Source organism: Maricaulis sp., assembly GCF_030149425.1.
Classification (GTDB): Bacteria; Pseudomonadota; Alphaproteobacteria; order Caulobacterales; family Maricaulaceae; genus Maricaulis.
This window is the reverse complement of record NZ_JASBRQ010000012.1, coordinates 1-49,334: the sequence shown is the minus strand read 5'-3', so window position 1 is coordinate 49,334 and position 49,334 is coordinate 1. Positions and strand designations below refer to the sequence as shown.

Sequence of the window (49,334 nt, the reverse complement as noted above, 5' to 3'; positions counted from 1 at the left end):
TGGCTCGCCCAATGCCGGCAAGTCGACCCTGGTCAATGCACTGGTCGGCGAAAAGGTCACCATCGTCACCCACAAGGTCCAGACCACGCGCTTTTCCGTGCGCGGTGTGGCGCTGGAAGGGGCGACGCAGATCGTGCTTGTCGACACGCCCGGCGTATTCGCGCCGCGCCGCCGGCTCGACAAGGCCATGGTGCATGCCGCCTGGGCCGGGGCCGATGATGCCGATGCCATCATCCATGTCATCGATGCCAGCGCGCGCGATCGCATGGCGCGTGGTGAAAGCAAGTCCGGCGACAGCAAGATGATCGAGGATGATGAGCGCGTTATCGAGGGGCTCAAACGCAACGGCAAGACGGCGATCCTGGCGCTCAACAAGATCGACCTTCTGGAGCGCGACCGGCTTCTTGCGATCTCTCAAAATCTCTTCGAAACCGGTTGTTATTCCGACATTTTCATGGTGTCCGCCAAGCGCGGTTATGGCGTAGACACGCTGAAAGCCCAGCTCGCCTCGCTGATGCCTCAGGGCGTCTGGCATTATGCCGAAGACCAGGTCGCAGACCTGCCCTCGCGTATCCTGGCCGCGGAAATCACGCGCGAGAAAGTCTATCTGCGCCTGCACGAAGAGCTGCCCTACGCCTCAATGGTCGAGACCGAGGCCTGGAAACGCCTGCGCGACGGGTCGATCCGGGTCGAGCAATCCATCCTCATCGAGCGCGACAGTCAGAAGCCGATCGTCATCGGCAAGGGCGGTTCCGCACTCAAGGCCATCGGCGAGGCCTCGCGGGCGGAGCTGGAAGAAGTGCTGGGCTGCAAGGTCCACCTCTTTCTCAATGTCAAAGTCGATCCGAAATGGATGAACCGGCGCGGGCATTATTCCGATGTCGGTCTGGATTTCGACGTCTAGTCTTGCCCCATGGAGTGGAGTGATTCCGGCATTATCCTCGCCGTGCGCCCGCATGGTGAGACCAGCGCCATTATCGAAGTGCTGACCCCGGGGCAGGGCCGTCATGCCGGTCTGGTCAAGGGCGCTCGCTCGCGCGCTCTGCGGCCGATCTTGCAGCCGGGCAACGAGATCCGCGTCGCCTGGCGCGCCCGGCTGGCCGAACATCTCGGCCAGTTCCAGGTCGAGCCGGACAGTCTGGGCGCTGGCATTGTCATGGAAGACCGGACCGCACTGGCGGGGCTTAATGCGGCCTGCGCCATGGCCATTCTCGCCCTGCCCGAGCGGGAACAGCATGAGGCGGTCTATGACGGTTTCCGCGTCTTCCTGACGGCGCTGGAGGATATCGATATCTGGCCGGCGCTTTATGTGCGCTGGGAGGCGGGATTGCTGTCCGATCTCGGCTACGGGCTGGACTGGGAGAAATGCGCCGTCACCGGCACGACCGAAGACCTGACCCATATCAGCCCGCGCACCGGCCGCGCCGTCTGCGCCGAGGAAGCCGCGCCCTATGCCCCCAAGCTGCTGGAATTGCCGGGCTTTCTGCAAGGGTCCGGGCAGATTGCCGAGGGTGATATCGCCAAGGGGCTGGAATTGACCGGCTATTTCCTGGAGCGTCGAGTGCTCTGGCCGGTCGACAAGCAATTGCCCGATGCGCGCGAGCGCCTGATCAGCGCGCTAGAGCGCGAAGGGCGGCTCTAGCGCTCGTCCCGGTGCTGGATTTGCCGGCGCGAGATTTCCAGATGCACGAGGTGCGCTGCGAGAAAGGCCACGGCCTGCAGGGTGATGACGATAATCACCAGCGCGCTGACGGCGGTGTAGGTCAGCCACACTGTCAGCCCCATGACGAAAACCGCCAGTACCGGTGTGAACAGCAGCGCCAGCCAGAGCGGCGCTGACCAGACCGGCTGACCGTTCAGACCCCATTGCATCGGCATGGCGCGGGAGGGGCGCATGCGGAGGGCATAGCTCAGCGAGATCAGGGCGAGCAGGGCCCAGCTGGCTGCGGCGATGGCGATGGTGGGCGGCATTTAGGTGCCTTTCCGGAGCGATTTGGGTGAGCCTATCGCGCGCTTGCGGTGTGATCCAAGTGCGGCTTTGGTGCGCCGGAAGTGCGGGATGGGCGCCCATCCGGTGCATTGCCCCGATATAGCTGGGGAAAGCAGCCCGTTTTCCTGCGTCCGGGACCTGCCCGGTCCGGCAAATCACCTATACTGACCTGTCCGAATCGAGAGGTGGTGCGAGATGGGTGAAAATTTCGATCCTGATGGCGGTCATATCGTCGAGGAAGCCTTCGACGAGGCCCTGTCGAAACGCTATCTCGCCTATGCGCTCTCCACCATCACCCAGCGGGCGCTGCCCGATGCCCGCGACGGGCTGAAACCGGTTCACCGCCGGCTGCTCTACGCCATGCGCGAGCTGAAGCTGAACCCGGAAGCCGCGTTCAAGAAATCCGCTCGTGTGGTCGGCGATGTCATCGGTAAATACCACCCGCATGGTGATCAGTCCGTCTATGACGCCCTGGTGCGTCTGGCCCAGGATTTTGCCTCGCGCTACCCGCTGGTCGAGGGGCAGGGCAATTTCGGCAATATCGACGGTGATAGCGCTGCGGCCATGCGATATACCGAAGCCCGTCTGACCAAGGCCGCCGAGCTCCTGCTGCAGGATATCGAGCACGGCACGGTCGATTTCCAGGAGACCTATGACGGCTCGGAGAATGAGCCCCTGGTCCTGCCCGGTGCTTTCCCGAACCTGCTGGCCAATGGCGCCACCGGCATCGCCGTGGGTATGGCGACCTCGATCCCGCCGCACAATGCCGCCGAGATTTGCGGTGCCGCGCGCGTCCTGATCAAGAATCCGGAGGCGGAGAACCAGGACTTGCTCGACCATGTGAAGGGCCCGGATTTCCCGACCGGGGGTATTTGCGTCGAACCGGCCGCCTCGATCCGCGAGGCTTATGAGACCGGGCGTGGCGGTTTCCGTGTGCGGGCCAAGTGGGAGAAGGAAGATATCGGCCGCGGTATGTGGCGCATCGTCGTCACCGAGATCCCGTACGCGGTGCAGAAGTCCAAGCTGGTCGAGAAGATCGCACTTCTCATGGACCAGAAGAAATTGCCGCTGCTCGACGATATTCTTGATGAGAGCACCGAGGACATCCGCCTGGTCATCGAGCCCAAGAGCAAGCTGGTCGATCCGGAAATGCTCATGGAGAGCCTGTTCAAACTGACCGATCTGGAAAGCCGGATCTCGCTGAACCTCAATGTCCTCGATCCGTCCGGAACACCGCGGGTGATGAGCCTGAAGGAAACCCTGCGCATCTGGCTCGATCACCGCCGCGAGGTCGCCGTGCGCCGTGCGCGCACCCGCCTGGCCAAGGTGGAAGACCGGTTGGAAGTGCTGGCCGGTTATCTCATCGTCTATGCCGATCTGGACGAGGTCATTCGCATCATCCGCTTCGAGGATAATCCCAAGCAGAAGCTGATGGAGACGTTCAGCCTCAGCGAACGTCAGACCGAGGCCATCCTGAATATGCGCCTGCGCGCCCTGCGCAAGCTGGAAGAGCTGGAAATCCGCAAGGAAGACAAGTCCCTGCGGGCCGAGCGCAAATCGCTGAAGGACCTGATCGGCTCGGAAGAACTGCAATGGGCCAAGGTCGATGGCGAGATCGCCGAGGTCGAGGCCTATTACGGTCCCGAAACCGAGCTGGGCGCCCGCCGCACCGTGTTTGGCGATGCACCGGCCGTGGCCGAGGCCGCCTCGATCGAAGCCTTCGTCGTGCGCGAGCCGATCACCGCCGTGCTGTCTGAAAAAGGCTGGGTGCGGGCGCTGAAGGGACATTCCTCCGACGTCACCGGGCTGAAATTCAAGGAGGGCGACAAGTCCGCCTTCGCGGTGAAGTGTGAGACCACCGACAAGCTCTTGATGTTCGCGACCGACGGCAAGTTCTACACGCTTGATGCGTCGAAGCTCCCGGGCGGGCGCGGTCATGGCGAGCCGGTGCGTCTGCATGTCGACCTGCCCGATGATGCCGCCCCGATCGGCCTGTTCAAATATGACCCGGAACGCGTGCTTCTGGTGGCCTCCGGGGCCGGCACCGGTTTCCGGGTTCAGGAGAAGGACTGCATCGCCATGAAGAAGGCGGGCAAGCAGATCCTCAACCTGGTCGATGGCGATGAAGCGCTCTTGTGCATCCCGGCCATGGGGGATCGCTGTGCGCTGATCGGCGAGAACAAGAAACTCCTGGTCTTCGGTGCCGATGAAATCCCGATGATGACCCGCGGCAAGGGCGTACGCCTCTTGGGCGGCAAGGGCGCCAAGCTCGCCGATGCGACCCTGTTCTCCGCCGAGGAAGGCCTGACCTGGCTCGATGGTGCCGGCCGGCGCTTCTCGCTGGAGGATTGGCATTTGTGGACCGCCAAACGCGCCCAGGCCGGACGCATGGCGCCGCGCGGCTTCCCGCGCTCGCTGCGATTTGCCCCGCGGGGCTCGGAATTCCTCGCCTCACAGGCGAAATCGGACTAGAGAAGAAGAACTCGTTTTCCTCAGGGGGATAGTGCCATGGACGCCTCATTAGTCGTTCTCATTCTGATTGTGATCATCGGCCTCGCCGTCGTGATGATCTACAACCGCCTGGTCGCCCTGCGGCAGACCTGTAACCAGGCCTGGGGCGATGTCGATGTGCAGCTGAAACAGCGCCATGATCTCGTGCCCAACCTGGTTGAAACGGTGAAGGGCTATGCCTCGCACGAGAAAGAGACCCTGGAGAATGTGATCCAGGCGCGCCAGACCGCTGTCGATGCGTCGTCTCTGAAGGGGTTGGCCGAGGCTGAGAACATGCTCTCTGGCGCCCTGCGTCAGCTGTTCGCCCTGTCGGAAGCCTATCCCGATCTCAAGGCCAATCAGAATTTCATGTCGCTGCAGACCGAGCTGGCAGACCTGGAGAACAAGATCGCGGCGGCGCGGCGCTTCTTCAATAATGCCGTGCAGGAGCTCAATACCGCCATCGAGCAATTCCCGGCGGTGATCTTTGCCTCCATGTTCGGCTTTTCCACCCGCGATTATTTCGAAGTGGGCGAGACCGAACGCGGTGCGCCCAAGGTCAAGTTCTAAGGCGGAGCGATGCTGCTCGGGGCGGCCGGGCTCCGCACCCATATCTGGAACAATAATCTCCGCTCGATCATCCTGCTGGCGGGGTTTCCGCTGCTCCTTGTCCTCATCGGCTATGCCCTGACGCTGGTCTGGATGGGGCTGTCCGGTGATGATCTGCCAGCCGTGAAAGTGGTCGGTGCGCCTGCGGCGGATGTTGGCGGGCGCATGGCCAATGCCGCTGATCACCTGCCGCAGATCGGGGTGATCTCGCTGGCTCTGGCTGCAGTCTGGTTCGTCATTGCCTGGTTCTTTCACCAGCGCATGATCAATGCTGCAACCGGGGCCAGGCCGGTCAGCCGGCAGGACGAAACCGAGCTATATAATCTGCTGGAAAACCTGGCGATCTCACGCGGTCTGCCGATGCCGCGCCTGGCCATCATCGAAACAGGTGCGATGAATGCCTATGCCTCGGGCATCACCGAAAAGAGCTATACCGTGACCGTGACGCGCGGGCTGATGGACGCGCTGAACAAGGATGAGCTCGAGGCCGTTCTGGCGCATGAGCTCAGCCATATCCGCCATGGCGATGTGCGCATGCTGGTGATCGCGGTGATCTTTGTCGGGATCATCTCCTTTATCGCCGAGATCGGCTTTCGCGTCCTGATCCGCAGTGGCGGCGGCGGCCGCCGGTCCGGTGGCGTGTTGATCCTGATCGCGGCGGGGCTGATCGTGATCGCCTATATCCTCGCCATCCTGATCCGTTTCTCGCTGTCGCGACGGCGTGAATACATGGCTGATGCCGGCGCGGTCGAGCTGACGAAAAATCCCGATGCGATGATCTCGGCCTTGCTGAAAATCTCCGGTCAGACCGAAATCGAGAAAGCACCCAGCGAAATCCGCGAAATGATGATTGATAATCCGCGTTCCGGCTTCATGGGCGTGTTTGCGACCCATCCGCCGATCGAGAAGCGCGTGGACATGCTGGTCGAACATGCGGGCGGACGCCGTCCGGAGGATATCGCGCCGCCGCACCCGACCGTGCCGCAGCGTTAGTGGCGGCTAGGCCCGCTTGGCGGGGCGGACATCCTCGGGCGTCTCAATCCGGACCGGCCCTTTGCCACTGACCGTAATATTGCGACCGGCGCGCTTGGCATCATAGAGCCGCTGGTCGGCCCGGTCGAGGATTTCGCTGGCGGTCTCGGCAGGACTGGTTCCGCGGTGCTGGGCGATGCCCAGGCTGGCGGTCACCGCCACTTCATTGCCGGCCAGGGTCGCGAAACGGATTTCGGCGATGGCAGTGCGGACGGCCTCGGCAATTGCCGAGGCTTCGCGGGCGTCGACATTGGGCAGGATTATCCCGAACTCTTCGCCACCGAGACGGCCGATCGTATCAGTCGCTCGCAAGCTAGCCTTCACGATCCGCGCGGTCTCGATCAGCACGCGGTCCCCGGTCGCATGACCATGGGTATCATTGACCCGCTTGAAGTGATCCAGATCGAACACGATGACGCTCAGGGGTCTGTCGGTATTGGAATGTTGCTGAACCTCGACGGCGAGGATGTCATCAAAGGCACCGCGATTGGCGACCCCGGTCAGAGCGTCGGTCTGGGCCTGTTCGCGGAAATGCAGCATGGCAGCTTCAGCTGCACTGTGTGCCGCGGTGATCTCGTCAGCAACACGGATGATCTGCCGCCGGAAGATGGTCGCGCCGATGAAGACGAAAATCGCACTCATGCCGAGCGCGATGAGCATCGTGGTGACATCAATCACCGCAGCAATCGCCAGGACTTCAGGCGGCGTATGCAAATAATTCCACACATAGATGCCCAACGTGGAAACCAGGATCATCAGCCCGCTCCGCCAACCGACCGCCAGGGTGAAAGTCATGACACAGGGCAAGAGCAGGACATTGTTGGGACTGATCAGGTGATTGCTCATCAGCGAAAGCCCGCCGAGCAGCACCATGGTCGCCGCGCCGGTGATCTGGCCGCGCCGGACATAGTTTTCGTCGGCGTTGATCCACAAGGGGGCTGCCAGACAGATCAGCGCGATAACACCGCCCAGACCGATAGCGGGGCCGTAAAGATCAATATGCTTGAGATTGATCAGGGTGACGGCAAGCCCGGACGAGCTGGCCAGCAGACAGAACACTGCCAGTGCGCGCTGCGAGGCAACCGCAACACGTCTGTCAGGGGCCTTTTCAGGCCAGTATCGTCGCCACAGAGAATGCATAACCAAGACTTTGATTATGCGTATATCTTATGAGAGTTGTGGCCCGGTTAACCCGCGCATGAATAGCCCGCTGACGGCGGCTACATCCCCGGCGTCGGCTCGTCCGGCGGGTCTTTGGCGTCTTTGAGCTGTTCCTGGAAGGCTTCCTCTTCATCGACCTCCAGCAAGCCGGCGAAGGCCTCGCGGAAGATATACCAAACCGAGGAGAAGAGGGCGGCGATCACCGGGCCGAGAATGATCCCCACGGCGCCGAAAAGCGTCAGTCCGCCAAGTGTCGAAATCAGCACCATGAGGTCAGACATTTTCGCGTCCTTGCCGACCAGGATGGGGCGCAGGATGTTGTCGGACCAGGAAATGAAGATACCGCCCCAGGCCGCCAGGCCAATGGCCGGAACCGTCTGACCGGAGACAAACAACCAGATCGCGGCCGGGATCCAGATCAAGGGCGGGCCCACCATGGGGATAATCGACAGCAGCGTCGCGATCGCACCCCAGAAAATCGCCCCGGGCACGCCGGCGATGAAGAGGCCGAGACCGGTGAGCGAGCCCTGCACGATCGCGATCAGGAAGGATCCCTTGACCGTGGCACGAATGGTGGAGATCGCCCGCTCGGCGAGCATGCGGCGATCCTTCTCCATCATCGGGACCAGGGTGATGGCGGCGCGGCTCATATCCCGGCCCTTCAGGAGGAAGAAGAAGAGGGCATAGATCAGGATGAAGAAGTTCAGCGTGCCGATCAGGATTCCGCCCGTACCGGCGCGCAGTGAGGACACGAGGATATTGCCCACTGTTCTGGCGAGATTGCCCAACTGGGCGGCGATGGTGGCTTGATATTCAATAATGGCTTCACGGAAGGGGAGCCATTCGGGCAGGCCGTCCAGGCCTTCGGCCCGGATCGCCGCGACTTGCTGTTGCACCCAGGGGGCAACCAGGCTGGTCACCTGTATGGCCTGTTCGGCGATGACGCCCAGAAGCAGACCCGCCGGGATCACAATGGCCAGAACCGAGCCGGTGACGATCAGGCCGGCGGCCAGCCCCGGCCGTCCGCCGAACTTGGCGGACAGCCAGTTCTGCGGCTTCTGCAGGAAGATCGTCAGCACAGCCGCGAGGAAGAGCGCGGCGAGATAATCGCGGATCATCCAGAAGAAGATCGCCGAGATCACCAGCGCCAGGGCGGCGATGAAAAACCGTTCCAGCTCGAGCTTGCGTTGCGGGCTCATCCGTAAAGCCACTCCGGCAGGGCCGTGGCCAGCCAGGGCAGGAGCGCCACGGCCAGAATGCCGATCAGCTGGATGATGACGAAGGGGATTGCCCCGCGATAAATCGCGGCGGTAGTCACGCTCGCCGGCGCCACCCCGCGCAAATAGAAGAGGGCAAAGCCGAAGGGCGGGGTCAGGAAGCTGGTTTGCAGGTTCATCGCCATGAGAACGCCGAGCCAGACCGGATCAATCCCCATCATCAACAGGATCGGTGCCACGATCGGCACGACCACGAAGGTGATCTCGATAAAGTCGAGGAAGAAGCCCAATAGGAACATCACCAGCATGACGATGGCCAGGGCGCCCCACTTGCCGCCCGGGACGGCTTCCAGCGCGTGCTGGACCACTTCATCGCCGCCCAGTTCGCGGAAGATGAGTGAGAAGAGCGAGGCGCCGATCAGGATGACGAAGACCATGGCGGAAATCGTCGCCGTCGAGGTCATGACATCATCGAGCACGCCGGAGCGTTTCAGGCGCCACAGGCTGAGGCCGGCACCGGCAAGGGTGACGAGGACCAGGGCCATGGCCAGCATCGATCCGGCGGCGCCGAGATCGGCGACATAAAGCCGCCGTTCCTGGCCAATATTGGCGATGACAACAAGCGTGATCAGACCGATCAGTGAGATCATGCCGGCAAAGGCAAGGAGCTGACCGCCGCGGGGATTGCTGTCCGATCCGGCATTGCGCACGCCGGCCAGGAAGGTCGCGCCGACAGCGCCGATACCGGCCGCTTCGGTCGGGGTGGCCAGGCCGGCCAGGATGGAACCGAGTACCGCCACGATCAGGCCGAGCGGGGGCAGGAGGGCACGGGCGATCTTGCCCCAGTCGGCACCGCCTTCCTGCGGCGGAGCCGCGGGAGCATCGCCCGGACGGGTCACGGCGATAAACACCTGATAACCGATATACAGACCGACCAGGAGCAGGCCCGGGATCAGCGCGCCGGCGAAGAGGTCACCGACCGAGACAATATCAGGTGAGAAAATGCCCTGTTCGCGCTGGGCTTCCTGGTAGGCGTTGGAGATCTGGTCGCCGAGAAGGACGAGCACGATGGAGGGCGGGATGATCTGGCCCAGCGTGCCGGAGGCGGCAATCGAGCCGGCCGCCAGCTCGGGCGAATACCCGCGCTTGAGCATGGTCGGCAGGGAGAGCAGCCCCATGGTCACCACCGTGGCGCCGACAATCCCCGTCGAGGCGGCCAGCAGGGCGCCGACGACGACAACGGAAATCCCCAGCCCGCCGCGCAGGGAGCCGAACAGGGCCCCCATGGCCTCGAGCAATTCCTCTGCGACCTTGGACTTTTCCAGCATAACGCCCATGAAGACGAAGAGCGGAACAGCGACCAGGATCTGCCGGTCCATCTCCATCAGATTGCCGTAAATGCGTTGCGGGAAGGCACGGAAATGGATCGGGTCAAAGACGTTGATGGCCATGCCAATCAGGGCAAAGAGCAGGGCCACCCCGGCCAGGGTGAAGGCAACGGGATAACCGCGCAGTAGCGCGATAAAGGCTGCCGCGAACATCAAGAAGGGCAGGATTTCGATCAGCATAGCCATCTCAGACCTCCCCCTCGCCAAGGTTTTTCGGCCGTGCCGGAGGCTCTTCTCCGGCCAGGGTCAAAACCGCGCGTCCGGCTATGGCAATGCCTTGCAGGATCATCAGGATGGCAAATAGCGGGATGGCCGTCTTGAGCAGGAAGACAAAGGGCAGCCCGTCGCTCTCGCGCGAGCGCTCGAGGATGCGCCAGGTCGAGTTCATATAGCCCGTCGAAGCCCACAGGATGAGCGCGCTCATCGGGAACAGGGCGAGATAGGTGCCAAAGAGGTCGACCCAGGCCCGTCCGCGGGCGCTCGCCTTGGCAATGAAGATATCGACGCGGACATGCCCGTCGGCCATCAAGGTCGAGGCGGCGGCCAGCAGGAAGAGCAGGGCGTGCATGTAGATCACGCTCTCCTGCAGCTTGGTCGAGGCATAGCCGAAGACATAGCGCTGCACCACGATGATGGCGGTTGCGATCACCAGGCCGAGGGCGAACCAGCGCGCTGCGCCGCCGATACTGCCGGTAATGCTCTCGGTCAGCTTGATGCTCCAGAGCACGGACCGGATCGAGCGGCCCGGCAGGGTCTGCACCTTGCTCACCAAGGCCAGGACCAGCGGCAGGAAGAGGACCGGCCAGGCCTTGGCGCCGATCCATCCCAGCACTGCGCCGGTCTGCTGCGCTAGGCCGGGCACATTGGCCTGCGCCCAGCTGGCCACAGCTCCGCCGGTCATGCCGTCGGCAATCACAAGCCCCGCCGTCAGCACGAGGAGGGTGAGCAGCAGGCCGTCGCCCTGGCGCATCATCTACTCGCCGAGTGCGCGTTCGCGCTGGGCCAGATAGGGCATCTCGGAAATCCGGCCCCAGCCGCGCATCGTGTTGCGCGCCTCCAGATAGCTGTCATAGACGCGGCGCGTGAACGGGTCGGCATTGCCGGTATCGGCCACCACCTGTTCGGAGATCTCGCCGATCCGGGCCCACATTTCGTCGCTGAAGCTGCGCAGTTCGACGCCGTGCTCCTCGACCAGGACTTTCAGGGCGATGGCGTTTTGATACTGGAACTCGGCCAGGGAGACATTATTGGCCGCGCGGCAGGCATTCTGGATGATCGCCTGGTGGTCGGCATCGAGGCCTTCCCAGACCTGCAGATTGACGCCAACACCGAGGCAGGACCCCGGCTCGTGGAAGCCCGGGCCGTAATAGAAGGGCGCCTCGCGATAGAAGCCGAAAGCCAGGTCATTCCACGGGCCGACCCATTCCGTCGCATCGATGGCGCCGGATTGCAGGGCCGGGTAGATCTCGCCGCCGGACAGGGTCACTGCCGCGCCGCCAAGCTCGCGCAGCACATTGCCGCCGAGACCGGGAATCCGCATGCGCAGGCCGCGGAAATCATCCAGCGTATTGATCTCGCGCTTGAACCAGCCGCCCATCTGGTGACCGGAATTGCCCGCCTGGAACGGCTTGATGTTGAACTGGCCGGAGAGCTCGTCCCACAGCGCCTGACCGCCACCGCTCTCAACCCAGCCCATGATCTCCATCGCCGTCATGCCGAGCGGCACGGCGGTGAAGAAATTGAAGGCTGGGGACTTGCCCTGCCAGTAGTATTCGGCACCGTGATACATGTCCGCCGTGCCCTCGGAGACGGCATCGAAAACCTCGAAGGCGCTGACGATTTCGCCGGCCGCATAGACGCGGATATCCAGCGTGCCGCCAGACATGGCATTGGCGTAGGCGGCGACATTATTGGCGGCGGTACCCAGGCCCGGGAAATTGGCCGGCCAGGTGGTGACCATGCGCAGGCGTTTGACGCCCCGATTGATCGCCGGGGCAGAGGGCGAGCTGCCGGCCTGCTGGCCGCCATCGGCGCAGGCTGTTGCCACTGAAGCGGCTGCAACCGTGGCGCCGCTCAAAAATGTCCGTCGATCCATGCTGGTCTCCCCCGAGATACGGTATACTGCGTCGTTATGCGTGCGGCGCTACTCTATGTCCCCGGTCTCGTCAAACGCGAGATCGTCGAACGCGCTCCACCCGGCCGGTGTGAGCACTTGTAGCGGCTGGAATTGGGCCTTGTAGGCCATTTTGCGGCTATTGCGCACCCAATAGCCCAAATAGACAAAGGGCAGGCCCAGAGCCTCGGCCTGGCGCACGGCGTCGAGGATCATGTAGGCGCCCAGCGAGCGCTTCTCCTCGTCCGGGTCAAAGAAGCTGTAGATCAGCGACAGGCCGTCCTTGAGCACATCGGTCAGCGCACCGGCGATCAGCCGGCCGTCCGGGGTGCGGTATTCGGTGATATGGGTGCGCTGTGCCCCTTCCTCGACCATGAGCACGAATTCGCCAAAGCTCATCCCCGCCATGTCGCCATCATCATGACGGGTGTCGAGATAGCGGCTCATGATCTCATACTGCTCCGCCGTCGCCGTATTGTTGTCGGTGCAGACATGCAGATCGCTATTGCGGGCCGCCAGCTTGCGCCAGCGCCGCTTCCAGTCAAAGGCCTCGGCGTCGATGCGGACCGATTTGCAGGCATCGCAGGCTTCGCAGGCCGGGCGGTAGAGCACAGACTGGCTGCGCCGGAAACCGGCATGCGACAGCGCGTCATTGAGGGCCGGGCCCTCGCCGGGATCGATCCGGGTGAAGACTTTGCGTTCCCACTGTCCAGGCAGATACGGACAGGGCGAGGCCGCTGTCAAAAAGAAGGGTATCTGGCGCGTGGCGAACGGGTGGGTCACAGCTGGGTTTCGATTCGAATTGACACTCAGCGCCTAATCTAACCGCCAAACACCGCGTAGTGTAGGGTCAGATAGGCGGTGTAGGCGATCCAGATCAGAACCGCGAGCGGCGCACCGGCGCGCAGATAATCGCCGAAGCGATAATGTCCCGGGCCCATCACCAGAAGATTGGTCTGATAACCGATCGGCGTGGCGAAACAGGTGTTCGCGGCGAACAGGACGGTCAGGGCGAACATGGTCGGATCCGCACCGAGCTGATCTGCGGCGCCGACGGCGATCGGTGTGAACAGGATCGCGGTTGCCGAGTTGGACAGCACATTGGTCAGGGCCGCGATCAGCAGGAAGAGGGCCGACATCAGCACCACCGGTCCGAAGGGGGCGAAGGCGTTGACCACGACACTGGCGAGCAGATCGGCGCCGCCGGTTGTTTCCAGCGCCGTGCCGAGCGCAAAGGCGGATCCGATCAGCAGATATATCCGCATATCCACCGCCCGCGCCGCCTGCCGGGTGTTGAGGCAGCCGGTGGCGATCATGCCGACTGCGCCCAGCAAGGAGGCGAGCACGATCGGGGTCAGCCCGGTCGCTGCAAGAAAAACCACGCCGCCGAATATGATACGCGCAGCCGTGGTGCGACGCGGGTCGGCGATGGAGGTGGTCGACCATTCCAGCAGCAGCAGGTCGCGGTCCGCGCGTAGGGCTTTCATCGCCCCGGAGGATCCGAACAGGAGCAGCGTGTCGCCGGCTTCAAGCCGGATCTCGCCCATGCGCGAGCGGATCATGCGGCTGCGGCGCTGCACGCCAAGCACGACACATCCGGTTGCGTGGCGGAAACCGATCTGTTCGATCGTACGGCCGATCAGGCGTGAACCGGGCGCGACCACAGCCTCGGTAATGGCGAGCCGGTCACCGGGGGCCGGGCTGTCATTATCGCTCGCCTCCAAAAGGCCCTTCATCAGATTGCGATTGGCCGAGAACAATTCCTGCAGCTTCTGGCGCGTCGAGGCGATGATGACGAGGTCACCGTCCTGAAGGGTCATGTTGGAGAAGGGCGGCAGAAAGGCGTGTTCGCCGCGCTGGATCATCCGCACCGTCATGTCCGGCAAGTCGGTAAACATGCCCGCGACGGGGGATTTTCCCAGCAGGGGGTGATCGCGTGTGACTTCAAGCTGGGCAATATATTGCCGGCCGTCGCCGCCCTTCAGCGCCTCTTCCATCGAGGCGCGCTCAGGCAGAAGCTTGGGCAGGAAGAGCAGGACGTAGAGCAGACCGACGGCGGCCAGGAACAGTCCGGGGCCGGTTGGCGCGAAGAAGCCGAGACTATTTCCCGTCGCTGTGAACAGGCTGTCAGCGACCAGGAGGTTGGTTGAGGAGCCGATCAGCGTGGTCATGCCGGCGAGGATGCAGACATAACTCAGCGGGATCATCATCTTCGATGGACTTTGCTCCATCCGCTTCGCGATCGCCGCAAGCACCGGGATGAACATCACCACGACCGGGGTATTGTTGATGAAGGCGCTGACCGCGAAAACGAAGGCGAACATCGCAATCAATGTCGTGCGCGGGTGCAGCTCGTAAGAAGCCAGCATCCATCGCGTTGGTCCGTCCATGGCGCCGGTCTGGAAGATTCCCTGACCGACAATCAGCAGGGCAAGAATGGTGATCAGTGCCGGATTGGCGAAGCCGGACAGTAATTGTCCAGCCGTCGGATTGTCGGTCTGCAGCGGGAAGGCATGGAAGAAGACCATGATGACCGCGACAACCGATGCCGAGACGATCTCGATGGGGAAGCGGTCCCAGCAATAAAACACGATGGCAAGGCCGACCCCGGCGAGGACGACCCACATCTGCCACATCTCTACAGACGGTGCTTCAATCATTGTGTTTTCAGGAAACCGTGAGTCCGAACTGACCAGCCATGCACGCTAGCACGCAGTTCTGTGGTTTGCGAAGTCCGGACTGTGATTTCCTGAGCGACGCCCGCTCGTTAGAGGCGGTGACCGATGGGCAGGACCGGTGCTTCACGCAGCAGGGTAATCGAGATACGGCGATTACCCGGCATGTAGGGATCGTCCGGATAGAGCGGCTCGGAGCCGGCCTTGCCGCGAACTTCATAGATCCGGTCGTCGGTAATACCTTCCGACTGCAACACGGCTCGGGCCGCATTGGCACGGTCGGAGGACAGATCCCAATTGCTGTAGCCTGCAGCGCTGGTCGGGCCGCTATCGGTGTGGCCGGCGATGGCCAGACGGTTGGGCAGACGTTCGGCGATGCGCGATACGGCGCGCAACAGGGTGACGGCGCGCTCATTCGGCTCAACCGAGCCCGGGTTGAACATCGGGCGGCCTTCCTGGTCAACCAGCTGGATACGCAGGCCTTCCGGGGTCTGGTCGATGATCACATGATTGGACAGCTCAGCCAGCTCAGGCATTTCCTGCATCGCCTGACGCAAAGACATCTCTGCACTGTAGAGCTGTGCTTCGGCCCGGCGCTGTTGCGCTTCCATGATGGCATCGGTGGAAACGGCGGGTTCTCCGTCAGACTCTGGTGAGGCCTCGGGAGACTGCTGCTCATTGCGGTCGTTTTCCTGCGGCGCTGTCGGGGCGAGACGTTCGCGCATGGAACTGTCGCCGGAGCCCTGAACGCCGTCATCCCCGGGCGAGGTGCCCGCGAGGGGAGCACCGGAACCGGAATTGGACGGCGAGACGCTTGCCGGAGCAAAGTAATCAGCGATACCGCGCTTTTGTTCCGGAGTGGTGGTATTGATGAGCCACATCAGCAGGAAGAACGCCATCATCGCGGTCACGAAGTCGGCATAGGCCACCTTCCAGGCGCCGCCATGGTGTCCATGACCGCCGCCTTTGACGACTTTTTTGATGATGATCGGCTGATCTGTCGCCGCCATGTGCATCCACCTTGTTTATGCTCTTGCCATTCTTGTAGACGGACACAGTTAAGGTCAGGTTTCCATCGCCGGTTCGGGAGAAAATACGTGAACAAAAGCCGTGCTTTCCGGGATGCGCTCGGGCGCTATCCAACGGGCGTGACCCTGGTTACGACCTTTCGCGGCGGCGTGGCGATGGGCATGACGGTGAATTCCTTTGCTTCGGTCTCGCTCGATCCCATGCTGGTGCTGTGGTCCGTCGACAAGGCATCCGAGCGCTATGAAATCTTCCGCGATGCGACCGATTACGCCATCAACGTGCTCGCGCATGATCAATCGGACTGGGCGTCCCTTTGCGCGCAGAACCCTGACCTGAAAGCCAATCATGTGGCCTGGTCCGGCGAGGCGGCACCGCTGATCAGCAATGCGGTGGCGCGCTTCACCTGCCGCCGCCACGCGGTTTATTCCGGTGGCGATCACGACATCATTGTCGGCGAAATTGTCGCTATGGATACGCCGCGCGATGTACCGGCGCTGGAGTTTTACCGCGGCGGTTACTCCTCGGCCGGCTGAAGCCTCAGCACTCTGGCTCCGTCCGGCGATTGTTCCGGCGTCCAGTCCGCGCGGATCTCGATATATTCGCCGCGGCCCCAAAGCGGTGCCAGGTCATCATAATGACGCGACATGACATTGCCGGACTGACCGGTGGTGATCATGAATTGCGAGGCATCGAGATCACCCAGATCATAGAGCGCCCGGTAGGAGGCGCCGTGGAACACTGAATATCCGGGCTCGGTCCAGCGGTGATGGGCGACATTGACGGTGGATCCATCGCCCGGGATCGGCGTGTTGATGGTGAAAATCCCGTCGAGCACCGGAAACGCCGAGAAGGGTGTATGGGCATGGCGCGCATAATGTGCATCGCCCCAGCGCCAGTCCGCAATACGGCCGCTCTGGGTTTCGCTCAGCACCGCCATGGCCCGGTCAAGAGCCGGTCCGAGGAGCTGCTGGCAGGTCTCTGCCTCGTCCGTATCGATATCATCGCACCAGTGCTGCAGATCACCGGTCAGAATGTCTTGCATGAATTGCTGGCGATACCCGATCCACTCCGGTGCCAGCTCGCCCAGCTCGTCATCATAGAAAGCCGGTGCGAGTTCGCGCATCCAGGCGGAGAAAATCAGCGGCTGGGGAATGTCGATCGCCATGTCCGCATCCCAGTCGGCAATCAGGGAGAGGGCGATGCGACCGGCTTCGCTGTCCGGCTCGGCCTCGACAAGCGCCGGCAAAATGGCGCGCGCGACCGTCGAGACGGTGTCGTATTGCAGCTCGGCCATGCTCGCCATGGTGTGATCCGAGCGCGCTTCAATGCCTTCGTAAATGCGCGTGATCCGGCTGACGCCATACCATTCACTGGTCAGGTAATGGGGGTAGTCATCGGGGACGATTTTATTGTTCGCGGTGGCCACGAATCCGCGCTGTGGATTGCGGGTATGGGGTAATTCGTCAAACGGAATGGTGTCGACCCAGACCCCGGTCTCGTCACGCACGGGAATGCGCGCCGGAGCATAAAGGCCGATATCGCCGTCAACGGCGGCAAAGACCATGCTCTGCTGCGGTGCGACAAAGCCCTCAAGGGCGGCAACAAAATCATCCCAGCCGCCTCCGCGCAGGATCCGCATGCCCACCCCCGGCGTGGTGTCGTCCGGCTCGTCGAGCATCCATTGCAGGGCGAGATAATCGGCGCCCTCGGGAATGGCATAGTCGAAATGCGCCGGGTCGAGGACGGGGCCGCGATCGGTGGCCTGGCGGGTAATGGTCACATCATTGCCGAAGCGGACGCGGATCAACTCCTCGCGCTGATCAACAATCTCATCGCGCGTGATCGCCTGTAAGTCGCCGACATCCGGGCCGGTATTGGTGAAGCCCCAGGCGATGCGGTCATTGCGGCCCAGGGTGACAAAGGGTGTGCCGGGCAGGGTAACGCCGACAACCGAACCTTCTGGTGTGGTCAGGCGGGCCAGATACCAGATCGCCGGAGCGCGCAGGGCGAGGTGAGGGTCATTGGCCAGGATAGGGTGTCCACTCGCCGTCATGGCCCCGGACAGCACCCAATTGTTCGAGCCGCCGCGGGCGTCATCATTGATGCCGCGGGTGGGGATGGGGGCGTCTTCTTCCGGGGCCGTCGCAGGCCTCGGTTCCAGCCCGATATCGGCCATGGTCAAAGAGCGCGGTGCCGCATCAGGATAGCGTCCCATGAATTCGCGCGCGCGCTCCTCCCCGAGATGGTCAACCAGCGTGTTGAGGCGTGGTTCGCTGAAGGCATTGCCGAACAGATCAAGGGCAATGGCCTTGTAGACCGTAACCGTATCCCCTGCAGTCCAGGGTTCCGGATTGAACATCAGGATCTGGTATTCGGGCGGCGGGATAAAGCCCGGGGCCTCGATGACCGCATTGACCCCGTCCGCATAGGCCTGCAACGCCGCCTGAACGTCCGCCGGCAGGTTGGAAACGGCGGTGTCGGAGGCCGGGCCGAGCCCCATGGTGCGATACCAGATATCCGTGTCGAGCGCCGCCGCGCCGATGACTTCCGACAATCGGCCGCGAATGGCCCGGCGGGTGATTTCCATTTGCCACAGGCGGTCCTGTGCATGGGCTACGCCCAAGGCGTAGTAGAGATCATGATCACCGGTGGCGAAAATATGCGGAACCGCATGGCGATCGCGGATGATCTGGACCTCATCTTCCAGCCCGGCGAGCTGCATTGTGCCTTCGGTCTGAGGCAGGGAGCCGTACAGCCGCAATGTGAAGACCGCCGCGAACAGAATGGCGATCGCCACCACACCGCCCAGCGCCAAGCCGCCGTACCGCAAAATCCTTCTCACCATGATGACTTGCTCCCCTTTGAGGAGAAGACTAGCAAGGGGATAGCTGGAAGGGGAGATGATGATGGCAGTCTGCGCATTCCTGGGTCTGGGCGTGATGGGATATCCGATGGCCGGTCACCTGGCCGCTGCCGGCCATGAGGTCCGGGTCTGGAACCGTACCGGTGCAAAGGCGCAAGCCTGGGCTCAAGAGCATCCGGGCAGCGCCGCGCCGAGTGTCGAACAGGCGGTGGCCGGTGCTGATTTTGTGATGATGTGCCTGGGGGATGATCCAGACGTTCAGGCCATCGCCGAGCAGGCTATTCCGGCGATGAGCGCCGGCGCGGTCCTGATCGATCACACGACCGCATCAGCCGAGCTGGCCCGGTCACTTGACCGCGATGCCCGGGATGCGGGGATCGGCTTTGTCGATGGTCCGGTCTCCGGCGGTCAGGCCGGGGCGGAGAGCGGCCAGCTGACCATTATGTGCGGCGGTGAGGCGGACAGTTTTTCCCGGGCTGAACCGGTGATAGACGCCTACGCCAAATCCATGACCCTGATCGGCGAGGCCGGCGCCGGCCAGCTGGCCAAAATGGTCAACCAGATCTGCATTGCCGGTATTGTCCAGGGGCTGTCGGAAGGCCTGCACTTTGCCCAGCGCTCCGGGCTCGATCCGGAGCTCGTGATCGGTGCCATTTCCAAGGGGGCGGCGCAGTCCTGGCAGATGGAAAACCGCTGGCAGACCATGGTCGAGGGCAAGTTCGATTATGGCTTCGCCATCGACTGGATGCGCAAGGATCTTCGCATTGCCCTGGACGAGGCGCGGCGCAATGGGTCGACCCTGCCGGTCGCGGCCCTGGTTGACCAATTCTATGCCGATGTGCAGGCCATGGGCGGCAATCGCTGGGACACGTCCAGCCTGATCGCACGGCTGGAGCGGGATAAATGAGCCAGGACCAGACCGGGCGTTATGTTGAGACGGACAAGGTCGCCCTCGGCGTCTGGAAACGCCTGACCGAGACCTTCAGCACAACCAAGCTCCTCGTCGCCGTGCTGATCATGCGCCATGGCAGCTGGCCTTTCCGTAAGGATGATCTGGGTAACATCCTCAGCTCGCAGCGATGGAAACTCGGGCTCGGCCTGCTCGGCGGGCTGGATGATGACCAGGTCGATTTTCTTGAACGCTATGCGGCGATCAATGTGCGCCGCGTGGAGCAGGTCTTTCGGGCCAATGCGCTTTTCCTCGTCACCATCCCGATCGGTGCGCTGGTGGCCGTCAACGAGGTCGCACCGGAGTTCTACGGGTTTCTCGGTGTCGACTTCGTCTACACCCTGATCGCCATCATCGCGGCCTGGGCCGCGGCTGTCGGCGTATTGTTTGCGGCGTTGTGGCGGTCTCGGGACCTGCATGATCTCGTCAGCTTCGAGCAGGCCCGGCGCCTGCACGCCAACGCCAAAATGGCGGCGGCGGAAAACCAGACGGCAGAGGCTGACAGAGCGTGAGCATTGAAGCCCTGTTCGCCATCCTGGACTATGCCGGGATCGGGTTTTTCGCCTTCTCCGGCGGCATGCTGGCAGCACGCAAGGCGCTTGATCCCTTTGGTGCCGCCATACTCGGTGCGGTGACGGGCATGGGCGGCGGAACGCTGCGTGATGTCCTCTTGGGCTCACTGCCGGTCTACTGGATCGCCAACCCGTCCTATCTCGGTGTTGCGCTTGCCGGAGCGCTTTTGGGCTATTTTCTGTCTCCGGGCGCACAGGCTTTGGCGTCAAGACGGACCGTTCTCAACTGGGCCGATGCGGTCGGCCTGTCGGTTTTTTGCGTTATCGGTGCGCAGGCCGGGTTGGCAGCCGGTGCGCACTGGTCGATCGCCATGCTCACCGGGGTGATGAGCGCGGCCTTTGGTGGGCTGTTGCGCGATATCATCGTCAATGATGTGCCGCTGGTGCTGCGCGAGGATGTTTATGCCCTGGCGGCCCTGGCCGGAGCGGGCGCCTATGTGGCCGGTCTCGCTGTCGGTCTCCCGGTCAGCTGGGTGACGCTGGGCGCGGCGACAATTGCCTTCGGCCTGCGCGGCTGTGCCATCCTGTTCAAATGGTCACTGCCGCCAATGAAGATCAGCGATTAGCGCCGTTTCCACCAGGCTTCCATCGGCTGCAATTCGTGTTCGGCCGGAATGTCTGGATGCACGAAATCGCCGTTCTCATCGCGACTCATGCCGATGGATTGCATCACCCCGATGGAGGGGCGGTTATGGGTCGAGGCGAAGGCGATGATGGCCTCCAACCCCATATCCTCAAGTCCCCAGCGGACCACTTCGGCCGCCGCCTCCTTGGCATAGCCCCGGCGCCAGTGTGGTTTGGCGATGCGCCAGCCGGCCTCAACGGCGCCGGTGAAATCGCACTCGAAATCCACCACCATCAGCCCGGTCATGCCGATGAATTCGCCGGTCGATTTCAGCTCGACCGCATGGCGGCCAAAGCCGGTCGTTCGCACGCCGGTCTGGTACCAGGTGAGGGCTTTCTCGGTGTCCTGCCGGCTCAGCGGCGCCTCGAAATAGCGCATCACCTCAGGATCGGCATTCATCGCCACATAGGGCGCGATATCGCTGTCCTGCCAACCGCGCAGGATCAGGCGTTCGGTTTCCAGGCGGGGCAGGGGGGCGAAGTCGATCATCGCAAGGCCTCCAGGATAAGCGTGCGGGCACCATTCTCGCTCCGACCGCCCCTGGCGATCAAGAGCAGGCGATGGTGCCCACACACCCGGTTCAGTGTCGCTGTTTCTGCATGGTCAGCATGGCAATACCGGTCTCGGCCATGGGATATTCCCGCACCGGCGTCCAGCCGTGCTTGGTGTAGAAATTGACCGCCTGAAGATTGTCGCGGAAGGTCTGTAACTCGATCCGCTCGTGCGTGGCGAACAGCGCCGCCTCGCCATGTCGCAGAAGCGCCTCGCCAATCCCCTGGCGATGATGGTCGAGCGTGACCATCATCAGGTGGATCTCATGGTCCATCAGGGCGACCGCGCCAACGGGTTCGCCGTCGATTTCTGCCACGGAGAGCCAGGCATTGCGCTCGTCATAGTATTTGGGGACGGCGCCGGAGGCGATATAGCCCTCGACCGTTTCGGAGCCGATGATGGGCGGGTATTTCGCCCGGATTGTCTTGTAGGAGAGCGCAGTCAAGGCTGCGACATCGTCCGGTGTTGCCGGGCGAATGGTCAGTTCTGGTCTGGTTTTGGTATTTGAAGTCAATGTCTTGTGTCCTGACATAAGAAAACATGCCGCCCGAATGAGGGGCGGATCACTGGGTTTTCGAAAAGCCCGCCGCCGTGGCGGGCACGTCAGGACTCAAGAGTCATAAAATCTCCGTTGTGAGCGGAGGTTAGGCCAAAGACCTCAGCCGTTCAACGCCCGCGCCGCCCGCGGCGCAAAATAGGTGATCACCGCGGCCGCGCCCGCACGCTTGAAACTCATCAGGCTTTCCAACATCACCCGGTCGCCATCAATCCAGCCATTGGCGGCGGCGGCCTGGACCATGGCGTATTCGCCCGAAACCTGGAAGGCCAGGACCGGGACAGGGAAATTGTCGGTCAGGGTTTTGATGATGTCGAGATAAGGCAGGCCCGGCTTGACCATGACCATGTCGGCGCCTTCTTGGATATCCAGTTCGACCTCGCGCAGGCATTCCTCCGCATTGGCCGGATCCATCTGGTAGGTCTTCTTGTCGCCTTTCAGCGCCGCAGCCGAGCCGATCGCGTCGCGATAGGGGCCGTAAAAGCCGGACGCGTATTTGGCGGCATAGGACAGGATCATCGTATTGTGATGGCCGGCACTTTCCAGCGCATCGCGGATCGCGCCGATACGGCCATCCATCATGTCGGACGGGGCGACGACATCGCAGCCGGCATCGGCCTGGATCAGGGCTTGCTGGATCAGGCTGTCCACGGTGGCATCATTGGCGACATAGTCGCCGTCGAGGACACCGTCATGACCGTGGGTGGTGAAGGGGTCGAGCGCGACATCGCAGATCACCCCGACATTGGGCGCCGCATCCTTGATGGTCTTGATCGCCTGCGGCACCAGCCCATCGGGATTAAGGGCTTCACGGCCGGCTTCATCTTTCTTGGCCGGATCGATGTGCGGGAAGATCGCCATGGCCGGAATACCCAGCGCCTCCGCCTCCCTGGCGGCCTCGGCCAGAGCCTTCAAGGATAATCTGTCCACACCCGGCAGGGCTGCCACCGGCTCGCGCGGGTCAGCTGTGTCGCTGACCACGACGGACCAGACCAGATCACTGGTTTGCAGGGTCTTTTCCTGGACGAGGCGGCGGCTCCAATCAGCCTGGCGGGTGCGGCGAAGGCGGGTGGCAGGATACATGGGGCGCATTGACCTCGGTCAGGATAGTTACAGATGAAACTTGCCGCGGCCGCCAACTAGGTTTAGGCCTCCGGCAAATTCTTGTTCAGTTCCCTTCATAACCGACAGGAGCGCACCTGTGCACTTCGCTCTTTCAGAAGATCAGACCCTAATCCGCGATATGGCGCTCAAATTTGCCGAAGATCGCCTGAAGCCGAACGCGGCGAAATGGGATGAAGAGAAAATCTTCCCCGTTGATGTCATGCGCGAAGCGGCCGAGCTGGGCTTTGCCGGTATCTATACGCGCGATGATGTCGGCGGCTCGGCCCTGACCCGTCTTGATGCGGCGCTGATCTTTGAGGCCCTGTCCAAGGGCTGTGTCTCTACTGCGGCCTTTATGTCGATACACAATATGTGTGCCTGGATGATCGACACCTGGGGCACGGAAGAACAGCGTCAGCGCTTCCTGCCGCCGATGATGACGATGGACAAGATCGCCTCCTACTGCCTGACCGAGCCGGGTGCCGGTTCTGATGCGGCGAGCCTGCGCACCCGCGCCGTGCGTGATGGCGACCATTATGTGCTGAACGGCTCCAAGGCGTTTATCTCCGGCGCCGGTACGTCGGACTACTACGTTGTCATGTGCCGCACCGGCGAGGATGGCCCCAAAGGCATCTCCACTATCGTCGTCGAGAAAGACACGCCCGGCCTGTCCTTTGGCGCCAATGAGAAAAAGATGGGCTGGAACTCCCAGCCGACCCGCGTCGTCACCTTCGAGGACTGCCGCGTTCCGGTCGAGAACCGCCTGGCTGAAGAGGGCATGGGTTTCACCCTGGCCATGAACGGTCTCAATGGCGGCCGGATCAATATCGCGGCCTGTTCGCTGGGCGGCGCCTCTGAAGCGCTCGACGTGGCGATGGATTACACCTCGACGCGCAAACAGTTCGGCCTCGCCATCGGTGATTTCCAGGTCAGCCAGTTCAAGCTGGCCGATATGGCGACCGAGCTCGATGCCTCCCGCCTCATGGTCTATCGCGCCGCGGCCATGCTCGACGCTAAGGATCCTTCGGCTGCGAAGTATTGTGCCATGGCCAAGCGCTATGCGACCGATAAATGCTTCGACGTCGTGAACCAGGCGCTGCAGCTGCATGGCGGTTACGGCTATCTGCAGGACTATCCGATCGAGCGCATCCTGCGCGATCTGCGTGTGCACCAGATCCTGGAAGGCACGAACGAGGTCATGCGGGTGATCATCGCCAAGGACATGAAGAAGGCCTGGCCGAGCAATAGCTAGGACGCCGGGGAGGCGGGGACGCTGATGAACGAGCTGGCCTGGCTGATTGCGGGCGTCGGGGCGGGCGCTGTCTCCATCCTGGCGATCCGGCAATTCTTTCCAGGCCGGGTCGCGCTCAACGTGCTTGTCGCCGTCGTGGCGATGAATACGATCTATGTCGGCGCCAGCCTGACCGAACCGATTGCGACCATCCTGCTCGAGACGCTGGTTGCATCACTGGTGATCGCGGCAGCCCTGCTGTTTTACCGCATGAAATCCGTTTGGCTGGCCAGCACCGTTCTGGTGCATGGAGTGATTGATGGCGGTCATTTCCTGCTCGACGGCAATTATATACCCGACTGGTATATATGGCTCTGTCTCGGGTTTGATTTTCCCTTCGCGGCTGGCGCCTTCTGGCTCCTGCGCCGCCAGGCGAGGAGCGGGGGCTAAGCCTTGAATACTGAGTATGAGGAAATCGTCGCCCGAGGGATGGACGCCTGTGTTAGCTGGCTGGTGCTGGACAATCATCGCCGGACTGAGGACGATCTCGATCGGTTAATGAAAGTGCGCTCGATGATGGAGCCGCGCGATTTCTGGTTTGAGGGATTGTCGACCGGGTTTGACCGGAATAGCTGGATGCAGGCGCCTCGGGACGCGGCGATCGCCCTGACCGAGGACGCCAATCGCCGGGGATTGGTGTATCACCGCGGTGGCATGCCAACGGAGAAGCTGGAGCCGACCGAGGCCTTTGCGCTGTTCATCAGCCGGTTCAAACCCGATGCGCGTTATTACGTCACCAACCTGGTCAAGGACATGACCCTGACCCATCCCACGCCGGACCAGATTGACATCCTCGCCAAGCTGGCTCAATTCGACGGCAAATCCGGGATGACGCGTTTCACCGCGCCCTTTACCCGCGCCATCATGGACTGTGCCCTGGGCGTCGTCGACGCTGAGAATGCCGGCATTTTTTGTATTGAAGACACGGACTGACCGATATGAGCACCGAACCGGAAATCATCGCCCGCAAAACCGGCCAGGTCGGCCGTATCACCCTCAATCGTCCCAAGGCGCTCAACGCGCTGACGCACAATATGTGTCTGTTGATGATCGAGGCGCTGGAAGCCTGGCGGGATGATGACGCGGTCAAGGCGGTCGTGGTCGACGGGGCCGGGGAGAAGGGCTTCTGTGCCGGCGGGGATATCCTCAAACTGCACAATTCCGGCAAGGCCGGTGATGATCAGGCCTGGCTGTTCTGGCGCGATGAGTATCGCCTCAACACGCTGATCTTCCACTATCCCAAACCCTATGTCGCGCTGATCGACGGCATCACCATGGGCGGCGGTGTCGGCGTCTCCGTACACGGGTCGCACCGGGTTGCCGGTGACAAGACCATGTTCGCCATGCCGGAAACCGGGATCGGCTTCCATCCGGATGTGGGCGGGGCGTATTTCCTGCCCCGCCTGGCCGGTGAGATCGGCACCTGGATGGGCCTGACCGGGGCACGTCTGCGCGCCGCCGATGCCGTCGCGGCGGGTCTGGCGACGCATTACTGCCCGTCCGGCGATTACGACAAGCTGGTTGAAGCGCTGGAAAGCGCCGACCTGTCGGACGAGGACACGCTTGAGGTGTTGCTGGAGGAGTTCTCCGGCGATCCGGGTGATAGCGAGCTGGCGCATACGCGTGGCCTGATCGATGCGGCCTTCACCGGCAATCGCGTCGAGGAGATCGTCTCGCGCATTGAGGGCGCCGGCGATGCCTGGTCAGCGAAACAGGCCAAGGTGCTGGCCTCCAAGTCGCCGACGGCGCTCAAACTGACCCTGGCGGCGCTGCGCAAGGGCGCGGACCTGTCCTTTGAAGACGTGATGCGCCAGGACCTGCGCGCCTCGGTCTGGTGTTTGTCGGGCAAGGATTTTTACGAGGGCGTGCGTGCCGTCATCATCGACAAGGACAACAGCCCGGCCTGGGACCCGTCCACGCTGGCCAGCGTCAATGATAATGACATCACCGGGGCGTTTGATCGTCTCGACGACACTCACGAAATGACCTTCCTGGGCGAAAACGAAGACGCCTAGGCCAGAAAATACCTGTCGGGGAGGACAGACATGTCGCGCATCGCATTTATCGGACTGGGCAATATGGGTTCGGGCATGGCCGCCAATCTGGTCAAGGCCGGTCACGACGTTCACGCCTTTGATCTCAGCGCTGAGGCCTTGGCCAAGGCGGCCGAGGGTGGAGCCCAGACGGCAGCATCAGCGGCCGACGCCGTCAGCGGCGCCGATGCTGTTGTGACCATGCTGCCGGCCGGCAAGCATGTGCGCGCGGTGTATGAGAGCGAAGTCTTTGGTGCGGCCAAGGACGGCGCGGTGTTCATGGATTGCTCCACCATCGACGTCGACAGTGCCCGTGATGTCGGCGCGGCGGCCAAGGCCAAGGGCTTCAAATTCCTCGATGCGCCGGTGTCTGGCGGTGTCGCTGCGGCAACCGGCGGCACGCTGACCTTCATGGTTGGTGGCGAGGACGCAGACTTTGCCCTGGCCGAGCCGATCCTGTCGGCCATGGGCAAGGCCGTGATCCATGCCGGCGGGCTGGGCTCGGGCCAGGCTGCGAAGGCGTGCAACAACATGCTGCTGGCGATCAACATGATCGGCACGTGCGAGGCTTTCGCGCTCGCCGCCAAGCTCGGCCTCGATCAGCAGAAATTCTTCGACATCTCCTCCAAGGCGTCCGGCCAGAGCTGGTCAATGACGAGCTATTGTCCGGTACCGGGTCCGGTGCCGGCCTCGCCGGCCAATAATGACTATCAGCCGGGCTTTGCCGCGGCGCTGATGTTGAAGGATCTCGGCCTGGCGATGGAGGCAGCCGATGCCGCCTCTGCGGCGACGCCGCTGGGTGCCTTGGCCAATGATCTCTACCAGTCCTTCGTCGACCAAGGCGATGCCAATACGGACTTTTCCGGGATTTATCGCCTGATCGAAGAATGCGACTCAAACGGTTAAACGCTTTTTAGCCCTTTGCCTGTAGGCTCCCCGACAAGATCAAATAAAAGATCGGGTGGAGTAGTATTATGGCAATGGCCGAAAGTGTCTCGCCGCAGGCAGACGCAAACACGCAATATCTAGAGCTTCTTCAACTGGTTGAGCGCCTTCACCGGCAGCTCCTCGACGTCGTGAAGGACGAGCTTGAACGCGAGGGCATCGATGATGTGAACTCGGTTCAGGCTCTGCTCCTGTTCAATATCGGCGACCAGGAATTGACCGCAGGCGAGCTGCGCACGCGCGGGCATTATCTCGGCTCGAACGTGTCCTATAACCTGAAAAAGCTCGTCGAGGCCGGATATATCCGGCACGAACGCTCAGCGACCGACCGCCGGTCTGTGCGGGTGAGCCTGACCGAGACCGGTCACGCCGTGCGCGCCCAACTCAACACGCTGTTCGAGCGCCAGTCCGCCTCGCTGGCTCCGGTCGGCGGTGTCGAGATCGACGCGCTGCCGTCGATGAATACGGCACTGACCCGGATTGAACGCTTCTGGGCCGACCATATCCGCTTCCGCATGTAGCCGGTCGGACCATCGAAGAGTTTTAACGGCGCTCCGCCCGGGGCGCCGTTTTCGTTTGTGGAGCGGGAGAGCTGCGGGAGAGCTATCGAGCGCGTCTTGATGCGCTATACTGAAAATTCATGCGCCTGCGGCGCTCTGTCCTGTCGAACGGTTCGGATTAACTGTTTATACCACGACTCAATATCGAGTTCGGGTAGATAAACTACGAGGCCCCCATGGATTACAATGGCGCATTTGAAGCTGCTGTTCGCCGCGTAAAGGCGGAAGGCCGCTACCGCGTGTTCGCGAATCTGATGCGCCGCAAGGGGGAGTTTCCGGTCGCACGCTGGCGCACCGAGGACGGCAATGTCCGCGATGTCACCGTCTGGTGTTCCAATGATTATCTCGGCATGGGGCAGATCCCCTGCGTCGTGGAATCGATGAAGGGCGCCATTGACGAGGTCGGTTCCGGCGCCGGCGGCACGCGCAATATTTCCGGCACCACGCATTACCATGTCGAGCTCGAGCATTCGCTCGCAGACCTCCATGCCAAGGACGCGGCCCTGCTCTTCACCTCCGGCTATATCGCCAATGAGGCGACGCTGGCGACGCTCGGCAAGATCCTGCCGAACCTGATCATTTTCTCCGATGAGCTGAACCACGCCTCGATGATTGAGGGCGTGAAAGGCGCGCGCTGCGAGAAACATGTCTGGCGCCATAATGATGTCGAGCATCTCGAGGAGCTGCTCAAGGCCGCGCCGGCTGATGCGCCGAAAGTGATTGCCTTTGAGTCCGTCTATTCCATGGATGGCGATATCGGTCCGATCGAGGCCGTCTGTGATCTGGCGGACAAGTATAACGCGCTGACCTATCTCGATGAGGTACACGCGGTTGGCCTTTACGGCCTGCGCGGTGCCGGCATCGCTGAGCGTGACGGCCTGATGCACCGGATCGACATTATCGAGGGCACGCTGGGCAAAGCCTTCGGCGTGATGGGCGGTTATATCGCCGCCGATGGCGCGATTGTTGACGCCATCCGCTCGATGGCCTCCGGCTTCATTTTCACCACGGCCCTGCCGCCGGCGCTGGCTGCGGGCGCCCGGGCGAGCGTGGAATATCTCAAGGCCGCGCATCATTTGCGCGAAAAGCACCAGGAACGCGCGGCAACGCTGAAACAGCGCCTCGCCGATGCCGGTTATCCGGTGATGCCGTCGGAAACCCACATCGTGCCGATCAAGGTCGGTGATCCGGTTCTGTGCAAGCGCATTTCCGACCGTCTGCTCGACGAGCACGGGATTTATGTGCAGCCGATCAACTACCCGACCGTGCCGCGCGGAACCGAGCGCCTGCGCTTCACCCCGACGCCGCTGCACTCCGACGCCATGTTCGACCAGCTGATCGAAGCGCTCGACCAGGTCTGGGAAGAGGCCGCGTCGGAAGAGGGCGGTATCGTCCGCGCCTGACAGGAGACGGGATGAGCGAGCGCGAGGTCTATGTCGAGATACAAACGCTCGGCAATTCCGCGCGTGTGGCGGCCGTCGATGCGGCGACCGGCGAGGAAGTCGTTTTCCAGGTCCCGATTCATACGACGCGTCTGGAGATTGATCGCCTGGCGCTGGCCAAGCTGAACTGGAAGCTCGCGCGCAATGCCCGGACAGAAACCGGTAAAGGCAAAAAACAACGGCCGGGCGATAAACCCGGCCGTGGTCTTAAAGTCTGACTAAGTGGTGTGAGGCTTACTTGCCCTTGCGGCCACGACCCAGGCCGATGTCCTTGGCGAACTGAGAGCGCTTGCGCGAATAGGCCGGCGCGACCATCGGGTAGTCAGCAGGCAGATTCCATTTCTGGCGGTATTCATCCGGCGACATATTGTATTGCGAGCGCAGATAGCGCTTGAGCATTTTCAGCTTCTTGCCATCCTCAAGACAGACAATGTGGTCATCCGCAATCGACTTCGAAACCGGGACGGCCGGCTTTGCCCGCGCGACCTGCTTTTCTTCGGTCTCGGTGACGCTGGTCATGGTCTGGTGCACCGACTTGATGAGGTCGGGCACGTTTTCCGCCGGCATTGAATTATGGGACAGATAAGAGGCGACAATATCGGTGGTCATGCGAAGGAGTTCTTCCTTGTCAATTTCCGGTAGCGTGGCCTCGGTCATAATCAATCCCTTTATTCGTAGTATTGGAGAGGATGCCCGCAATTTCACGAGCGCGTTTGCTGGAGGAATAAGTCTAGATTTTTACAAGTTCAAGACTTGATCGGAAAAGAATTCATCCGCGCACAGCAAAGTTTTCTTGAATGAAATTCCGGTAATACATTCCAGATTCCAAAACTCTGAATTCGCCGCATACAGGACGCTTGCGAGCCGATCCGGCGCGCCGTATCAAGAGCATTCAGGAAGAGGAAATCCCATGCCGGACACGACTGCCCCGCTCACCGATGCGACCCAGCAATTCTTCACCCAGTCCGTTGCTGAGAGCGACCGCGATGTCGCGCGCGCCATCCATCTGGAAATTCAGCGCCAGCAAAGCCAGATCGAACTGATCGCATCGGAGAATATTGTCTCGCGCGCCGTGCTTGAGGCGCAGGGCTCGCCGCTGACCAATAAGTATGCGGAAGGCTATCCGGGGCGTCGTTACTATGGCGGCTGTGAATTTGTCGATATTGCGGAGAACCTGGCGATCGAGCGGGCCAAGGAACTCTTCGGTGCTGCCTATGCCAACGTCCAGCCCAATTCCGGTAGCCAGGCCAACCAGGCGGTCTTCCTGGCGCTGATCAAGCCGGGCGACAAGATTTTGGGCATGTCGCTGGATGCCGGTGGACACCTGACCCATGGCGCCCGTCCCAACCAGTCGGGCAAGTGGTTTGACGCGCATCATTATGGCGTGCGCGAAGAGGACGCACTGATCGATTATGATGCCCTGCGCAAACAGGCCAATGAGCTCAAGCCGCAAATGATCATCGCCGGGGGCTCGGCTTATCCGCGCGAGATCGACTGGGCGGAATTCCGGTCGATCGCCGATGAAGTCGGCGCCTACATGCTGGCGGACATGGCGCATTACTCCGGGCTCATCGCGACCGGCGTCTATCCGTCACCGATCCCGCACGCTCATGTCTGCACCACGACGACTCACAAGACCTTGCGCGGCCCGCGCGGTGGTCTGATCCTGTCCAATGACGAAGCCCTGGGCAAGAAGTTCAACTCGGCGATCTTCCCGGGCATTCAGGGCGGTCCGCTCATGCATGTCATCGCCGGCAAGGCCGTGGCCTTTGGCGAAGCCCTGCGTCCGGAGTTCAAGACCTATGCGCAGCAAGTGGTCAAGAACTGCCAGGCGATGTCCGATGCGGTGAAGGCCGGCGGGTATGACATCGTTTCCGGCGGCACCGACAGCCATCTGGCGCTGATCGACCTGCGTCCCAAGGGCCTTAAAGGCAACCAGGCCGAAGAAGCGCTGGAGCGCGCCTTCATCACCTGCAACAAGAACGGCGTTCCGTTTGATCCGGAAAAGCCGACGGTGACCTCCGGCCTGCGCGTCGGATCCCCCGCGGCGACCACGCGTGGTTTCGGCGAGGCCGAGTTCAAACAGGTCGGCGAGTTCATGGTTCGTGTGCTCGATGGCCTGGTGGAGAGCCCCGAGGGTAATGCCGAGATCGAAGCGGCGGTGCGCGAGGAGGTCAAAGCCCTGACGGCACGCTTCCCAATTTATCCGCAATTGGCGTAAGGTCTTCGGATGCGTTGTCCTTTTTGCGGTCATCCCGACACTCAGGTGAAAGACTCCCGTCCGGCGGAAGATGGCAATGCCATTCGCCGCCGCCGGCAATGCCCGTCTTGCTCCGCCCGCTTCACCACGTTCGAGCGGGTGCAATTGCGCGAGCTGACGGTGATGAAAAAGTCTGGCCGCCGGGTTCCCTTTGATCGCGAAAAGCTCAGCCGTTCTATCCAGCTGGCCGCGCAAAAGCGCAATGTCGAACCGGACCGCATCGAGCAGATGATTTCGGGCATTGTGCGCCGGCTTGAAAGTTCCGGTGAGACCGACATCACCTCCGACCGCGTCGGCGAACTGGTCATGGAAGCCCTGAAGAATCTCGATTCCGTGGCCTATGTCCGCTACGCGTCGGTCTACAAGGACTTCCACAAGGTCGAGGACTTCCGCGAGTTCATCAAGGATGAGCATCTCGGCCAGACCCGGTCCGGCGAGGATGACGCGAAGAAATGACCCAGGGCGACACGCCACGGGTCACGCTGAAGCTTGCGACCTCGCTCGACGGGAAGATCGCGCTTGCCAATGGTCTGTCGAAATGGATCACCGGGCCGGAGAGCCGGGCCGAGGTGCACAAGATGCGCGCGGCTCATGAAGCCATCCTGACCGGCATCGGTACCATTCTGGCCGATGATCCTGAATTCACGGCCCGAACCGAACCGCCCGCAGAACGCCAACCCGATCTCCTCGTGCTGGACCGGCAGGGGCGTATGCCTATGGGCGCCAAGGTGTTTGGCGAGCCGACGCGTCAGGTCGTCATGCGCGCATCCCCCGATATGGCGGCGGCCATGGCCGGTTATCAAAGCGTGATGATTGAAGCGGGGGCGCAGATCGCCGCCTCGGCTCTGCGCGCTGACCTGGTCGATCGTATCGAATGGTTTCGCGCACCGCTGGTTCTTGGCGGAGACGGTCTGCCGGTGTTTGCAGAACTTGGCCTTGAGAGTCTTGATAATGCGCCCATGTTCAGGCGCACCGGTCTGACCGCGCGCGGTGCGGACATCCAGGAAAGCTATGAACGGGTGCGCTGATGTTCACAGGAATTGTTACGGCCAAGGGGCGGGTTCGCTCGATCAGCGGCACCGATGTCGTCCGCTTCGAGATTGAAGCGCCTTATGATGCCGACGGGATCGCTATGGGCGCCTCGATCGCGCATGGCGGTGCCTGCCTGACCGTTGTCGAGAAAGAAAACACCGATACCGGCTGCTGGTACGCCGTCGAGGTTTCGCCGGAGACGCTGCGTCTGACCACGCTGGGCGAGCTGAAACAGGGCTCTGCGGTCAATCTTGAGCGCGCCCTGGCGATCGGCGAGGAACTGGGCGGACACTTGGTCACCGGTCACGTCGATGGTGTCGGCGAAGTGGAGAACCGGCGCATGGAAGGCGACTGGATCGTATTCACCGTCAAGCCGCCCGCCGCACTGAACAAATTCATCGCCAAGAAAGGCTCGATCACCGTCGACGGGGTGTCGCTGACCGTGAATGACGTCACGGAGACGAGCTTTGATCTGATGATTATCCCGCACACCGCCGAGGTGACGACCCTCGGCCAATTGCAGGCGGGACACCGTGTCAATCTTGAGGTTGACCTCATGGCGCGCTACGCCGCGCGTCTCACAGAATTTTCCAAGGACGCGTGATGAGCGATACGCCGCTTTCTCCGATCGAAGACATTATTGAAGACGCCCGCAATGGGCGCATGTTCATCCTCGTCGATGCCGAGGATCGCGAGAATGAGGGTGATCTGGTCATTCCGGCCAAGTTCGCCACACCGGATGCGATCAACTTCATGGCCAAGCATGGCCGTGGCCTGATTTGTCTGGCGATGAGCCAGGAGCGTATTGAAGCGCTCGATCTCAAACTGATGTCCTCGGAAAACCGCTCGCGCCATCAAACCGCTTTCACCACCTCTATCGAGGCCCGCGAAGGTGTCACCACCGGGATTTCCGCCCATGATCGTGCGCGCACGATCGAGGTGGCCACGGATCCGTCCAAGGGCGCTGATGATATTGCGACGCCGGGCCATGTTTTCCCGCTCGTCGCGCGCGATGGCGGCGTCCTGGTCCGCGCCGGACATACCGAAGCTTCCGTTGATGTCGCCCGTCTCGCCGGCGCCGGAGCATCCGGTGTGATTTGCGAGATCATGAATGAGGACGGCACGATGGCGCGTCTGCCCGATCTCATTGCCTTTGCCCAGCTGCACGGGCTGAAGATCGGCACGATCGAGGACCTGATTGCCTATCGCCGTCGCAATGACCGCTTTATCGAGCGTCGTCTGGAAACTGAGTTTGAAAGCCGTTGGGGCGGTCCGTTCAATCTCATCGTCTTCAGAAACACCATCGACGGTGCGGAACATGTCGCCCTGATCAAGGGCTCACCGTCGGCGGAAACGCCCACATTGGTGCGCATGCAGAAGGTCTCTTTCGTCGATGATGTCCTGGGCAGTGCCGGCCAGCGCGGCGGGCTGGTACAGCGCGGAATTGAGCAGCTGGCTGACTATGACGGTGCTGCGGTTATGGTCTTTATCCGTGAAACCAGTCATACCGCCATCATTGAACGCCTTGGCGCCCATCCGACCCTGCCGCAGGACGAGCGCGAAGCGCGCCGACTGCGTGAATATGGTGTCGGAGCGCAGATCCTGCTCGATCTGGGTGTCCGGGACATGGTGCTTTTGACAACCAAACCGCAAACCATTGTCGGCTTGGACGGATATGGGCTGAGCGTGGTGGAAGAACGCCTGTTCAGCGGAGAATAATATGAGCGATTGGCGCATTCTTATCGTCGCGGGGACTTTCTACCGCGATATTGCCGACCCGATGATCAAGGACGCGCAGGCCGCGTTGGAGGCCGCTGGCGCCAGCCACGAGCTGGCCGAAGTTCCTGGCGCTCTGGAGATCCCCGGTGCGATCACCCAGGCCGAGCTCACCGATGCCGGTTTTGACGGCTATGTGGCCCTGGGCTGTGTGATCCGAGGCGAGACCACTCATTATGACTATGTCTGCGGTGAAAGCGCGCGCGGTCTGATGGATTTGTCGCTCGAGGGCGTTCCGGTCGGAAACGGTGTTCTGACCGTGGAAAACCGTGATCAGGCCAATGCCCGTGCCGTGGACAAGAAAAAGGGCCGCGACGCCGCTGAAGCCTGTCTGGCGATTCTCAATTTGCGTGACCGTTTCCGCGGAGAGGTGTCATGACTGGCGAAGCTGAAAACCCGTCCCAGGCCCGCGCGCGCTTGCGCCGCTCGGCCCGGCTCGCTGCCGTCCAGGCCCTCTACCAGATGGAGATCGGCGGCCTCGGTGCGAAAGCGGTAATCAAGGAATTTCGCGATCACCGCTTTGGGGCAGACGGCGAAGGTCCGGAATTCGTCGAGGCCGATGAAGATTTCTTCGAGGACCTCGTCGCCGGTGTTGTGCGCAAGCAGGCCGTCGTGGATCCGGCCATCGACGCGCTGCTCGCTGATGGCTGGCGCATGGAGCGCCTCGACGCGACGGTCCGGGCGATTTTGCGCGCCGGCGGATTTGAGCTGTTTCAGCGCGATGATGTGCCGGCACGTGTGGTGATCGACGAATATGTCGATGTCGCCAACGCCTTTTTTGAAGGCTCCGAGCCGAAATTCATCAATGCAGCCTTGGACAAATGTGCGCGCCAAGCGCGGCCGGACGAGCTCTAGCGCATGAGCGGGGGCGGGGAGTTCAACTTCATCCGGCAGCGTTTGCGCCCTTTGACGCGGGGGCACCCGGCGGCACTCGACCTGATGGATGACGCTGCCATTCTCACGCCTCGACCGGGGGAGAGCCTGGTTCTGGCCAGTGATATGCTGATCGAGACTGTCCATTTTCTCTCCAGCGATGCGCCTGAGGTCATGGCGGCACGGGCTTTCGGTGCCAATCTCTCCGATCTCGCGGCGATGGGGGCGGAGCCGGCGGGCTATCTGATGGCCATCAGCTGGCCGAAATCCTGGAGCGACGCGCAACGCGATGGCTTCGTGGCCGGGCTTAATGCTGCGGCCGGTGACATACCTTTGATCGGTGGCGACACGACGTCCGCCGATGCGCCGCTATCGGTCTCCATAACCATGCTCGGCTTTGTTCCCGAAGGCGCAGGGCTGACCCGCAGCGCAGCGCAGGCCGGACATGATGTCTGGGTCTCCGGCACCATCGGAGATGCCGGGTTGGGGCTCGATATCGCGCGCGGCAAGCTCGACAAGCAGGAGCATTTGCTCAGCCGCTACCAATATCCGGCGGCGAGGACTGAGCTTGGACAGGCCTTGCGTGGCCTGGCCAGTGCCTGCATCGACATTTCCGACGGCATGGTGGCCGATGCCGGACATATCGCTTCGGCAAGTGGCGTGGCGATCGAGCTTGAAGCGGCGATGATCCCGCTCTCTACGCCGGTTCTGCACTGGCTGGAAGGTGAGGGCGATGAAGGCCTCAAACGGCTGGTCAGCAGCGGCGATGATTACGAGCTTTTGTTCACCGCGCCGCACGACCAGGCCGCCAAAGTCCTCGCACTGTCAGGCCGCCATGGATGCGAGATCAGCTGGGTGGGCCGCGTCGCCGAGGGCGAGGGGGTCAGTGTCATCGCCGCCGAGGGCGATGCCATGAGCTTCCAATCGGGCGGATTCACCCATTTTTGACGCCTCTATGCCAATCTTGCCCTGTAGGTGAGGTGGTTATGCGTCTGTTTCCGGCTTTGATCTTTGGCCTTGTTCTGAGTTTGGCTCTGGCCGGCGGGGCTTTTGCTGCGCCGCCGAGTGAGGAATCTTCCGGATCCGGCGGTAGCTCCAATCGCTTCCTGGCCCTGTTCAATATCGGTGGCGACGAAACCGAGGAGGAAGAGGTCGAGGAGCCTGATGATCCGCGCTCTTTCACCATGCCCGCGATTGTCGCGCCACTCTCCGTTAATGGCCGGCTGACCGGTTTTGCCTATGTCGTCGTCCGTGTCCGCGTTGCGGCTGGCCGGGATATCTGGAGCATTCAGGAAAATGCCCATTTTGCCCTCGATGCTCTGATCCGCGCGTCGCACCGTCATGATCTCAGCGCGCCGGGCGGCCAAGTGCTCGACGAAGACGTTGCGGTTGAGGTCTGGTCTCGGGTGCTGTCCGAAGTCTACGGCGAAAATGCGCTCGAGCGCGTCGAGATTCGCGGCTTTGATGTCCGCCTCATCGGCTGACATTCGTCAGTTTTCCACTGCATAACAAAGCGAGTTGAGGCCTAGCGGCCACACTTTCTTGCACGCCCCTAGTGCATTGGGCATAGTCCGTTCGTCTAGGGGGAGTATTGGTATGGTCGGCGTGATTCTCACGTTCAGTCTTCCCCGCATTTCTTACTCGACCTAAGCGAAGTAAAAAACGGGGCAACAAGCCATGAACATGCTTATGCTGGCCATTGCCGCTGCCGTTCTCGCCATCATCTACGGGGTCGTACAGACCCAGCGTTTGATGGCGGCGAGTGCGGGATCGGAAAAGATGCAGGAAATTGCATCGGCCATCCAGGAAGGCGCCAACGCGTATTTGCGGCGTCAATACACCACCATTGCCATTGTCGGCGTCGTCGTCTGCATTCTGATTGCCATTTTCCTGCGCTGGGAGGTTGCGCTGGGATTTGCCATCGGGGCCGTTCTGTCCGGCGCAGCCGGCTTTATCGGTATGCTGGTCTCGGTCCGCGCCAATGTGCGCACCACCCAGGCTGCCAGCACAGGACTGGCCGCCGGTCTGGCGATCGCTTTCCGCTCCGGTGCGGTGACGGGCATGCTGGTGGCAGGCTTGGCCCTGCTCGGCGTGGCCGGCTATTTCTGGATCCTGACCGGGCCTATGGGCTTTGAGAGCGGCAGCCGTGCCGTCATCGACTCGCTGGTTGCGCTTGGCTTCGGTGCTTCGTTGATCTCGATCTTCGCCCGTCTCGGCGGCGGTATCTTCACCAAGGGTGCAGATGTCGGCGGTGACATGGTCGGCAAGATTGAAGCAGGCATCCCGGAAGATGATCCGCGCAACGCTGCAACCATCGCGGACAATGTCGGCGATAATGTCGGCGATTGTGCTGGCATGGCCGCGGACCTGTTCGAGACCTATGCGGTGACCGTTGTCGCCACCATGGTTCTGGCGGCGATCTTCTTCGCCGGCGATCTCGGTTCGGCCATGATGATCTATCCGCTGGCAATCGGTGCGGTCTGCATCGTGACCTCGATCATCGGCACCTTCTTCGTCAGCCTCGGCGGCGGCACCAATGTCATGGGTGCGCTGTACAAGGGGCTGATCGCGGCGGGTATTCTGTCCATCGGCGGTCTTTGGATCGTCAACACCTACGCCCTGCCCAACGGCATGGGCGATATTGGTGAGGTCGGCGGTCAGATGATCACCGGCATGAACCTGTTCTGGTGTGGTATCGCCGGATTGATCGTCACCGCGGCGATCATCTGGGTCACCGAATACTATACCGGCACGGATTTCCGCCCGGTGAAGTCGGTCGCTCAGGCGTCCGAATCCGGTCACGGCACCAATGTGATCCAGGGTCTGGCGGTTTCTCTTGAAGCCACGGCGCTGCCGGCGATCATCATCATCGTCGGTATCCTGTCGACCTATATGCTGGCGGGCCTGTTCGGTATCGCCATTGCGGTCACCACCATGCTCGCCCTGGCGGGCCTGATCGTGGCGCTCGACGCCTTTGGTCCGGTCACCGACAATGCCGGTGGTATTGCCGAGATGGCGGGCCTTGATGACAGCGTTCGCGACACCACGGATACGCTCGACGCGGTCGGTAACACGACCAAGGCAGTGACCAAGGGCTATGCCATCGGTTCTGCCGGCCTGGGCGCTCTGGTGCTGTTCGCGGCCTACACGACCGATGTGGAACACCTGCTTCACGTCCAGCCGGACTTCTCGCTTGAGAACCCGTACGTGATTGTCGGCCTGCTCTTCGGTGGTCTTCTGCCTTACCTCTTCGGCGGCATGTCGATGATGGCGGTGGGCCGTGCTGCGACTGCGGTCGTGGCCGAGGTTCGCCGGCAGTTCAAGGAAATGCCGGGCATTATGGAGTTCAAGGAGAAGCCAGATTACGGCCGCGCCGTGGACATCCTGACCAAGGCGGCGATCCGCGAAATGATCGTGCCGTCCCTGCTGCCGGTGCTGTCGCCGATCGTGCTCTACTTCGCCATCCTGTTCGTCTCCGGCGAGCAGGTTCAGGCTCTGGCCGCTGTCGGTGCAATGCTGCTTGGCGTGATCGTCAACGGCCTCTTCGTCGCGGTCTCCATGACCGTCGGCGGTGGTGCCTGGGACAATGCCAAGAAGTATATCGAGGACGGCAATCATGGTGGCAAAGGCTCGGAAGCGCACAAGGCTTCCGTGACCGGCGACACTGTGGGTGATCCCTACAAGGACACGGCCGGCCCGGCTGTGAACCCGATGATCAAGATCACCAATATCGTTGCACTGCTGCTGTTGGCCTTCCTGGCCGGCTAAGCCGAACGATGATCTTGAATGGACGAGCCCCGGCCAATCGGCCGGGGCTTTTTCATGGCTGTGATGCGAGCCGGAATTGCCAGGCTGAAAAACCGAAAAGCGCGATGAAAGCCAGATGCAGGCCGATGATCTGGGGCGCCAATTCGTCCGTCATGAAAATGGCTCCGGCCGCCAGCATGAGCGCCATCAGCGCCGCCATTGCGATGGCCGTCAGGGCCAGCCCGCGCGACCGGGCCCGGCTGATCAGCGCGCCCGCCAGGCCTGCAAGCGGCACCGCCAGGTAAAGCATGTTGAAGTCGTTTGCCGCAGCGCCGATGAAACCAACCGCGGCATTCATCCAGACCAGCGCCAGGCAGCCCAGCACGCCGCAGATCGCTGCGATGCGGTATGCCGCTGTGCGGCTGACGCGCAAGAACAGGAAAACGCCCAGCGCCGTGCCGCCGATCAATACGCCCGCCGCGATGAAATCAAGCAGATCCCAAGACATAAAAGCCTCCCGGTGTGAGCCGGGAGGCTAGCATGAAACCCGTGATGGGGCGTAATCGGTCTACTGATCGCGGCGCGGACCGCCGGCACCGCCAGGCAGGTTCTGCTCGCCGCCGAACTGTTCGTTCGGGAGCGTTCCGACATTGCCGAGCAATTGTTCGATCAAAGACAGCTCGCGGCCACGCGTCGGCGTTTCGCGGGATGCGTAAGAGACGATACGGCCATCATCGAGGCCATATTCGAGCACTTCCTCGACAACGCCATCGGGATCGAAGCGGATCGCCAGGATACGGCGGTCGCGGGTCGAGGAGCGCAGATAGGCGAGAGATTCGCGGGTCGAGGAGATGTAATACCAGATGTCATCCTCGAACGTGCCGCTCGTGGACGGTGAACCGAGACGCTGAACAACGCTGACACGCGTATCTTCATCGACCTGGATATTGGGCTCTTCGCCAAGCGTATAGCGATGGCCATGCGTACGCAGGACAGGGTTACAGGCGGTCAGGCCAATCGCACAGGCGAGAAGGACCACAGACAAGCGTACACTTCGGTTCATAAATAAACTCCCTCGGGGTCCGGCCGGGCCCCTGTATGGCTGCCTTGACCTACCCGGGCCTGACTTTAGCTTCAAGTCTCAAGATTTGGGAGCCCCAGTTTCATGTTCTCGAAACTGTTCAAGAAACGACCGGCAAAACTGCGTGCCGAGACCCTTTATGCCGCGACAGTTCAGGCTGCGCGTCAGCCGCAATTGTATGGCGAGGCCGGAGTGCCGGATACCTTGCAGGGCCGGTTTGAAATGATCCTGCTGCATGCCACGCTGCTGATCCACGAATTGCGCAATGGTGAGGATAGCCAGGGCAATGAGCTGGCGCAGGAAGTGTTCGACGTGATGTTCGATGACTTCGATGCCGGCATGCGCGAGCTGGGACTGGGCGACAGCGCGGTCGGCAAGAAGATTCGTTTCATGGCCGAGGACTTCTATGGCCGCGCATCTGCCTATGTAGATTCGATAGCAGGTAAGGGCGAGGAAAGTCTGACAGCAATCCTGGCGCGAAATGTCCTCGAGTGTGAGCCCGGCGATGTGCGGGCCGAGCAACTTGCCGCATACGTCACCCGAACGGCGTCGGCGCTTGCAGGGCAAGGGCAGGCCGAGCTGGTCGGGGGCGCAGAACCGGCCTTCCAGCCCGCCTGATTGCGGTCTTCGCAACTTGCATCTGATTGCTGCTCCAGTAAGTATCCGCGAAATTCTGGCGGTCTTCCGTCGTTAGGGGACACATCCGATCGCTATGACCGGTATTCCGACTTTATCTGTAGACGCCATGGGTGGGGATCTCGGTCCCGGCGCCGTGGTGGACGGCATCGGCAATGCGCTCAAGCGCTGGCCCGATCGCAAGGCGCGTTTTCTGGTGCATGGCCCGGAAGATCAACTCCAGCCCCTGATGGCGGCTCAGCCGGCCGTCGCCGCGGTCAGCGAAATTCGTCATTCCGACAGTTCGGTGGAAATGACAGACAAGCCGAGTGAGGCGGTTCGCCGGGCGCGCGGCTCGTCGATGTGGAATGCGGTGCAGTGCGTGAAGTCGGGTGAGGCCGATGCCATCGTGTCGTCGGGCAATACCGGCGCGCTGATGGCGATTTCCAAGGTCATCCTGCGCATGAAAAAGGGCGTTCACCGTCCTGCGATTTCCGCCAACTGGCCAACGCCGAAGGGTCATACCGTGGTGCTCGATGTCGGCGCCAACGTCCAGTGTGGCGCCACACAGTTGGTCGAGTTTGCGATCATGGGCGAAGCCTTCCATCGCGCCGTATTTGGCGAGGCCAAGCCGAGTGTCGGCCTGCTCAATGTCGGCCAGGAAGAGCTGAAGGGAAATGACACGGTTCGCGAAGCCGATGGTCTGATCCGGGATGCCGGTCTTGGCCTTGATTATCGGGGCTTTATCGAAGGCAATGATATCAGTGCCGGTGGTATTGATGTTGTCGTCACCGACGGTTTCACAGGCAATATCGCGCTGAAGACGGCAGAAGGCACCGCGCGGCTGGTCGCCGGCTGGGTCAAGGAGGCACTGACCAGTTCTGTCACCGCCAAGCTGGCCGCTGGATTGCTCAGCTTCGGTGCGCTCGACCGCCTGCGCCAGCGCATGGACCCGCGCTATATCAATGGCGGTGTGCTGCTGGGCCTGAAAGGTGTCGTGGTCAAGAGCCATGGCGGTGCCGATGGTGAAGGCTTCGCCTCGGCGCTCGGACTGGCCTATGCCATGGCACAAAGCAATTTCATGCCGGAATTGCGCAAAAATCTCGATCAATTCATGGAGCACGCGGCGCAAGAAGCCGCTGCCGAGGCATGACCGACCGGACAGTCCGGATTGCCGGGATCGGGGCGCATCTGCCGTCCCGGATCCTCAGCAATGAAGAATTGTCGACCATGGTCGACACCTCCGACAGCTGGATCCGGGAGCGGACCGGCATTGCCCGCCGTCACATCGCGGCGGATGGCGAGACGACCGCGGATCTGGCCGAAGCGGCTTGCCGCCGGGCGCTCGACCATGCGGGCATGGATGCCTCCGAGATCGATCTGATCATCGTCGCCACAACGACACCGGATTTCACATTCCCGTCGACCGGCACCGTGTTGCAGGGGCGGCTGGGGATCACCCAGGGCGCAGCTTTTGACGTTCAGGCTGTGTGTACCGGGTTTATCTACGCGCTGTCCGTCGCTGACGGTTTTCTCGCCCGTGGCCAGGCGCGCAATGCGCTTGTGGTTGGCGCCGAGACCATGTCCAGAATTGTCGACTGGACCGACCGGGCGACCTGTGTGTTGTTCGGCGATGGCGCCGGCGCCATGGTGCTAAGCGCCGAAGATACGCCCTCGACGCAGCGCGAGACCGGGCTCCTGGCGACCTATTTGCGCTCCGATGGCCGATTCAAGGACCTGCTTCACGTCGATGGCGGACCGTCCTCGACCCAGACGGTCGGACACCTTCGCATGGCCGGCAATCAGGTCTTCCGGCATGCGGTGACCAATATCGCTGAGTCCATGACGACGATCGCTGACCGGGCGGGGGTGGAAATCGCCGATATCGATTGGTTCGTCCCCCATCAGGCCAATCAGCGAATTCTCGAAGGCGTCGCCAAAAAGCTCAAAATCCCAACGGCTAAGGTCGTGTCCACGGTGGCTGATCATGGCAATACATCGGCTGCATCGGTGCCGCTCGCCTTTGAGCGTGCGGTACAGGATGGCCGTATTGCTCGCGGCGACCTCATTTTGATGGAAGCACTTGGCGGTGGTTTCACCTGGGGAGCGGCTCTGGCGCGCTTCTAGGGCGAAAATCCGGCCTTTTTATCTTTTATCCAAGACCTTGGCGTTGACGGGCAGGGGATCAGGGGCGTAGCCTATAGGCGTCTGTCTGGGGATTGAAATGTCGGATAAAACACTAACCCGCGCCGATCTCGCCGAAGCCGTCTATCGCGAAGTCGGATTGTCACGTCAGGAATCAGCGGACCTCGTCCAGTCTGTGCTCGGCATGGTGTCCGACACACTGGCCAACGGCGAATCGGTTAAGCTGTCGTCCTTCGGATCTTTTCTCCTGCGGGACAAACGCGGTCGTGTCGGCCGTAACCCCAAGACGGGCGTTGAAGTTCCGATTGAGGCTCGCCGCGTGCTGGTTTTCAAACCGTCGCACGTCTTGAAGGAGCGCGTCGATTCGGCTTTGTCCAAGGACTGAACCGCAAAGCCGGAGACTGACGCGATTTACGCATGTCGGTCACTGAAAAATCGCCGGACGCCTTCCGCACCATCAGCGAAGCGGCTGATGAGCTCGGTGTTCCCGCTCACGTTTTACGCTTCTGGGAAAGCAAATTCGCTCAGATCAGCCCGCTCAAACGGGCCGGTGGACGCCGTTTTTATCGGCCCCAGGATATTGCTCTGCTGCGCGGGGTGAAGCGCCTGCTCTATGAAGATGGCTACACCATCAAGGGCGCCAAGAAATTCATCAAGGATAATGGCGTATCAGTCATCGTCGATCTCGGTGCCAGCGATCGTTCGCGGCCGGAGATGGCGATTGACCGCGCCGACATCGAGCGGCCGGTCGAGCGCCGCAAGACAATGCGTCAGCCGGGCAGTCCGGCGCGGGAAATCGGTGATATCCTGAACGACCTCGAAGGGGCCCAGGCCAAGCTCAAGGCGGCGCTGGAACCGAAAAGCTGAAAGCGCGCTGATCGAGCGGTTGCGGACTGTCTGGGGTGTGCCTATAAAACGCCTCCCCATTGACCGGTCGCGGCCGGTCAGTTCAGTGTCGGAGCGTGGCGCAGCCCGGTTAGCGCACTCGCCTGGGGGGCGAGGGGTCGCGAGTTCGAATCTCGCCGCTCCGACCATTTTCTGCCTGATCAGCCTGCTGCCATTGCCTGTTTCATCACGTCTTTCATCGCCTGTCCGGTGTCAGCGAGCGCTGCTGCGTCCGGTGCCAGTCCTTTGGCGATCATCATCTTAGCCGCCATGAAGCTCTGCGGATCATTGATGCAGTCTGCGGCGATCAGGGCGCCATCCTTGAGGTGGAAGAAGCTGCGCTGTTCCTCACCGGTGACGCGTTCGACCAGGGTATCAGCGCCCTGAAAAAGACCGGCGGTCTGCAGTTTGAGATCGAACTGATCGGACCAGAACCAGGGAACTTCCGGTTTCGGTGCCGGCGCGCCGCAGATCGCGGCGGCAGCCTGTTTGCCCTGTTCAATCGCATTGGGAACCGATTCGATGCGCAGGCGGTCTCCGGAAAGCCAGTAGGGTTGGGCGGCGACATCGCCGATTGCGTAGATCGATGCATCCCTGGTCTGGCAGGCCGTGTCGACATGAATGCCATTGCCGGTTTCCAGTTCCGCCTCGGCCGCGATCTCTGCATTGGGGATCACCCCGATACCCACCAGCGCGCTGTCGCAGGCGACGTTTTCGCCCGAGGCCAGCTCTACACCGGTGATATGGCCGTCATCGCCCTTGAGTGAGACCACTTGGGCATCACAGAAGAATTCGACCCCGCGGCGCCCGTGCGCTTCACGGTAGAATTGTGAAAGTTCCGGCACTGCGACCCGGGCGAGGCAGCGGGGCATCGCCTCAATGACCACCGCTTTGGCGCCAAGCTTGGTCGCTACCGCGGCCGCTTCCAGCCCGATATAACCCGCCCCGATGATAGCGATTTGCTTGCCGGGGACGACGTCGGCCTTGAGGCGATCGACATCGGCAATCGTACGCAGATAGCGAACACCGTCGAGCTCAGCTCCGGGGACGGGCAGGGGGCGGACCCGGGCGCCCGTGGCGATGACGAGGTGGGTGTAAGCCTCAACGCTGCCATCATTGAACCGGACGGTCTTGGCTCCCCGGTCAATGGCCTCCGCTTTGACGCCCAGACGCAGCTCCACGGATTGCGCCTGCCAGGTCTCCGGCGGCTGCAACCAGAGCCGGTCTTCCTCGATTGCTCCGGACAGATAGTCCTTCGACAGGGGCGGGCGTTGATAGGGCGGGTGCGGTTCTTCGCCGGCGATGATGATGCGGCCTTCCCAGCCAAAACGCCGCAGGCTTGCTGCGCACTGTGCCGCGGCTTGGCCGCCACCCAGAATAAGAACCGTATCGTCCTGTTGCATCACGCCTTTCCCTCCCTGGCTTTGCGGCATGATGGACTGTCGCGCGGGACAGGGCGAGCCCGATTTTACAGCCTGCGACATGATTACACCGCTTGAGAGCCTTGCGCCCCCTTGCAGATGGTCTACCTAGCCGAGCCGACAGGAGTGCGCATGAGTTATCGTCACCATACCCGCCCGGCGGTTTCCAACTGGCTGTTCGTCATGACCGGCCTGATTGCCATTATGATCTTGGTTGGCGGCGCGACGCGCCTGACCGATAGCGGTCTTTCCATCACCGAGTGGCGACCGATCACCGGTGCCATCCCGCCGCTCAGCCAGGCGGATTGGGAGGAAGCGCTGGAGCTCTACCGCTCGACGACGGAATACCAGGAACAGAACCGCGGCATGTCCATGTCCGAGTTCCAGTTTATCTTCTGGTGGGAGTGGGGGCATCGCCAGCTCGGCCGTTTCCTCGGCCTGGCCTTCGCGGTGCCGCTGGTCTTCTTCTGGCTGCGTGGAGATCTCAGCGCCCGCCTCAAACCGCGCCTGCTGGGGCTTTTCGTTCTGGGTGGCCTGCAGGGTGCCATCGGCTGGTGGATGGTCGCCAGCGGTCTGGTTGACCGGCTGGATGTGTCGCAATATCGCCTCGCCACCCATCTGGGCATGGCCTTTGTTCTGCTCGGGGCCACATTCTGGACCGCGCTGGATGCGCGCTATGGTGCGCCGCCGGTTCGGGCCGGTAACCACACGCGCTGGTTCCTGGTGCTCTGGGGGCTGCTTTTTGTGCAGATCCTGATGGGCGCATTGGTCGCCGGCATCGATGCGGGCAAGATTTTCAACACCTGGCCGGGCATGAACGGGCAATTGATCCCGGACGGCTATCTCGCCGGTCTGCCTTTCCATCAGGCGATTTTTGAAAGCCATGCCGCCGTTCAGTTACAGCACCGCTGGATGGCTTATGTCGTCACCCTTGCTGTTGCTGTGACGGCCTTCATCATCTACCGCGAGCCGCGCGTTGCCCTGAAGCCCTTCATGGTGATCCTGCCGGCCCTGGTTGTGGCCCAGGTTGCCCTGGGCATCGCTGCGCTGCTGGCGGTGGCGCCGCTTGGCCTGTCGCTGGTTCACCAGGCTGGTGCGGTGATCTTGTTCATAGCCATCGGGGCGGCCGCCTGGACCGCCCGCCGGGCCGTGTAATCACTCGCCGATGAAGAAGGAGCGCACCGTCGCTTCGCGGGAGACGACTTTGATCCGGTTATCGCCGCGATCAAAGAAGGCCAGCATGCCGTCCGAGTAGGCGGTGAAGCCATAGCTCTGATCGGTCAGGGCGATGCGCCCGGCCGTTCCCAGCCCCGGGGTGCTGAGGCCGTCGACGAAGACGAAGTTGGCGCGCGGTGTCAGCGTATCCGCATCGAGAACGAGAACATCGCCATCATTGCCGTTGACGGTCAGGATGACCGGCGTGCCATTGAAATTGTCCGAGGCGAGGCCGGTCGATAGCTCCATGCGTTCGGCCAGAACTTCACCGCTACGCGAGGTGCGGGCGATACCGCTGGCTGGCGCGGCAAAATAAATGTCGTCATCCAGCACGGTGCAGCTGCGCGCCGGGCTCGGCAGGTCAAAGCGCTCGATTGCCTCGACGGAAAGCTGCTGTTCGCCACGATCCTGAACGCGCGCGATAACCGCCGCATTGCCAGACTCGAGAACAACCAGATCGACATAGCCAATGCCTTCCCCGAACAGGCAAACGCCGCGGATGTCTCCCTCTGTGGCAACGCTGCCGAGCGGAAGATCGAAGACTTCGAAGTCTGGCGTAATGGCATAGCCGAGAAGTCCGCTGCCATCCGCGGCGCTTCCGAAGACAAGCGGCAGGGACTCGCCACGTAGCTGGAAACCCGGAGCGGCGGCCAGTGCGGTGAGCTGGGCACCAGCATGCGCGGTGCGCAGGGCGCCGTCGGCATCAAAGATTTCCAGACCGCCATCACGGGTGGCCGAAACAATCATACCCAGCGACGGCGCCATCGTGCTAGGCACGAAGGCGAGCGCGCGGGCGCTGTCATTGGTGCTCTCGAACGCGGCAGTCACGTAAACCTCACGCCGCGTGTCATCTTCGGCTTCCGCCAGTTCCGGTTCTTCAGCGGAATTGCCGCAGGCTGCCAGGGCAAACAGGGAGGCGCCAATCAGCCCCGCGCGCGCCAAGGACCACGGACGGCGAACGTCCGGCCCGGATGGCGTTGAATGTTGAAGAACAGGGTGGAGCCGTCGGGACTGAAACATGGACCGCAAATCTCGCTTTTTTCGCCATCAGGGCCAGTGAACGCATTGCGACCGATCGTATACACCTCGCCTGACGGCGTCACGCCGCGGATGTACTGATCACGCGGACCATCTTCAGCGACGATCAGGTCGCCCCAGGGGGCGACGCAGAGATTGTCGCAATACTCCATGATCCGGTCATCCCCACTTTCGACAAAGAGCTGCAGTCGTCCCGGCTGCGCGTGCTCGCCGGGCTGACCCTCGTGCGGGCTGGGTTGATAGCGCCAAATCTGGCCGATCCCGGCCGGGCCGCCGTCGGTACAGGTGAAATAGCATTCGCCCTGGCCCCACCAAAGGCCCTCGCCGCGGGTAAACCTGGCCGCGCCGGCCGCGTGGCCGCGCTCGGCGAGGTCGGCATTGGGCGCGTCGACCTCTTCCATGTCGATCCATTCCACCTCGACCCAATCGCCCGGGCGAAGATTGTTGGCGCTGGCGGTCAGATGGCGCAGATCGACACCGGGCTGTCCACGAACAGCCAGTGCCTGCAGTCGGCCGCCGCGGGCGAGTTCGCCGGGATGGTCGGGCAGGTAGCGATAGAAGAGGGCGGTGCCGCGCTTGTCCTCGGTCTGGTAGACCGCGCCGCTGGCCGGATCGACCGCGATGGCCTCATGACGGAAACGGCCCATGGCCCGGATCGGCACCGGCTCGACCAGCCCCGTGGCGCTGGCCGGCACCTCGAAACAATAGCCATGATCGACGCGCGCGCTCGGGCCGGCGGTCAGCTCGGTTTCCTCGCAGGTCACCCAGCTGCCCCAGGGGGTGACGCCACCGGCGCAATTATTCGCGGTCCCGGCCAGGGACATGAAGCTGCGTTCAACGGTCAGGGTTTGCGGGTCGATGATCAGGTGAGAGGTGCCGCCGAGATGCGGAAGGCCGGCTTCGGTCCAGTCATGGATGCGGCTGCGATCAATGCGGTCGAGGCGGCTGGCGTCTGCCCCGAAGGCGGAAGCGTCGATTTCCTGGGGCATGAGTTCGTGATTGCGCACAAGAGTAAGGCGTCCGTCCGGTCCGGCGAAACAGCCCATGCCGTCAAAATCACCGGCGGCCAGCAGACCATCGCTCATTTCCTCGCCGACAGTGGAGAGGACCCGGTACTCGAAACCGGCCGGAAGATCGAACAAACCAGCCGGATCGGGAATGAGATCGCCATAGGGATTGGTCTGGTTGAAATAGGCCTGTTCCACATTGGAGGCGCTTGTCACGGCCAGGCTGCGGGCGGCGAGCCCGCCAAATGCCAGCGAGGTTGCGGCGGCTTGCTGCAGGAAAATTCGCCGGGAAAGGGACATGTCGCGCTCCGATAAGGGTAGGTGAACCCTTGAAATACAATGGCTTCGCGACGAGCGTATGACGAGCAATTCGTTATGCGGTAATATATAACCGCATTTCTAACTGAAAGTATTTGCAGCGATAATTCGAACGCCTGTTGACCGAACGCATTTCCCCCTTTATGTCGCGCGCTCGGATTTCTCCACGCCCGCTTCGGGTGAGACAGGACGCTGAAATGAAAACCTACACCGCAAAACCGGCGGATGTCGAAAACAAGTGGATCGTGATCGATGCTGAAGGCGCCGTTGTCGGCCGTTTGGCATCTTTCATCGCCATGCGTTTGCGCGGCAAGCACCGCCCGGACTTCACCCCGAATGTCGACACCGGCGACCACGTCATCGTGATCAATGCCGAAAAAGTCGTCTTCACCGGCAATAAGCGCGACGACAAGCGTTACTACCGTCACACCGGTCACCCGGGCGGTATCAAGGAAACCAGCCCGGCCAAGCTGCTGGACGGCCGTTTCCCGGAGCGCGTTATCGAAAACGCGGTCAAGCGTATGCTGCCGAAAGAAAGCCCGCTGGCTCGCAAGCAGTTCTCCAAACTGCGCGTCTATGCCGGGACCGATCACAAGCACGAGGCCCAGCAGCCTGAAGTGATCGACTTCAAGTCCATGAACTCCAAGAACGCACGAGGCTGATGATGGCTGAAGAAGCACGCTCCCTCGAGGACCTCAAAGACGTCATCGCCGAAGGCGGCAATG

Annotated in this window: 53 protein-coding genes and 1 tRNA gene; 35 read left to right on the top strand and 19 right to left on the bottom strand. The window is 62.0% G+C overall.

Annotated elements, in window-relative coordinates:
- The coding region (era, locus tag Q1V57_RS02960) for a GTPase Era (protein ID WP_300527468.1) at positions 1–904 on the top strand (904 nt) is incomplete at its 5' end.
- Positions 905–913: 9 nt separating this feature from the next.
- A complete protein-coding gene (recO, locus tag Q1V57_RS02955) occupies positions 914–1,642 on the top strand; it encodes a DNA repair protein RecO (protein WP_300527467.1) in 729 nt (242 codons plus the stop codon).
- Here the strand turns inward: recO and Q1V57_RS02950 are convergent.
- The gene (locus Q1V57_RS02950; protein WP_300527466.1) at positions 1,639–1,971 is read right to left on the bottom strand and encodes a hypothetical protein; all 333 of its coding nucleotides are present in this window, start codon (positions 1,969–1,971) and stop codon (positions 1,639–1,641) included. The two genes, recO and Q1V57_RS02950, sit on opposite strands and share 4 nt — an antisense overlap.
- A gap of 214 nt (positions 1,972–2,185) precedes the next feature.
- Between Q1V57_RS02950 and parC the strand changes: the two genes are divergently transcribed.
- The 3 genes from parC to Q1V57_RS02935 are packed head-to-tail and all read left to right on the top strand — an operon-like array spanning position 2,186 to position 6,082.
- Positions 2,186–4,462: a DNA topoisomerase IV subunit A gene (gene parC / locus Q1V57_RS02945; RefSeq protein ID WP_300527465.1), complete on the top strand. Its 2,277-nt coding sequence runs from the start codon at positions 2,186–2,188 to the stop codon at positions 4,460–4,462.
- Positions 4,463–4,498: 36 nt separating this feature from the next.
- Positions 4,499–5,050 carry a LemA family protein gene (locus tag Q1V57_RS02940; RefSeq protein ID WP_300527464.1) on the top strand — a complete coding sequence of 184 codons (552 nt, stop codon included), beginning with the start codon at positions 4,499–4,501 and terminating at the stop codon, positions 5,048–5,050.
- A 9-nt stretch (positions 5,051–5,059) separates the two neighbouring features.
- Entirely contained in the window at positions 5,060–6,082 is a 1,023-nt protein-coding gene (locus Q1V57_RS02935) for a M48 family metallopeptidase (protein WP_300527463.1), read from the top strand.
- A 6-nt stretch (positions 6,083–6,088) separates the two neighbouring features.
- Here the strand turns inward: Q1V57_RS02935 and Q1V57_RS02930 are convergent, their stop codons facing one another.
- From Q1V57_RS02930 to Q1V57_RS02895, 8 genes are all read right to left on the bottom strand, one after another.
- Positions 6,089–7,261, bottom strand: a complete 1,173-nt coding sequence (locus tag Q1V57_RS02930) for a GGDEF domain-containing protein (protein WP_300527462.1) — start codon at positions 7,259–7,261, stop codon at positions 6,089–6,091.
- An 80-nt stretch (positions 7,262–7,341) separates the two neighbouring features.
- The gene (locus Q1V57_RS02925) at positions 7,342–8,481 is read right to left on the bottom strand and encodes an AI-2E family transporter (RefSeq protein ID WP_300527461.1); all 1,140 of its coding nucleotides are present in this window, start codon (positions 8,479–8,481) and stop codon (positions 7,342–7,344) included.
- The gene (locus tag Q1V57_RS02920; RefSeq protein ID WP_300527460.1) at positions 8,478–10,073 is read right to left on the bottom strand and encodes a TRAP transporter large permease subunit; all 1,596 of its coding nucleotides are present in this window, start codon (positions 10,071–10,073) and stop codon (positions 8,478–8,480) included. The genes Q1V57_RS02925 and Q1V57_RS02920 overlap by 4 nt, the downstream gene beginning before the upstream one ends.
- Position 10,074: 1 nt before the next feature.
- Positions 10,075–10,860 carry a TRAP transporter small permease subunit gene (locus Q1V57_RS02915; RefSeq protein WP_300527459.1) on the bottom strand — a complete coding sequence of 262 codons (786 nt, stop codon included), beginning with the start codon at positions 10,858–10,860 and terminating at the stop codon, positions 10,075–10,077.
- Positions 10,861–11,982, bottom strand: a complete 1,122-nt coding sequence (locus Q1V57_RS02910; protein ID WP_300527458.1) for a TRAP transporter substrate-binding protein — start codon at positions 11,980–11,982, stop codon at positions 10,861–10,863. It abuts the gene before it with no gap.
- Between the two features lie 48 nt (positions 11,983–12,030).
- Positions 12,031–12,783: an arginyltransferase gene (locus tag Q1V57_RS02905; RefSeq protein WP_300527457.1), complete on the bottom strand. Its 753-nt coding sequence runs from the start codon at positions 12,781–12,783 to the stop codon at positions 12,031–12,033.
- Positions 12,784–12,821: 38 nt separating this feature from the next.
- On the bottom strand, positions 12,822–14,660 hold the full coding sequence (locus Q1V57_RS02900; RefSeq protein WP_300527456.1) for an SLC13 family permease: 1,839 nt from the start codon (positions 14,658–14,660) through the stop codon (positions 12,822–12,824).
- A gap of 107 nt (positions 14,661–14,767) precedes the next feature.
- Entirely contained in the window at positions 14,768–15,685 is a 918-nt protein-coding gene (locus tag Q1V57_RS02895) for a flagellar motor protein MotB (protein WP_300527455.1), read from the bottom strand.
- Between the two features lie 87 nt (positions 15,686–15,772).
- Here Q1V57_RS02895 and Q1V57_RS02890 point away from each other — a divergent pair, with 87 nt between their 5' ends.
- The gene (locus Q1V57_RS02890; RefSeq protein WP_300527454.1) at positions 15,773–16,237 is read left to right on the top strand and encodes a flavin reductase family protein; all 465 of its coding nucleotides are present in this window, start codon (positions 15,773–15,775) and stop codon (positions 16,235–16,237) included.
- Here the strand turns inward: Q1V57_RS02890 and Q1V57_RS02885 are convergent.
- Positions 16,219–18,549 (bottom strand): penicillin acylase family protein, encoded by a 2,331-nt coding sequence (locus tag Q1V57_RS02885; protein WP_300527453.1) that lies wholly within the window; start codon positions 18,547–18,549, stop codon positions 16,219–16,221. The genes Q1V57_RS02890 and Q1V57_RS02885 overlap by 19 nt on opposite strands.
- 61 nt (positions 18,550–18,610) lie before the next feature.
- On the opposite strand from Q1V57_RS02885, the gene Q1V57_RS02880 reads away from it, so the two are divergent.
- The 3 genes from Q1V57_RS02880 to Q1V57_RS02870 are packed head-to-tail and all read left to right on the top strand — an operon-like array spanning position 18,611 to position 20,654.
- Positions 18,611–19,474 carry an NAD(P)-dependent oxidoreductase gene (locus Q1V57_RS02880; protein ID WP_300527452.1) on the top strand — a complete coding sequence of 288 codons (864 nt, stop codon included), beginning with the start codon at positions 18,611–18,613 and terminating at the stop codon, positions 19,472–19,474.
- Positions 19,471–20,028 (top strand): hypothetical protein, encoded by a 558-nt coding sequence (locus tag Q1V57_RS02875; protein ID WP_300527451.1) that lies wholly within the window; start codon positions 19,471–19,473, stop codon positions 20,026–20,028. The genes Q1V57_RS02880 and Q1V57_RS02875 overlap by 4 nt, the downstream gene beginning before the upstream one ends.
- Positions 20,025–20,654, top strand: a complete 630-nt coding sequence (locus Q1V57_RS02870; protein ID WP_300527450.1) for a trimeric intracellular cation channel family protein — start codon at positions 20,025–20,027, stop codon at positions 20,652–20,654. Before Q1V57_RS02875 ends, Q1V57_RS02870 begins: the two co-directional genes overlap by 4 nt.
- Here Q1V57_RS02870 and Q1V57_RS02865 read toward each other — a convergent pair.
- From Q1V57_RS02865 to hemB, 3 genes are all read right to left on the bottom strand, one after another.
- Complete coding sequence (locus Q1V57_RS02865; RefSeq protein WP_300527449.1) at positions 20,651–21,202, bottom strand: GNAT family N-acetyltransferase; 552 nt, start codon at positions 21,200–21,202, stop codon at positions 20,651–20,653. The two genes, Q1V57_RS02870 and Q1V57_RS02865, sit on opposite strands and share 4 nt — an antisense overlap.
- A 91-nt stretch (positions 21,203–21,293) precedes the next feature.
- On the bottom strand, positions 21,294–21,779 hold the full coding sequence (locus Q1V57_RS02860; RefSeq protein WP_300527447.1) for a GNAT family N-acetyltransferase: 486 nt from the start codon (positions 21,777–21,779) through the stop codon (positions 21,294–21,296).
- A 144-nt stretch (positions 21,780–21,923) separates the two neighbouring features.
- Positions 21,924–22,904, bottom strand: coding sequence for a porphobilinogen synthase (hemB, locus tag Q1V57_RS02855; protein WP_300527446.1), 981 nt, complete (start codon positions 22,902–22,904; stop codon positions 21,924–21,926).
- A gap of 118 nt (positions 22,905–23,022) precedes the next feature.
- On the opposite strand from hemB, the gene Q1V57_RS02850 reads away from it, so the two are divergent.
- From Q1V57_RS02850 to Q1V57_RS02815, 8 genes are all read left to right on the top strand, one after another.
- Positions 23,023–24,177: an isobutyryl-CoA dehydrogenase gene (locus tag Q1V57_RS02850; RefSeq protein WP_300527445.1), complete on the top strand. Its 1,155-nt coding sequence runs from the start codon at positions 23,023–23,025 to the stop codon at positions 24,175–24,177.
- 24 nt (positions 24,178–24,201) lie between these two features.
- Positions 24,202–24,606, top strand: a complete 405-nt coding sequence (locus Q1V57_RS02845) for a hypothetical protein (RefSeq protein ID WP_300527443.1) — start codon at positions 24,202–24,204, stop codon at positions 24,604–24,606.
- Between the two features lie 3 nt (positions 24,607–24,609).
- On the top strand, positions 24,610–25,149 hold the full coding sequence (locus Q1V57_RS02840) for a hypothetical protein (RefSeq protein ID WP_300527442.1): 540 nt from the start codon (positions 24,610–24,612) through the stop codon (positions 25,147–25,149).
- A gap of 5 nt (positions 25,150–25,154) precedes the next feature.
- Positions 25,155–26,231 (top strand): enoyl-CoA hydratase/isomerase family protein, encoded by a 1,077-nt coding sequence (locus Q1V57_RS02835; protein ID WP_300527441.1) that lies wholly within the window; start codon positions 25,155–25,157, stop codon positions 26,229–26,231.
- Positions 26,232–26,261: 30 nt separating this feature from the next.
- Positions 26,262–27,155, top strand: a complete 894-nt coding sequence (mmsB, locus tag Q1V57_RS02830) for a 3-hydroxyisobutyrate dehydrogenase (protein WP_300527440.1) — start codon at positions 26,262–26,264, stop codon at positions 27,153–27,155.
- A 68-nt stretch (positions 27,156–27,223) separates the two neighbouring features.
- Positions 27,224–27,715, top strand: a complete 492-nt coding sequence (locus tag Q1V57_RS02825; protein WP_300527439.1) for a winged helix DNA-binding protein — start codon at positions 27,224–27,226, stop codon at positions 27,713–27,715.
- Positions 27,716–27,930: 215 nt separating this feature from the next.
- A complete protein-coding gene (gene hemA, locus Q1V57_RS02820; protein WP_300527438.1) occupies positions 27,931–29,157 on the top strand; it encodes a 5-aminolevulinate synthase in 1,227 nt (408 codons plus the stop codon).
- An 11-nt stretch (positions 29,158–29,168) separates the two neighbouring features.
- Positions 29,169–29,414 carry a hypothetical protein gene (locus Q1V57_RS02815; protein WP_300527436.1) on the top strand — a complete coding sequence of 82 codons (246 nt, stop codon included), beginning with the start codon at positions 29,169–29,171 and terminating at the stop codon, positions 29,412–29,414.
- 16 nt (positions 29,415–29,430) lie between these two features.
- Here Q1V57_RS02815 and Q1V57_RS02810 read toward each other — a convergent pair whose 3' ends face one another.
- Entirely contained in the window at positions 29,431–29,853 is a 423-nt protein-coding gene (locus Q1V57_RS02810; protein WP_300527434.1) for a MucR family transcriptional regulator, read from the bottom strand.
- A 253-nt stretch (positions 29,854–30,106) separates the two neighbouring features.
- Here Q1V57_RS02810 and glyA point away from each other — a divergent pair, with 253 nt between their 5' ends.
- From glyA to Q1V57_RS02760, 10 genes are all read left to right on the top strand, one after another.
- Positions 30,107–31,417 (top strand): serine hydroxymethyltransferase, encoded by a 1,311-nt coding sequence (gene glyA / locus Q1V57_RS02805; RefSeq protein WP_300527432.1) that lies wholly within the window; start codon positions 30,107–30,109, stop codon positions 31,415–31,417.
- A 9-nt stretch (positions 31,418–31,426) separates the two neighbouring features.
- Entirely contained in the window at positions 31,427–31,912 is a 486-nt protein-coding gene (nrdR, locus tag Q1V57_RS02800; RefSeq protein WP_300527431.1) for a transcriptional regulator NrdR, read from the top strand.
- Positions 31,909–32,484 (top strand): RibD family protein, encoded by a 576-nt coding sequence (locus Q1V57_RS02795; RefSeq protein WP_300527430.1) that lies wholly within the window; start codon positions 31,909–31,911, stop codon positions 32,482–32,484. Before nrdR ends, Q1V57_RS02795 begins: the two co-directional genes overlap by 4 nt.
- Positions 32,484–33,092 (top strand): riboflavin synthase, encoded by a 609-nt coding sequence (locus Q1V57_RS02790; protein WP_300527428.1) that lies wholly within the window; start codon positions 32,484–32,486, stop codon positions 33,090–33,092. Before Q1V57_RS02795 ends, Q1V57_RS02790 begins: the two co-directional genes overlap by 1 nt.
- Complete coding sequence (gene ribB, locus Q1V57_RS02785; RefSeq protein ID WP_300527426.1) at positions 33,092–34,207, top strand: 3,4-dihydroxy-2-butanone-4-phosphate synthase; 1,116 nt, start codon at positions 33,092–33,094, stop codon at positions 34,205–34,207. Before Q1V57_RS02790 ends, ribB begins: the two co-directional genes overlap by 1 nt.
- A 1-nt stretch (position 34,208) precedes the next feature.
- Positions 34,209–34,643, top strand: coding sequence for a 6,7-dimethyl-8-ribityllumazine synthase (gene ribH / locus Q1V57_RS02780; protein WP_300527425.1), 435 nt, complete (start codon positions 34,209–34,211; stop codon positions 34,641–34,643).
- Positions 34,640–35,119: a transcription antitermination factor NusB gene (gene nusB / locus Q1V57_RS02775; RefSeq protein WP_300527423.1), complete on the top strand. Its 480-nt coding sequence runs from the start codon at positions 34,640–34,642 to the stop codon at positions 35,117–35,119. The genes ribH and nusB overlap by 4 nt, the downstream gene beginning before the upstream one ends.
- Positions 35,120–35,122: 3 nt before the next feature.
- Positions 35,123–36,085, top strand: coding sequence for a thiamine-phosphate kinase (thiL, locus tag Q1V57_RS02770; RefSeq protein ID WP_300527422.1), 963 nt, complete (start codon positions 35,123–35,125; stop codon positions 36,083–36,085).
- A 38-nt stretch (positions 36,086–36,123) separates the two neighbouring features.
- Positions 36,124–36,621, top strand: a complete 498-nt coding sequence (locus tag Q1V57_RS02765; RefSeq protein ID WP_300527421.1) for a hypothetical protein — start codon at positions 36,124–36,126, stop codon at positions 36,619–36,621.
- A 193-nt stretch (positions 36,622–36,814) separates the two neighbouring features.
- Positions 36,815–38,905, top strand: a complete 2,091-nt coding sequence (locus Q1V57_RS02760; RefSeq protein ID WP_300527420.1) for a sodium-translocating pyrophosphatase — start codon at positions 36,815–36,817, stop codon at positions 38,903–38,905.
- Between the two features lie 52 nt (positions 38,906–38,957).
- Here Q1V57_RS02760 and Q1V57_RS02755 read toward each other — a convergent pair whose 3' ends face one another.
- Entirely contained in the window at positions 38,958–39,392 is a 435-nt protein-coding gene (locus Q1V57_RS02755; protein WP_300527419.1) for a hypothetical protein, read from the bottom strand.
- A 60-nt stretch (positions 39,393–39,452) separates the two neighbouring features.
- Positions 39,453–39,947: an outer membrane protein assembly factor BamE gene (bamE, locus tag Q1V57_RS02750; RefSeq protein ID WP_300527417.1), complete on the bottom strand. Its 495-nt coding sequence runs from the start codon at positions 39,945–39,947 to the stop codon at positions 39,453–39,455.
- A gap of 102 nt (positions 39,948–40,049) precedes the next feature.
- Here bamE and Q1V57_RS02745 point away from each other — a divergent pair, with 102 nt between their 5' ends.
- From Q1V57_RS02745 to Q1V57_RS02720, 6 genes are all read left to right on the top strand, one after another.
- Complete coding sequence (locus Q1V57_RS02745) at positions 40,050–40,583, top strand: ubiquinol-cytochrome C chaperone family protein (RefSeq protein ID WP_300527415.1); 534 nt, start codon at positions 40,050–40,052, stop codon at positions 40,581–40,583.
- A 94-nt stretch (positions 40,584–40,677) separates the two neighbouring features.
- Positions 40,678–41,733, top strand: a complete 1,056-nt coding sequence (plsX, locus tag Q1V57_RS02740; RefSeq protein WP_300527414.1) for a phosphate acyltransferase PlsX — start codon at positions 40,678–40,680, stop codon at positions 41,731–41,733.
- Positions 41,730–42,707 (top strand): beta-ketoacyl-ACP synthase III, encoded by a 978-nt coding sequence (locus tag Q1V57_RS02735; protein ID WP_300527413.1) that lies wholly within the window; start codon positions 41,730–41,732, stop codon positions 42,705–42,707. The genes plsX and Q1V57_RS02735 overlap by 4 nt, the downstream gene beginning before the upstream one ends.
- Before the next feature lie 97 nt (positions 42,708–42,804).
- Positions 42,805–43,110 carry an integration host factor subunit alpha gene (locus tag Q1V57_RS02730; RefSeq protein ID WP_300527412.1) on the top strand — a complete coding sequence of 102 codons (306 nt, stop codon included), beginning with the start codon at positions 42,805–42,807 and terminating at the stop codon, positions 43,108–43,110.
- A gap of 32 nt (positions 43,111–43,142) precedes the next feature.
- On the top strand, positions 43,143–43,592 hold the full coding sequence (locus Q1V57_RS02725) for a MerR family transcriptional regulator (protein WP_300527411.1): 450 nt from the start codon (positions 43,143–43,145) through the stop codon (positions 43,590–43,592).
- 89 nt (positions 43,593–43,681) lie between these two features.
- Positions 43,682–43,759, top strand: a tRNA-Pro gene (locus tag Q1V57_RS02720).
- Positions 43,760–43,771: 12 nt separating this feature from the next.
- Here the strand turns inward: Q1V57_RS02720 and Q1V57_RS02715 are convergent.
- Positions 43,772–45,013 (bottom strand): FAD-dependent oxidoreductase, encoded by a 1,242-nt coding sequence (locus Q1V57_RS02715; RefSeq protein ID WP_300527469.1) that lies wholly within the window; start codon positions 45,011–45,013, stop codon positions 43,772–43,774.
- A 150-nt stretch (positions 45,014–45,163) separates the two neighbouring features.
- Between Q1V57_RS02715 and Q1V57_RS02710 the strand changes: the two genes are divergently transcribed.
- Positions 45,164–46,186: a COX15/CtaA family protein gene (locus Q1V57_RS02710; protein WP_300527410.1), complete on the top strand. Its 1,023-nt coding sequence runs from the start codon at positions 45,164–45,166 to the stop codon at positions 46,184–46,186.
- On the opposite strand, the gene Q1V57_RS02705 is transcribed toward Q1V57_RS02710, so the two are convergent.
- Both Q1V57_RS02705 and Q1V57_RS02700 read right to left on the bottom strand, forming a co-directional pair.
- Positions 46,187–47,188, bottom strand: a complete 1,002-nt coding sequence (locus Q1V57_RS02705) for a hypothetical protein (RefSeq protein WP_300527409.1) — start codon at positions 47,186–47,188, stop codon at positions 46,187–46,189.
- Positions 47,170–48,591, bottom strand: a complete 1,422-nt coding sequence (locus tag Q1V57_RS02700) for an alkaline phosphatase PhoX (RefSeq protein ID WP_300527408.1) — start codon at positions 48,589–48,591, stop codon at positions 47,170–47,172. The genes Q1V57_RS02705 and Q1V57_RS02700 overlap by 19 nt, the downstream gene beginning before the upstream one ends.
- Positions 48,592–48,806: 215 nt before the next feature.
- Here Q1V57_RS02700 and rplM point away from each other — a divergent pair, with 215 nt between their 5' ends.
- Positions 48,807–49,271: a 50S ribosomal protein L13 gene (gene rplM, locus Q1V57_RS02695; RefSeq protein WP_300527407.1), complete on the top strand. Its 465-nt coding sequence runs from the start codon at positions 48,807–48,809 to the stop codon at positions 49,269–49,271.
- The last annotated feature ends 63 nt before the right edge of the window (positions 49,272–49,334 follow it).

Bases quoted from the DNA above. Each gene is read 5' to 3' on its own strand.
- Q1V57_RS02920 (WP_300527460.1), bottom strand. From the start codon at position 10,073: ATGGCTATGCTGATCGAAATCCTGCCCTTCTTGATGTTCGCGGCAGCC.
- Q1V57_RS02950 (WP_300527466.1), bottom strand. From the start codon at position 1,971: ATGCCGCCCACCATCGCCATCGCCGCAGCCAGCTGGGCCCTGCTCGCC.
- Q1V57_RS02910 (WP_300527458.1), bottom strand. From the start codon at position 11,982: ATGGATCGACGGACATTTTTGAGCGGCGCCACGGTTGCAGCCGCTTCA.
- Q1V57_RS02930 (WP_300527462.1), bottom strand. From the start codon at position 7,261: ATGCATTCTCTGTGGCGACGATACTGGCCTGAAAAGGCCCCTGACAGA.
- Q1V57_RS02700 (WP_300527408.1), bottom strand. From the start codon at position 48,591: ATGTCCCTTTCCCGGCGAATTTTCCTGCAGCAAGCCGCCGCAACCTCG.
- glyA (WP_300527432.1), top strand. From the start codon at position 30,107: ATGCCGGACACGACTGCCCCGCTCACCGATGCGACCCAGCAATTCTTC.
- Q1V57_RS02735 (WP_300527413.1), top strand. From the start codon at position 41,730: ATGACCGACCGGACAGTCCGGATTGCCGGGATCGGGGCGCATCTGCCG.
- Q1V57_RS02765 (WP_300527421.1), top strand. From the start codon at position 36,124: ATGCGTCTGTTTCCGGCTTTGATCTTTGGCCTTGTTCTGAGTTTGGCT.
- mmsB (WP_300527440.1), top strand. From the start codon at position 26,262: ATGTCGCGCATCGCATTTATCGGACTGGGCAATATGGGTTCGGGCATG.
- Q1V57_RS02815 (WP_300527436.1), top strand. From the start codon at position 29,169: ATGAGCGAGCGCGAGGTCTATGTCGAGATACAAACGCTCGGCAATTCC.
- Q1V57_RS02915 (WP_300527459.1), bottom strand. From the start codon at position 10,860: ATGATGCGCCAGGGCGACGGCCTGCTGCTCACCCTCCTCGTGCTGACG.
- hemA (WP_300527438.1), top strand. From the start codon at position 27,931: ATGGATTACAATGGCGCATTTGAAGCTGCTGTTCGCCGCGTAAAGGCG.
- Q1V57_RS02810 (WP_300527434.1), bottom strand. From the start codon at position 29,853: ATGACCGAGGCCACGCTACCGGAAATTGACAAGGAAGAACTCCTTCGC.
- bamE (WP_300527417.1), bottom strand. From the start codon at position 39,947: ATGAACCGAAGTGTACGCTTGTCTGTGGTCCTTCTCGCCTGTGCGATT.
- Q1V57_RS02895 (WP_300527455.1), bottom strand. From the start codon at position 15,685: ATGGCGGCGACAGATCAGCCGATCATCATCAAAAAAGTCGTCAAAGGC.
- Q1V57_RS02790 (WP_300527428.1), top strand. From the start codon at position 32,484: ATGTTCACAGGAATTGTTACGGCCAAGGGGCGGGTTCGCTCGATCAGC.
- thiL (WP_300527422.1), top strand. From the start codon at position 35,123: ATGAGCGGGGGCGGGGAGTTCAACTTCATCCGGCAGCGTTTGCGCCCT.
- Q1V57_RS02745 (WP_300527415.1), top strand. From the start codon at position 40,050: ATGTTCTCGAAACTGTTCAAGAAACGACCGGCAAAACTGCGTGCCGAG.
- nrdR (WP_300527431.1), top strand. From the start codon at position 31,427: ATGCGTTGTCCTTTTTGCGGTCATCCCGACACTCAGGTGAAAGACTCC.
- Q1V57_RS02925 (WP_300527461.1), bottom strand. From the start codon at position 8,481: ATGAGCCCGCAACGCAAGCTCGAGCTGGAACGGTTTTTCATCGCCGCC.
- Q1V57_RS02730 (WP_300527412.1), top strand. From the start codon at position 42,805: ATGTCGGATAAAACACTAACCCGCGCCGATCTCGCCGAAGCCGTCTAT.
- Q1V57_RS02865 (WP_300527449.1), bottom strand. From the start codon at position 21,202: ATGATCGACTTCGCCCCCCTGCCCCGCCTGGAAACCGAACGCCTGATC.
- Q1V57_RS02875 (WP_300527451.1), top strand. From the start codon at position 19,471: ATGAGCCAGGACCAGACCGGGCGTTATGTTGAGACGGACAAGGTCGCC.
- Q1V57_RS02835 (WP_300527441.1), top strand. From the start codon at position 25,155: ATGAGCACCGAACCGGAAATCATCGCCCGCAAAACCGGCCAGGTCGGC.
- Q1V57_RS02880 (WP_300527452.1), top strand. From the start codon at position 18,611: ATGGCAGTCTGCGCATTCCTGGGTCTGGGCGTGATGGGATATCCGATG.
- Q1V57_RS02940 (WP_300527464.1), top strand. From the start codon at position 4,499: ATGGACGCCTCATTAGTCGTTCTCATTCTGATTGTGATCATCGGCCTC.
- Q1V57_RS02825 (WP_300527439.1), top strand. From the start codon at position 27,224: ATGGCAATGGCCGAAAGTGTCTCGCCGCAGGCAGACGCAAACACGCAA.
- ribH (WP_300527425.1), top strand. From the start codon at position 34,209: ATGAGCGATTGGCGCATTCTTATCGTCGCGGGGACTTTCTACCGCGAT.
- parC (WP_300527465.1), top strand. From the start codon at position 2,186: ATGGGTGAAAATTTCGATCCTGATGGCGGTCATATCGTCGAGGAAGCC.
- Q1V57_RS02755 (WP_300527419.1), bottom strand. From the start codon at position 39,392: ATGTCTTGGGATCTGCTTGATTTCATCGCGGCGGGCGTATTGATCGGC.
- Q1V57_RS02715 (WP_300527469.1), bottom strand. From the start codon at position 45,013: ATGCAACAGGACGATACGGTTCTTATTCTGGGTGGCGGCCAAGCCGCG.
- plsX (WP_300527414.1), top strand. From the start codon at position 40,678: ATGACCGGTATTCCGACTTTATCTGTAGACGCCATGGGTGGGGATCTC.
- Q1V57_RS02845 (WP_300527443.1), top strand. From the start codon at position 24,202: ATGAACGAGCTGGCCTGGCTGATTGCGGGCGTCGGGGCGGGCGCTGTC.
- Q1V57_RS02900 (WP_300527456.1), bottom strand. From the start codon at position 14,660: ATGATTGAAGCACCGTCTGTAGAGATGTGGCAGATGTGGGTCGTCCTC.
- Q1V57_RS02725 (WP_300527411.1), top strand. From the start codon at position 43,143: ATGTCGGTCACTGAAAAATCGCCGGACGCCTTCCGCACCATCAGCGAA.
- Q1V57_RS02885 (WP_300527453.1), bottom strand. From the start codon at position 18,549: ATGGTGAGAAGGATTTTGCGGTACGGCGGCTTGGCGCTGGGCGGTGTG.
- Q1V57_RS02935 (WP_300527463.1), top strand. From the start codon at position 5,060: ATGCTGCTCGGGGCGGCCGGGCTCCGCACCCATATCTGGAACAATAAT.
- Q1V57_RS02795 (WP_300527430.1), top strand. From the start codon at position 31,909: ATGACCCAGGGCGACACGCCACGGGTCACGCTGAAGCTTGCGACCTCG.
- Q1V57_RS02760 (WP_300527420.1), top strand. From the start codon at position 36,815: ATGAACATGCTTATGCTGGCCATTGCCGCTGCCGTTCTCGCCATCATC.
- hemB (WP_300527446.1), bottom strand. From the start codon at position 22,904: ATGTATCCTGCCACCCGCCTTCGCCGCACCCGCCAGGCTGATTGGAGC.
- rplM (WP_300527407.1), top strand. From the start codon at position 48,807: ATGAAAACCTACACCGCAAAACCGGCGGATGTCGAAAACAAGTGGATC.
- recO (WP_300527467.1), top strand. From the start codon at position 914: ATGGAGTGGAGTGATTCCGGCATTATCCTCGCCGTGCGCCCGCATGGT.
- nusB (WP_300527423.1), top strand. From the start codon at position 34,640: ATGACTGGCGAAGCTGAAAACCCGTCCCAGGCCCGCGCGCGCTTGCGC.
- Q1V57_RS02710 (WP_300527410.1), top strand. From the start codon at position 45,164: ATGAGTTATCGTCACCATACCCGCCCGGCGGTTTCCAACTGGCTGTTC.
- ribB (WP_300527426.1), top strand. From the start codon at position 33,092: ATGAGCGATACGCCGCTTTCTCCGATCGAAGACATTATTGAAGACGCC.